This window comes from Pseudomonas sp. Irchel 3H9 (assembly GCF_900187495.1).
In the GTDB taxonomy this organism is placed as follows: Bacteria; Pseudomonadota; Gammaproteobacteria; order Pseudomonadales; family Pseudomonadaceae; genus Aquipseudomonas; species Aquipseudomonas sivasensis.
Map to the genome: position 1 here is coordinate 230,445 of NZ_FYDK01000006.1, position 56,487 is coordinate 286,931.

Here is a 56,487-nt window from a genome sequence, read left to right on the forward strand (position 1 = left end):
CGCCGTTGGCCGCGCTTAATCTGGTTTTTTTCCCAATTGGATCCCCATCCCGCCGCCAGGCTGTACTAGCATACGTCCTGCACTCGACATTCATGGACGAACTGATGAACTCAAACCTGTTCCCACATATAGGCAAGGTCATCGCCAGCACCGGCAGTCGCCATTTCCCACGCATGCTGCATGACCTGATTCTCACCCAACTGGCAGTGGACGCCACCCATATCACCCAAATGCGCGTGAGCCCCGAAGGGCACACCCGCCGCAAGATCAGCCCGGTCTACACCGATTCGATGGCGGCCCTGGGCGAAGCACAGCCCGCCGCACAACTGCACCTCACACGCCGCAAAGACGACGTGCGCTACGTGCTGTCGGTGTACCGCTCGCACCAGTCCGAAAGCTTTTCGCCTCAGGAGCGCAGCATGCTGCAGGACTTCTCCACCCTGCTGCTGCCGATGGTGGAAAAACACATCGCCGCGATCCAGCCCTGCCGCCAGGACAGCGATCCGAGGGAGCCGCAAAACCAGGGCATCGACACCCTGCGCCGACGCATTGAAGAACGCCTGGTGCAATCGGGCCTGACCCTGTCCAACCGCGAGCTGGAAGTGTGTGTGGGCTTGCTGGCCGGGCGGACGGCGCCGGAGTTGGCGGAGCAACTGGCATTGAAGGTCAACACGATTGAAAGCTACCTCAAGCGGGCGGCGATCAAACTGGGGATCAGCGGACGGCATTCGTTGTTGCGCTGGATGTATTCCACGGACGACATCACCAGTTAAACCGGTGGGAGGGGGCTTGCCCCCGATAGCGGTGTGTCAGCCATAGATGCATCAACTGACAGTCCCTCATCGGGGGCAAGCCCCCTCCCACACTTGATCTTCACCGGCCAACAGAAATCAGTCCCTGGCCAATGCCTCAATCGGGTCCAGCCGCGCCGCGTTCCGCGCTGGCACAAAGCCGAACACAATGCCGATCAGCGTCGAACAGGCGAAGGCTGTGACGATTGAGCCGACCGAAAACACCATTTCCCATTCCTTCACAAACAGCGAAAACAGAAACCCCAGCGCGTAGGACAGCGAGATACCAATCAAGCCGCCGATCAGGCACACCATAACCGCTTCCACTAAAAACTGCTGACGAATGTCCGACTGCCGCGCGCCCACTGCCATGCGAATACCGATCTCACGAGTACGCTCGGTGACCGACACCAGCATGATATTCATCACGCCAATCCCCCCCACCAGCAATGAAATCACTGCGATCAACGACAACAGCAGCGCCAGGGAGCGGCTGGTTTTCTGCACCGTCTGCATGATGCTATCGAGGTTGTTGGTGAAAAAATCCTTGGTGCCGTGGCGTTGCAGCATGAGCTTGTTGACGTTGTCTTCCACCACCTTGCTCGGCTGACCGTCCTTGATGCGCACGGTGATGCTGTCCAAGTGGCGCTGGCCTAAAAGACGCCCCGCCGCTGTTTCGTAAGGCACCCACACGTTGAGCGCCTTGCTGGCGGCGAACATGTTTTTGTTGTCGGCCGTCACGCCAATCACTGTGCACGGCAGGTTGCCCACCAGGATCACCTGGCCCAACGGGTCCACGTTCGGCCCGAACAGACGGTGCCGGGTGTTGTGGTCGATCACCACCACCTGGGCCTGGCGCCGTGCATCGCTTTCGCTGAAGGCAATACCGGCTTCAAGCTTCAGCCCCTTGACCTTGAAGTAGCGGTCGCTGACGCCATTGACTTGGGCATCCAGATCAATATTGCCGTAGCGCAGCAACAGGCTGCGGCCCACCACCGGCGTGGCACTGTCCACGTAGTACAACTGGTTCAACGCGTCCACATCCGACGGCATCAGGGTTTCGATGGCCGAGGCGCGGCTGTCGCCGAAACTGGTGCCGGAAAAGATATCGATGGTGTTGCTGCCAATCGCCTGGATGTCCTTGAGCACATAGCGCTTGGCGCCTTCGCCGATGGCCGAGATCGACACCACCGAGGTGATGCCGATGACAATGCCGAGCATGGTCAGCAAGGTGCGCATGCGATGGGACACCAGCGCGACCCAGGCCATGTTGAACGCTTCCTTGAACAACCCAAGGCTCGCCACCAACCGCCGTGCGCCGCTGCGCCGGGGCTCTATCGGCGCCTCGGCAGGCGCGTCCAATCCACTGCGGGTGTTGGCCTTGTCACTGATGATCTCGCCGTCACAGACCTCGACAATACGCTGGGCATTCGCCGCCACCTTGGGATCGTGCGTGACGATAATCACCGTGTGCCCGGCCGCGTGCAGCTCGGCGAGGATACGCATCACCTCCTTGCCGCTGTGGGTGTCGAGGGCGCCGGTGGGTTCGTCGGCGAGGATCACTTCACCTCCATTCATCAAGGCTCGGGCGATACTCACCCGTTGCTGCTGCCCGCCCGACAACTGGCTGGGACGGTGGGTGGTGTGGCTGGCCAGCCCCAGGCGTTCGAGCAACTCCCGTGCGCGACTGTGGCGTTGAGTCTGTGGGGTGCCCGCGTAAATCGCCGGCATTTCCACGTTGTGCAAAGCACTGAGGTGCGCCAGCAAGTGGTAGCGCTGGAAGATGAACCCGAAATAATCGCGGCGCAGTTCCGCCAGTTGTTCATCACCCAACGAGCGGGTTTCGATGCCATTGATCTTGTAACTGCCGGCAGTGGCGTAATCCAGGCCGCCAAGGATATTCATTAAGGTGGATTTACCGGAACCGGACGCGCCGATAATCGCGATCATTTCCCCGGCCTGAATCGTCAGGTCGATACCCTTGAGCGCAATGAATTCACGCTCGCCGGCCATGAAACTGCGGGTGATGCCCTTGAGTTCCAACAGTGGCTGGCTCATCCGTCAGTTCCCCGCCACAGCAGGCGACGCATCACCGATCACCACTTTATCGCCCTCGACCAGGCCCTCCAGGATCTGCACCTTGACGTTGTTGTTGATGCCGGTTTTTACATCACGGGACACCGCCTTGCCCTTGGCATCCAGCACCCGCAGCGCGTAACTGCCGTCCTTATTGCGCGCCCCGAGCGCCGCCACCGGCACCATCAACGCGGCCTGGGCGGTGTCGAGGACGATACGCACCTGGGCGGTCATGGCGATGCGCAGGCGATGGTCGGGGTTGGGCACATCGAACAACGCGTTGTAGAACACCGCCGTGTTCTGCTTGGGCGTGCCGGCGGTCTGGGTTTCAAGGAAGTTCTGCGGCGCCGGCTCGGTGCCGCGCAGCTTGGCGTAGTAGCGTTTGTCGGCTTCACCGAGGATGGTGAAATACACCTGCTGGCCGGGGCTGATATGAATCACATCCGCCTCCGACACCTGGGCCTTGACCGTCATGGTGTCCAGGTCCGCCAACTTGAGCAGCACCGGCGCCAGTTGGCTGGCAATCACCGTCTGGCCTTCCTGGGTGACGATGCCCACCACATCGCCGTCGATGGGCGCATTGATACGGGTGTAATCCAGGTTGATCTTGGCGGTGTCGATCTGGATATGTGCGCTTTTGATCTGCGCATCCAGGGCCAACAGATTGGCCTGCTGCACCTGGAAGGTCGATTCGGCATCTTCAAAGTCCTGGCGCGATACCGACTCGTCATCCTGCAAACCTTTGTAGCGTTCATACACCGACTTGGCCTGCTTGAGCTGAGCCGCCGTGGCCCGGCGCTGGGCCTGGAGATTTTCCTCATCCACTTGGGCTTTGCGCAGGGTGTTTTGCAGGATCAACGGGTCGATTTCGGCGAGCCATTGGCCCTTTTTTACCTTGTCGCCCACTTTGACCTTGAGTGACTTTAACTGGCCGGAGACTTGGGCGCCGACGTCGACTTGCTTGATGCCTTCGAGTAGGCCGGTGGCCAGGACGGCGTTTTCGATGTCGCCGCGTTCGGCGGTGGCGGTGAGGTACAGCGGTCCGTCGGCCGGGGCCTGGAAGGTGTAGATGATTAGGCTGATGGCTACGGCCAGTACGGTGAATATGCCGATTTTGCGGAATTTAGAGTTTTGCATAGATGACCATAGAAAGTGGTTTGGCCCGGCCTATTGGGTTGGGCTTTTTTTGATTGGGTACATATCCGTTTCTGCAGGAGTGGATATGCACACCGAAAGATCGCTATCGGGGGCAAGCCCCCTCCCACATTTAAAGCGGTATACCCTCTTCACGAAACCACCTCCCCAATCACCGCCGTGTCCAACCACCACCGCGCCAGCCCGTGAACATTCGGTGCTTTGAGCAATGTGAAGTGATTCCCCACCCCATACCAAACCTCCAAAGAGCTGCCCTGCTTACGCCACCCCTCAATCATCCCCCCCTGCTCCCGCTGATTGCCCACCGCATCCAACGCCGGATCCTGCGCCAACACCAACCGCACCACCCCGCGATATCGCTGAGTCGGCCGATACTCCGTACGCAACGCCGCCGCATAAGTCCGGGCCGGTCCCGCCATCGCATCAACACTGGCACGGGCCGGCAACAACCCCACCCCAACCATTCCCCCATGCAGGCTCTGGCGCTGCGCCACTTCGTCGCCAACCGCGAAGGTTTCACGGTCAATCCCCAAGGGTTTCCCCGCCGCCAGCTGCATCGCCTCGATCAACCTCAACAACGCCGCCGTCGTCGTATAAGCCCGACCCGCACTACCCGGCGCTTCGCTGTCGATCACCGTCAACGACGCCACTTCCCGTCCAGCCGCCTGCAACCGCAGCGCCATCTCCAGTGCCACCCAGCCGCCAAACGAATGCCCGACCAGATGCACCGGCCCATGCGGGCACTCATGTTCCAGCGCGTGCAGATAACAGCGCGCTGCCGCTTCCACCTGGCTGTGGGGCACCGCCTCGCCATCCAACCCACGTGGCTGCAAGCCAAACAACGGCCAGTCCCGTCCAAGCGCTTCGCTCAGGCCCACAAACCCGGTGACGCTGTCCCCTGCCCCCGGCACGCAGAACACCGGCGCATACCCGGCCCGTCCGCTCTGGATCCGCAGCAACGGTTGATGCGCCGTTTCCCTCACCGGTGAACACCCTGCCAATGCTTCTGTCATCGCCGCACCCAGCGCACGGATATGCGGCGCCTGCATCATGCTCTGGTGATCACCCGGCACTTCAACCTGACGCAACTGCCCAGGCGCAAGGGCGTCATCCCAACCCAGCGACACACTGCGCCGCGACAACTCGGTCGGCCGCTCTATAGCGCTGAACAGGTGCACAGGCACCGGCAGCGGAAACAAGCTGTAGTGCGCCAGCGCATGCCCATGCCCGACTTCGCGCTCGATAAAGCTCAAGAGGTCCGCATCCGCAGCCGCCGCCATTTGCGCGTATAGCAAACCTTGATCGCGACAGCGTTGCAGCACACCTGCAAAGTCCAACTGTCCAATCTGCGCGTCCAACTGTTCAATCCTTGCCAGCTCATCCACACCACCCTGTGCGTTCCAATAGGCGCGGCACTGCAACAGCAAATGCCGCTTGAGCGCGTCTGGCCCGCTCCAACGCGCCTTGCCCTGGTCGGTCAGGCGCGGCACGTAGCTGTCGATCAAACCAAGGAACGCCACCGGTTCATCCAGCCCCAGTAGTTGCATCGCCACTTCATAGGCCAGCACACCGCCAAATGACCAGCCGGCGATGCGATACGGCCCATGGGGCTGCAAGCCGCGAATCAGGCCCACCATGCGCGCCGCCAAGCCTTCCAGGGTGTTGAGGTGCGCCTCGCCGAGCGCCACACCCGGTAGGCCATAGATCGGGTAATCACCCGGTAAATGCTGGCCCAGCGCCGGGAAATACACGTCCATGCCGCTGAACTCATGCACCAGGAACAACGGCGCTTGCGAGCCGCTGCTGCGCACCGTAATCACCGAGCTGTCGCGCACCGGCTCAGCGGTGCGCTGGCGCAGCATGGTCGCCACCGACGCCACGCTGGCGTGCTGGAACAACTCGGCCAGGCTCACTGCCAGCCCCGCTTCGTCCATCAGGTTGACCAGGCGAATCGCCAACAGCGAATGCCCGCCCAGTTCAAAGAAGCTGTCATGCCGGCCCACCTGCTCCAGCTTCAGCACCTCGCCCCATAATTGCGCCAAGGTCTGTTCCAGGGCGTCGGTCGGTGCTTCGAAATCACGACTGACCAGCGCGTCCAGAGCCGGCACCGGCAAGGCTTTGCGGTCGACCTTGCCATTGGCAGTCAACGGCAAGCGGTCCAGCGGCACATAGGCCGATGGCAGCATGTAGTCCGGCAGTTGCCCTTGAAGATGGGCACGTACGTTGTCGATGCCGACCGGTTCGGCCGCCCAGGTGAAATACGCCACCAAGCGCTTATCCCCCGGCGCGTCTTCACGGGCCAACACGACCGCGTCCTGAATACCCACGCAGGTCATCAGGCGCGCTTCGATCTCTCCCAGCTCAATACGGAAACCACGGATTTTCACCTGATCGTCATTGCGCCCGATGCATTCGAGCAGGCCCTGCGCCGTCCAGCGGCCGAGGTCGCCAGTGCGGTACATCAAGGCGCCTGGGTTGAACGGATCCTGCACAAACTTTTCAGCGGTCAGTTCAGGACGGTTCAAGTACCCCTTGGCCACGCCGTCACCACCGATGCAGATTTCACCGGCCACGCCCTGGGGCACTGGCTGCAAGTGCGCATCCAGCACATAAATCTGGGTGTTGGAGATCGGTCGCCCCACCGGCACGCTGTCGGCGTCGTCGGCAAGTGCGCGCACTTCATAGGTGGTGGCGTAGGTGGTGGTTTCCGTTGGGCCGTAGCAATGCACCAGGCGCAACGTCGGCGCCTGGGCCAACAGGCTGCGGAACGCCGCTGGATCGGCACGCTCGCCGCCGCACAGCAGGATGCGCAAACCCGCCAACGCGTCGGGAATCAGTTGCACGTACTGGTTGAACAGCGCCGTGGTGACGAACAACACCGTCGCGCCCTTTAACGCCATGCCGAATGCCACAGGGTCGAGCAAGGTGGCGTGATCGATCACCTGCACTTGCCCGCCATTAAGCAGTGGCCCCCATACATCCATGGTGCTGGCGTCGAACGCCGGGTTGGAGGCGAAGGCCACGCGGTCGCTGGCATTGAAATCGGCATAGCCGTTGTTGAGTACCAACCGCGTGATGCCCCGATGGGGCACCAGCACACCCTTGGGAACGCCGGTGGAGCCGGAGGTGTACATGATGTACGCCTCGCTGTCCGAAGACTGCGACAAATCCGGGTTATGGCTAGGTTGTGGATCGAGGGCCAGGGTGTCCACGTCCAGGCGTTGCGCCGCGTATTCGATCACCGAGTCGCTGTGGGTCAACAACCAGCGCGCACCGCTGTCCTGCACCATGAACGCCTGACGTTCGGCGGGCGCGTTGATGTCCAGCGGCACATAGGCGGCCGCGCACTTCAACACGGCAAGTTGGCCGACCAGCAGCGCGACAGAACGCGGCAGCAGGATCGCCACGTTGTCGCCAGGTTTTACGCCCAGTCCTAACAGGTAATGGGCCAGGCAATTGGCGCGGGTATTGAGCTCGCCGTAGCTCAGGCGCTGCTCGCCATGCACCACGGCCACTGCGTCCGGACGCGCCTGGGCCTGGGCTTCGAACAGACGCTGCACCGTGTGTTCACGGGGGAAGTCGCGGGTGCTGGCATTGAACGCTAGCCGCAGTTGGTGCTGTTCGGCGGCGGGCAGGATCGGCAAGCGGCTGATGGCGATATCGCTACCCTGTTCCAGCGCCTGCACCAGTTGCTCCAGGGCCACATTCAGGTACTCACACAGGCGCCGGGCGCCCTGCCCCGAGGCTTTCAACGTGAAGCCATCGCCCAGGTCATCCACGCTCATCGACAGGCCGTAGTTGCTGTGTTCCTCGGCCTTGAGCAGCTCAATACCTTGCCATGCCTCGGCGACTGCACCGGCCTGCGGCGCGCTGTGCCGATAGTTGAATAGCACACTGAACAGCGGCGTGGTCACCGGCACGCCGCTGCAACGCTGGGCCAATGCCAGCGGCGCGTGTTCATGGCTGAGCAGTTGGCTCAGCCGCGCATGGGTGGCGCGCGCGGCGTGGCGTACCGAGTGCTCGCCCAGGTCGACCCGCAACGGCAACGTATTGATAAAGACGCCCATGGCCCGTTCGGCGCCTTCACCGCCTTGCAAGCGGCCAAGCATCACGGTGCCGAACACCACCTGCTCACGGCCGGACACCTTGCCCAGCACCTGGGCCCAGCCCAAGTGCATCAGGCTGGCGGCGCTGACGCCGGACTGGCGCGCCTGAGTGCGCAGGCGCTGGCTTAATTCGGGAGCAATCGTCAGACGGGCCTGCTCATCAATGCCCAGCTTGGCCACTTCCGTGGGCTCGTCGATCTGACCGAGCATTTCGCGGAAAAACCCTTCGTGATCGTCTGCGCCCAAGCGCATCTGCGCCACGTAGTTGCGATACGGCACAGGCGTTCCCAGGCGGTGTTGAGTGCCCAACAAAAACGCTTGCATCTCGTGTTGCAGGATCTCCAGGGCGATGTGGTCCATGACCAAGTGATGGAACAGTAAGGTGGCGACCACACGCGGGGTTTCTTCGCTGCACACCAGGCGCATCAACGGCGCTTGGGACAGGTCGAGGCGTTGCGGCAGCGGCGCGGTTTCAACCCGCAGCGACGCCTTGCGCCAGACCACCTGCACCGGTTCTTCCAGGCCGTCCCAGTGGAACGACGAACGCAGGATGTCGTGGCGCTCGATCACCGCCTGCAACGCCAGGGCAAACGCATCCAGACGTTCGCGGCTGTCAAAGGCAAACTGCGCCTGCAACACATAGGCATCGCCTTCCTGCACGGCGCGATGGTGATAGAGCATACCGGCCTGCAACGGCGTCAGGGGGTAGATATCCTGCACATTCGCCGCACCGCCGGGGATGCAGGCGACGAGGCGGTCGATGGCGACTTGCTCCAGCGCGATCAGCGGCAACATGCCCGGCGTGATCGACGTGCAACCGTCAACGATGCCATTGACCGGCACCGCCACTTCACGACCAGTGCCCAACGCCGCCGCCAGTGCCGACAAGGTTGGCTGACCAAACAGCACTTTTACGTCCGCCGACAAGCCAAGGCCGCGCATGCGCCCCATCAGGCTCACCGCCAGCAACGAATGCCCGCCCAGTTCGAAGAAGTTATCGTGACGGCCCACACGTTCCACCTTGAGCAACTCGGCCCACAGGCTGGCCAGGGCGATTTCCGTGTCGCCCTGGGGCGCTTCGTATTCGCGCACCACCACCGAATCCTGGCCCGGCGCGGGCAGCGCCTTGCGGTCGAGTTTGCCGTTGGGACTCAGGGGCAATGCGTCGAGATGAACGAAGATCGCCGGCACCATGAATTCAGGCAGGTGATGCAGCAACTGACTGCGCAGCACGTCGATGTCGGTGAAGGCTCCGGTGTAGTACGCCACCAGACGGTCTTCGCGGGCGATCACGGCGGCCTCGTTGACTGCTGGGCACTCGGTCAGGCGCGCCTGGATCTCGCCCAGTTCGATACGCAGGCCACGGATTTTCACCTGGTCGTCGTTGCGGCCCAGGTACTCAATATTCCCATCGGGCAAGTAGCGGCCAACGTCGCCGGTGCGGTACATGCGGCCGCTGGTAAATGGATCTTGAAGAAAGCGTTCGGCGGTCAGTTCCGCACGGTTCAGGTACCCACGCGCCACTTGCACGCCGCCGATAAACAGCTCGCCGACCACGCCCAGCGGCACCGGCTGCAACTGCGCGTCCAGCAGGTACATGCGGGTGTTGGCAATGGGCTTACCGATGGGCGTGTTGTCCGGCGTCACCGGGCCCGCGCAGTTCCATGCCGTCACGTCGACGGCCGCTTCGGTCGGGCCATACAGGTTGTACAGGCCGATCCCCGGCAACTGCGCCTTGAACCGGCGCACCAGGCTGCCCGGCAAGGCTTCGCCGCTGCACATCACCCGCACCAGCCCGGCCGCCTGGCTGACGTCGCCATGGGCCAGGAACACGTCGAGCATCGACGGCACAAAGTGCAACGTGGTGATGTGTTCGGCCTCGATCACCTCGCACAGGTATGCCGGATCTTTATGCCCGCCAGGACGGGCCATCACCAGGCAGGCGCCGGTGAACAGCGGCCAGAAGAATTCCCAGACCGACACATCAAAGCTGAACGGGGTTTTCTGCAAGACCCGGTCCTGGGCGGTGAGCCCATACTCGTCCTGCATCCACAGCAGGCGATTGACCACGCCGCCATGGTCGTTGATCACGCCCTTGGGCTGGCCAGTGGAGCCGGAGGTGTAGATCACATAGGCGCTCAGGCCCTGCACCGCGGGGTTATCCATGGATTGCGCGTGCCAGCTCGGTTGGTCCAGATCGACCACCGGCACCGCGCCCACCAGCGCACGAGTAGCGCCCTGGATCAGTACAACAGCGGGTGCGCTGTCGCTGAGCATGTAGGCGATGCGCTCCAGCGGGTAAGCCGGGTCCAGCGGCACATAAGCGGCGCCGGCCTTGAGGATCGCGTACAGGCCGATGACCATCTCCAGGCCGCGCTCCACGCAGATCGCCACCCGCGAATCCGGCTGGACCCCCAGCGCCAGCAAGTGATGGGCGAGTTGGTTGGCCCGCGCGTTGAGCTCGGCGTACGTCAGTTGCTGTTCGCCAGCCTTGAGCGCAATCGCATGGGGCGTGCGGGCCACCTGGGCTTCAAACATGCCGTGCAAAGTCTGGTCGAGGTTGTAATCCACCTGGGTGGCGTTGAAATCGAACAGCACGTGCCGGCGTTCGCCCTCGTCCAGCAGCGGCGCATGCTCCAGCACCGCCTGGTCGTTATCGACCATGGCCTGCAACACGCGGGTGAAGTAGCCGACGTAACGCTGCATCGTCGCTTCATCGAACAGCGCCACGGCGTATTCCAGCGCGCCGATAATCGTGCCCTGCACTTCGCCGAGGTTCAGCGAGAGGTCGAACTTGGCAAAGTGGCTGTTCTCCAGGATGCCTTCCAGGGCCAGGTCGCCCAGGGCCAGGATCGGCGCGCTGCTGTCCTGCCAGGCCAACAGGGTTTGGAACAATGGGCTGTGGGCCAGGCTGCGTACCGGCCGGGTGATTTCGACCACTTGCTCGAAGGGCAGGTCTTGATGGGCCTGGGCCGCCAAGGTCAGCGCCTTGACCCGCGCCAGCAGCGCTTCGGTAGTGGGCGCGCCCGAGGTGTCGATGCGCACCGCCAGGGTGTTGACGAACAGGCCGATGAGGCCTTCGACTTCAGTGCGCGTACGGTTGGCGACCGGCGAGCCGATCACCACATCTGCCTGCCCCGAGAGCCGCGCGAGCAAGGACGCCCAGGCGGTCATTACCGTCATGTACAGCGTGCTGCCATGGCGTTGGCTCAAGGCCTTGAGCCCGGCGGTGAGGCGCTCGTCCAGACGGATCTCCACGCTGCTGCCGGCGTAGTCCTGCTGCGCCGGGCGCGGGCGGTCGGTGGGCAGGCTGAGCAACGCCGGCGCACCAGCCAGGGCCTGTTGCCAATAGCGGCTCTGTCGGTGAAGTACTTCGCCGCTGAGCCACAAGCGTTGCCACACGGCAAAGTCGCCGTATTGGATCGGCAGTGGCGGCAACGGGTCGGGCTGCCCATGGCTGAAGGCCTGGTACAGCGCCATCAGTTCGCGGGTGAGCACGCCCATGGACCAGCCATCGGAGACGATATGGTGCAGGGTCAGCAACAGCACATGGTGCTCGTCGGCCATCACCACCAGGCGCCCGCGCAGCAGCGGGCCACGTTCGAGGTCGAACGGCGCCGACGCTTCGCCGTGGATCAACGCATCCAGCGCCTGTTGCGGTTGCGGGTGGCGGCGCAAGTCCTGCACTTGCAGCGGCAGCACGTCGTCGGCCGCGACGATCAGCACCTGGGCGTCGTCACCTTGCTGGGCGAAGCGGCTGCGCAGGGTTTCGTGCCGCGCAACGATCCGCGCCAGCGCCCGTTGCAAAGCTTGCACATGCAGTTGCCCGCGCAGGCGCAAGCCGATGGGAATGTTGTAGGCCGTGTTGGCGCCTTCCATCAACGCCAGGAACCACAAGCGCTGCTGGGCGAACGACAGCGGCACCGGCTCATCGCGGTTGGCCGGCAGGATCGCCGGCAAGGTGCTGCGACCGGCCTGGGCCAGCACGTCGGCAACGGCGGCCAGTTCGGCATTGGCAAACAGGTCGCTGAGCAACAGCTCCACGCCCAGTCGTTGGCGCACTTGGGACACCATGCGCATGGCGAGCAGCGAGTGCCCGCCCAGTTCAAAGAAGTGGTCGTAACGGCCGACGCGTTCTACCTGCAAGACATCGGCCCAGATCTGCGCCAGGCTGCTTTCAATCTCGCCCTCGGGCGTCGCGTATTGGCGGGTAAACACCGCGGCCCTATCCGGCGCCGGCAGGGCCTTGCGGTCGAGTTTGCCGTTGGCGGTCAAGGGCAGCGCGTCAAGCTTCATGAAGGCGACCGGGACCATGTAGTCCGGCAGGTGCGCCACCAGATGGGCGCGGATATCGCCCACCGCCAATGAGTCAAGTTGCGGGTTTTCGGTGTAGTACGCCACCAGCCGCTCGTCACGCACCAGCACCACCACTTCCTGCAAGCTCGGCAGTTGGTTGAGTTGGGTTTCGATTTCCCCCAGTTCGATGCGCACACCACGGATTTTCACCTGATCGTCATTGCGGCCCAGGTAATCGAGGTTGCCGTCGGGCAACCAGCGCACCAGGTCACCGGTGCGGTACATGCGTCCGACGTTGAACGGGTCGTCCAGGAAGCGTTCGGCGGTCAGTTGCGGACGGTTCAGGTAGCCGCGCGCCACGCCCTTGCCGCCCACATACAACTCACCCGCCACGCCCAGCGGAACCGGCCGTTGTTGCTCGTCCAGCACGTACACCGTGGCATTGGCGATGGGCTTGCCGATATGCAACGCCTGCCCCGCCTCGACCTTTCCGGAGGTGGCGACCACCGTGGCTTCGGTAGGGCCGTAGTTGTTGATCAGCTCAAACCGCTGCGCCCGCCCGAACTGCCGCAGGCGGTCGCCGCCGACCAACAAGGTGCGCAGCGTCGGGTGCTCGATGTGCTGGCTGAAGGCGTACTCGGCCACCGGCGTCGGCAGGAAGCACACATCCAGCGGTTGCGCGCACCACCAGGCCAGCAACGCGTCGATGTCTTCGGGGCCGTCGTGGGCCGGTGGCAGGTGCAGGGTCGCGCCGACACACAGCGCCGGCCACACTTCCCAGGCCATGGCATCAAAGCCGAACCCGGCGACGCTGGCGGTGTGGCGCCCCGCGCAGAGGTCGAAGGCGCGGCAATGCCAATCCACCAGGTTGGTCACGGTGTGGTGTTCCACCATCACGCCTTTGGGCAGGCCGGTGGAGCCGGAGGTGTAGATCACATAGGCGAGGTTCGCGGGAGTCACGGCGACGCTGGGATTGCTCGCCGCGTGGTGGTGCCAGGTGTAGCGGTCCAGGTTGATCACCGGCACGTCCAGCTCGGGCAGGCGTTCGAGCAACGCGTGCTGGGTCAGCACCGCCACCGGGGCGCTGTCGCTGAGCAGGTAGGCGAGGCGCTCGGCCGGGTGGGACGGGTCCACCGGTACGTAGCAGGCGCCGGCTTTAAGGATCGCCAGCAACCCGGCCAGGGTGTCCAGGCCACGACGGGCGACGATGGCCACGCGGTCATCGGGTTTGACGCCCAGCGCCAGTAAGTGATGGGCCAGCAGGTTGGCTTGCCCATTGAGCTCAGCGTAGGTCAGCGAGCGTTCAAGCTGCACCGCCGCGATGGCATGTGGCGTGAGAACGGCCTGGGCTTCGATACGCCCATGCAAGGTGGTGCCTTGGGGGAACTCGGCCTGGGTGGCGTTGAACTGTTCCAACAGCAACCGCTGCTCGACGGCGGGCACCACCGGCACTTGATTGAGCGCGGTTTCCGGCGCCTGCTCCAGGGCCGTCACCAGGTTTTCCAGGGCAGTTTGCAGGTAGGCGCAGACCCGCTGCGGGTCCACCTGTGTGCTGGCCAGCAGGCTCAGGCCAAAGCCTTCGCCCAGGTCATCGACGCTCAGGGTCAGTGGATAGTTGGTGCGTTCTTCAGCACTGAGGGCGGCGATGCCTTGCCACGCCGAGACGGCTTCGGCGCTGGCGGCGGGCGCGCTGTGGCGATAGTTGAGCAGCGCGCTGAACAACGGCGTCGGCGCGATCACCCCACTGCAGCGCTGGGCCAGGGCCAGTGCCGCATGCTCGTGGCGCAGCAGTGTGGTGAGCCGACCATGGGTGGCCTTGACCCCGGCGCGCACGTCCTGGCCGTCCACGTCCACGCGAAACGGCAAGGTGTTGATGAAGATGCCCAAGGCGCGGTCCGTGTCATGACTGCCTTGCATACGGCCCATCAACACCGTGCCGAACACCACCTGTTGCTTGCCGGCCAATGCTCCCAACACCTGCGCCCAGCCCAGGTGAAACAGGCTTGCCGCGCTTACCCCCAACTGCCGCGCCTGGGTGCGCAAGCGCTGGCTCAATAGCGCCGCCAAGGGCAGGCTGAGCTCGCTGATGCCCCGCGCATCGCCCTGCACATCCTGCAAGCCAAACGGCAAGGTCGGCTCGCTGATATCGCCAAGCATCTGACGGAAGAAGCCTTCGTGTTCCTGCTCGCTGATGCCCAGCCGTGCCTGGGCTACATAGTTGCGAAACGGCACCGCCTGGCCCAACGCCGCGCCCTGCCCCAGCAGGCACGCCTGCATTTCATGGCACACCACTTCCAGGGCGCTATGGTCCAGGGCCATGTGGTGGAACAGCAAGGTGGCGACGATACGCCCATTGGCCGGGTCATCGGCACGCACCAAGCGCAGCAACGGCGCCTGGGTCACGTCGAGGCGATAGTGGCGCGCATCGAACAGGGCGTGCAGTTGGGCGGCGATCTCGCCATCCGCCGGGTCGAGTTGCAAGGCCTGCACCGGCAGGCGCGCCGTGCGCCACACCACTTGCGACGGCTGTTGCAGGCCATCCCAGACCACGCCGGTGCGCAGGATGTCATGGCGGTCCATCACCGCTTGCAGCGCCTGGGCGAACGCCTCGAAGCGCGCCAGACTGTCGAACGCGAACTGAGATTGCATGACGTACGGGTCGCCCTGCTCGGCGCTGACATGGTGGAACAGGATGCCTTCCTGCAACGGTGCCAGCGGGTAGATGTCCTGGATATTCGCCACGCCGCCGTCGACGGTGGCGACGATGCGGTCGATCTCGTCCTGGCTGAGGCTGGACAACGTCAGCATGTCCGGTGTGATGTGCTGGGCGCCGGCCGGGATGCCATTGGCCGGCACGTCGACTTCACCGGCCTTGGTGGCGGAATACTCGCCGGCCTTAATCAGCTCGATCAGCGCCGGTTTGTGCTCGCGCAAGGCGGCAAGGAGCGCCGGGTCACTCAACGCTTGCTTGTTGCCTTGCACCGACAACTGCTCGCCCTTGAGCGCCAGTTGGATGTCCTTGGTTTTCAGGGTTGCCAGCAGCTCTAAGAGGCTCACAGGACGATCTCCATTCGTTCGGTCATTGCGGCGTAGCCGGCCAGGGTCGGCTGTTCGAACAGCGCCCGGACGTCAGCTTCCATGCCTTCCTGGCGCAAGCGCCCGATCAAGCTCACGGCAAGCAGCGAGTGCCCGCCCAGTTCAAAGAAATTATCCTGGCGCCCGACCCGCTCCACGTTGAGCAACTCGGCCCACAGCTGCGCCAGCAGGATTTCGGTGTCGCCTTCCGGCGCTTCGTACTCACGCACGTTCAAGGCGTGCAGGCCGGGCGCTGGCAAAGCCTTGCGGTCGAGTTTGCCATTGGGGCTCAAGGGCAGCGCGTCGAGGTGCACGAACAGCGCGGGCACCATAAAGTCCGGCAGGTGTTGCAGCAGGTGAGCGCGCAGTGCCTCGATCTCGGTTGGCGTACCGGTGTAGTAGGCGACGAGGCGATCTTCACGGGCGACCACCGCCGCTTCGCTGACCTGTGGGTGCTCAAGCAGACGCGCCTGGATTTCCCCCAGTTCGATACGCAGGCCACGGATCTTGACCTGGTCGTCATTGCGGCCCAGGTATTCGATAGTGCCGTCGGGCAAGTAGCGGCCAAGGTCGCCGGTGCGGTACATCCGCCCCGCGTGGAACGGGTCGTCGAGGAAGCGCTCGGCAGTCAGCTCAGGGCGGTTCAGGTAACCCCGCGCCACTTGCACGCCGCCGATAAACAGCTCGCCGACCACACCCAGCGGCAACGGCTGCAACTGCGCATCCAGCACATACATGCGCGTATTGGCGATGGGCTTGCCGATGGGGGTGTTGTCCGGCACGTCAGGGCGTGCGCAGTTCCAGGCGGTCACGTCCACCGCCGCTTCAGTCGGGCCGTACAGGTTGTACAGGCCGATCCCCGGCAACTGCGCCTTGAAACGCCGCACCAGGCTGCCCGGCAGCGCTTCGCCGCTGCACATCACCCGTACCAGCCCAGCCGCCTGGCTCACATCGCCATGGGCCAGGAACACATCAAGCATCGACGGCACAAAGTGCAGCGTGGTGATGTGCTCCGCCTGGATCACCTCACACAGGTACGCCGGGTCTTTATGCCCGCCGGGGCGCGCCATCACCAAGCGTGCGCCGGTGAACAGCGGCCAGAAGAATTCCCATACCGACACGTCGAAACTGAACGGGGTTTTCTGCAACACCGCGTCATCGGCCTTGAGGCCATAAGCGTCCTGCATCCACAGCAGCCGGTTGACCACCCCGGCGTGTTCGTTGATCACGCCTTTGGGCTGGCCAGTGGAGCCTGAGGTGTAGATCACGTAGGCCTGATGCCGGGCGGTCAGGCCCGGTACATCGGGGTTGCTCAGCGGCTGATGCTGCCAGGTGTCCAGGTCCAGATTGAGCAGCGGCACGTCGCCCAGCAAGCCTACGGTGGCGTTCTGGGCCAGCACCACGACCGGCGCGCTGTCGTGCAGCATGTAGGCGATACGCTCCAGCGGGTACGCCGGGTCCAGCGGCACATAACCGCCACCGGCCTTGAGGATGGCGAACAGGCCGACGACCATGTCCAGGCCGCGCTCCAGGCAAATCCCCACCCGGGCATCCGGCTGTACACCCAGCGCGCGCAGATGATGGGCCAGGCGGTTGGCACGCTCGTTGAGTTGTTGGTAGGTAAGCTGCTGCTCGCCCGCCTTCACCGCGATGGCGTGCGGCGTGCGCTGAACTTGGGCTTCGAACATCCCGTGCAGGGTCTGGTCGAGGTTGTAGTTCACCTCCGTGGCGTTGAACGTCACCAGCAGTGTGTGTCGCTCCTCGGAACTCAAGATCGGCAGGCGATTGAGCGCCTGGTTCGGTGCCTGCTCCAGGGCCTCAACCAGCCCGGACAGGGCCACTTGCAGGTACCCGCAGACACGTTGCGCATCGACCTGGGCCAACGCAGTCACGTCGTAGCCATCACCCAGGTCATCCACGTTCAAGGTCAGCGGGTAGTTGGTGCGCCCGTCGTTGACCAGGGTCTGCATACCCTCCCAGGCGTGTTGCGCCTCCTGGGAACGGGTGGCGCCGCCGCGATGGCGATAGTTGAGCATTGAGCTGAACAACGGCGCAGGTGCAGCCACGCCGCTGCAACGCTGGGCCAGGGCCAGGGAAGCGTGCTCATGACCGAGCAAAGCGGTGAGCCGCGCATGCGTGGCGCGTACGGCGGAGCGTGCGCCCTGACCGTCGATATCCAGGCGCAGCGGCAACGTATTGATGAACACGCCCAGCGCACGGTCGGCCCCTTCACCGCCTTGCAGACGCCCCACCAACACAGTGCCGAACACCACACTCTGGCGCCCGGACGTGGCCGCCAGCACTTGGCCCCAAGCCAGGTGGAACAGGCTCGCGGTGCTCACCCCCAGCAAACGGGCCTGGGCACGCAGGCGGCGGTTGAGGTCGCTGTCCAGGTGCAGGCGGTGCTCTTCGATGGCGTTACCGTCGCCGCGCACGTTTTGCAGGCCGAATGGCAGGGTTGGCTCGTCGACATCGCCGAGCAGGGTGCGGAAGAACGTTTCATGCTCCTGCTCACTCACACCCAAGCGCGCCTGGGCCACGTAGTTGCGGTACGGCATCGGTGCAGCGGTCGGCGCCGGATGGCCCAGCAGATAACCCTGCATTTCCCGCAGCACCACGTCAAAGGCGGTGTGGTCGAGGGCGATATGGTGATAGAGCAGCACCACAACCACACGCTGGTTGGCCGGATCGTCGGCGTAGGCCAGGCGAATCAACGGCGCTTGGCTGATGTCCAGGCGGTAGCGGCGTGCATCAAAACGTTGATGCAGGCCGGCCAGTACATCGCCTTCAAGCTGCAGCTGTTCAAGGGGCAACCGGGCCTTGCGCCACACCACTTGCAGCGGTTGCACCAGCCCTTCCCACACCACGCCGGTACGCAGGATGTCGTGGCGGTCGATCACCTGTTGCAGCGCCTGGGCAAATGCGTGCAGGCGCTCGACACTGTCGAACGCCAGGTGCGATTGCAGCAGATACGGGTCGCCCTGCTCGGCGGTGAGGTAGTGGTAGAGAATGCCTTCCTGCAACGGCGCCAACGGGTAGATGTCCTGCACATTGGCAGCGCCACCGGGCACCTGGGCCACCACTTGATCAAGGGTGGATTGGTCGAGTTCCACCAGCGACAACAGGTCCGGGGTCAGGCGCTGGCAGTCGACCGGGATGCGGTTGGCGGGCACCTGCACTTCGCGCCCACTGCCCACCGCTGCCGCCAGCGCGGCCAGGGTCGGCTGGCTGAATAACACGCGCACATCGGCGCTGAGGCCGACCTGGCGCATGCGTTCGATCAGGCTGACCGCCAGCAACGAATGGCCGCCCAGCTCAAAGAAATGATCGTGGCGACCCACCTGCTCAACCTGCAACACCTCAGCCCAGATCGCGGCCAGGGTGGTTTCCACTTCACCCTGAGGCGCTTCGTAGTCACGGGTCAGCAACGCGGCCTGATCCGGTGCCGGCAAGGCACCGCGGTCGAGTTTGCCGTTAGCGGTCAGGGGCAGCGCGTCGAGTTTGACGTAGGCCACCGGCACCAAAGCCTCCGGTAACTGCGCCTGCAGTTGCTCGCGCAGGCTTTCAATCAGCAGCGGCTGTTGCTCGGTGAACCAGGCGATCAAGCGGCCTTCGCGCACCAGCACCACCGCGTCGCCGACGCCTTGCAGTGCCGCCAGGCGGCTTTCGATTTCGCCCAGTTCAACGCGCACGCCACGGATTTTTACCTGGTCATCGTTGCGTCCCAGGTACTCGATATTGCCATCGGGCAACCAGCGCACCAGGTCGCCGGTGCGGTACATGCGCCCGTCATTGAACGGGTCTTGCAGAAAGCGTTCAGCGCTCAAGTCCGGGCGATTGAGGTAACCCCGCGCCACGCCGCTGCCGCCCACATAGAGTTCACCGGCCACCCCCACCGGCACCGGACGCAACTGCGCGTCCAGCACGTAGACGCTGGCATTGGCGATAGGTCGGCCGATATGCAGCGCCTGCCCGGCACGTACGCGGCCCGAGGTGGCGACTACGGTGGCTTCGGTGGGGCCGTAGTTGTTGATCACCGCAAAGCGTCGCTCCTGGCTGAACTGGCGCAGGCGGTCGCCGCCGATCAGCAGGATGCGCAAGGTGGGGTGCTGCAAGTCCTGGCTGAACGCGTATTCGGCCACCGGCGTGGGCAGAAAGCTCACGTCCAAGGGCTGCGCCAGCCACCAGGCGAGCAGTTCGTCGATGTTTTCGTTGCCCACATCCTCCGGTGGCAGGTGCAGGGTGGCGCCCACGCACAGCGCTGGCCATACCTCCCAGGCCATCGCATCAAAGCCAAAGCCGGCCACGCTGCTGGTGTGGCTGACGGCGTGCAGGCCAAAGGCTTCACAGTGCCAATGCACCAGGTTTTCCACGGTGCGGTGTTCCACCATCACGCCCTTGGGCTGGCCGGTGGAGCCCGAGGTGTAGATCACATAGGCCAGGTGGGCCGGTGTCAGGGCGGCGAGTTGCGGATTGCTGACGGGGTGGTGCCAGGTTGCGTGCACGTCGATGCTGGTGACCGCGCCCAGCAAGTCACGGGTGCTCGCTTCGGCCAGCACCGCTACCGGTGCGCTGTCCTGCAATAAGTAAGCAATGCGCTCGGCGGGATACGCCGGGTCAATCGGCACATAACCGGCGCCGGCCTTGAGAATCCCCAGCAACCCCACCAGCATCTGCGGCCCTCGACGGCAGCACAGGGCGACGCGGTCGTCCGGCTGCACACCCTGTGCGATCAGGTGATGGGCCAACTGGTTGGCACGGTGGTTGAGCTGCTGATACGTCAGCGACTCGCCGTCCTGTACCACGGCTATGGCGTGAGGTTGACGGTCGGCCTGGATTTCAAAGGCACCCTGCACGGTGTGGCCGCTCGGGAAATCCTCAGCCGTGGCGTTGAACTCGCGCAGCAGGGTTTCGCGTTCGCTGGCGGGAAGAATAGGCAACTGATTGAGCGGGGTTTGCGCGGTGTTTTCCAGGCTATCGACCAAGTGTTCAACGGCATTGGCCATGTACTCGCACAGGCGCTGGGCGCCGATGCGGGGCAAGGCCAGCACGGTCAGGCCGAAGCCTTCGCCCAGATCGTCGACGCTCAGGGTCAGCGGGTAGTTGCTGCGCTCTTCACCGCCCAGCAACTGCACGCCTTCCCAAATACCTTGGCCGTCGCGGGCCATGGCGCCGGGATGGCTGTGACGGTAGTTGAGCAACGCGCTGAACAGCGGCGTAGAGGCCGCCACCCCACTGCAACGCTGAGCCAAGGCAAGGGAAGCGTGTTCGTGGCCGAGCAACGCGCTCAACCGTGCATGGGTGGCCTTGACGGCAGCGACCGCGCTGACTGCGGTGTCCACCCGCAGCGGCAAGGTGTTGATGAACATCCCCAAGGCCCGATCCGCACCGTCGCCGGCCTGCATACGGCCCATCAATACGGTGCCGAACACCACGTCGTCACGCCCACAGACCAGTCCCAGCACCTGGGCCCAAGCCAAGTGCATCAGGCTTGCCGCGCTCACGCCCAGGCGCCGCGCCTGTTCACGTACGCGTTGGGCCAGCGCCATGGTCAGGGCCTGTTCGGCCTCTTCGATATCACGGCCGTCGCCCTGCACGTCCTGCACGCCGAAGGGCAAGGTGGGCTCATTGATGTCGGCAAGCATTTCGCGGAAAAACCGCTCATGCTCGTCGACGCTCACACCCAGGCGCGCCTGGGCCACGTAGTTGCGAAATGGCGCGGCCGCCTGCAAGTCCTGGCCGTGGTTGAAGAGGAACGCACCCATCTCCTGACCGACCACGTCCATGGCGGTGTGGTCCAGCGCCAAGTGGTGGAACAGCAGGATAGCTGCCACATGCCCGTTCACTGGATCCTGGGCGTAAACCATGCGCAACAGCGGCGCCTGGGTGATATCCAGGCGGTAATGCCGCGCATCGAAACGGGCGTGCAGCTGTTCGAGGATGTCGCCCTCGGCGGGATCAAGGTTCACCTCCTGCACCACCAGCTGCGCCTCACGCCAGACCACCTGCACCGGGCTGTCCAGGCCTTCCCAGACCACGCCGGTACGCAGGATGTCGTGACGGACGGCGACCTGTTGCAGCGCGCCCATAAAACCGTGCAACCGCTCAAGGCTGTCGAAGGCCATGCGCGATTGCAGCAGGTACGGGTCGCCCTGCTCGGCGCTGATGTGGTGGTACAGGATGCCTTCCTGCAAGGGCGCCAGCGGGTAGATGTCCTGCACGTTTGCCACGCCGCCGGGGACGTTGGCGATGATGCGGTCGATGGCGCTTTGGTCGAGTTGCACCAGGGTCAGCATCGATGGCGTGATGTGGGCGCAGCCCGAGGGAATGCCATTGGCCGGCACCACAACCTCCCGACCACTGCCCACCGCCGCCGCCAGCGCCGCCAGGCTCGGCTGGTTGAACAGCACCCGCACATCCGCGCTCAGGCCCGCCTGACGCATGCGTTCGATCAGGCTGACCGCCAGCAGCGAGTGCCCGCCCAGCTCAAAGAAATGGTCATGCCGGCCCACACGGTCGAGCTTGAGCAGGTCCTGCCAGATCTGCGCCAGCAGGCTTTCCACCTCGCCTTCCGGCGCTTCATAACCACGGCTGAGCAGCGCGCCTGCATCCGGCACCGGCAGGCCTTTGCGGTCCAGCTTGCCGTTGGCGGTAAGCGGCATCAGCGCCAGCCAGACATAGGCCGACGGCACCATGTAGTCCGGCAACTGGCCTTGCAGATGGGCGCGCAGCGCTTCGATTGGCAGCGGCGCGGCGGCGGTGTAGTACGCCACCAGACGCTTGTCGCCGGGTTCGTCTTCGCGCACCAGCACCACTGCGTCGTTCACGCCAGCGAAGGCTCCCAGGCAGGCTTCGATTTCACCCGGCTCGATGCGGAACCCGCGAATCTTCACTTGCAGGTCATTGCGTCCCTGGTACAGCAAGGTGCCGTCGGCCTGCCAGCACGCCAAATCGCCCGTGCGGTACAGCACGCCCTCGCCAAACGGGTTCGGGATAAATTTTTCGGCGGTCAGTTGCGGCTGGTTCAAGTACCCCTTGGCCACGCCCGCGCCACCGATATACAGCTCGCCGACCGCGCCCAATGGCAACAGTTGCTGGCGCACATCCAGCACATAGGCCTGGGCATTCGCCATCGGCCGGCCAATCGGAATACTGCCCTCGCCCAGGTGGGTGATTTCATGGGTGGTGGAGAACGTAGTGGCCTCCGTCGGCCCATAGCCATTGAGCAAGTGCCGGGGCTTGCCGTGCTTGAGCACGCGGCCGATCACGTGCGGGTCGAGCACATCGCCGCCGACGATCAGATAACGCAACTGCGGGAACACCGGCAGCAGCGCATCGGCGTACTGGTGGAACAACCCGGCGGTCATCCACAACACGCTGACGGATTGCTCCTGCAACAGCGCGGCAAACGCGGCCTGGGACAACAGCACTGCCTGTTCGACCACCACCACGCAGCCGCCATTGAGCAACGGCGCCCACACGTCGAGGGTGCTGGCGTCGAACGCCGGGTTGGAAGCGAAGGCCACGCGGTCCTGAGGGTTGAACTCGGCGTAGCCGTTATTGAGCACCAGGCGCGAGATCGCGCGGTGTGGTACCTGCACGCCCTTGGGCGCACCCGTGGAACCGGAGGTGTAGAGGATGTACGCCACGCTGTGGGAGGAAAGTACCAAGTCGAGGTTGCGCGGGGACAGCGCGTCCAGATTCAGCTCGGCAAGGGAGTTGAGCACCCGCTGCGCGCCACTGTCCTGCACGATAAACGCCTGGCGTTCCAGCGGCGCATTCACGTCCAGGGGCACGTACACGGCGCCACACTTGAGGATCGCCAGTTGGCAGATCAGCAGATCGAGGGAGCGCGGCAACGCAATCGCCACGCTTTCCCCCGGTTGCACGCCCTGGTTGATCAGGTGATGGGCCAGACGGTTGGCGCGGCGATTGAGATCGCGATAGCTCAAGGATAACTGGCCTTGCACCGCCGCCACGGCTTCGGGACGCGCCAGGGCCTGGGCTTCGAACAGTTGGTGCACGGTCAGTTGCGATGGGTAATCGCGGGCAGTGGCGTTGAATTCCACCAGCAGTTGGTTGCGCTCGGCAGGCGGCACAATCGATACGCCTTGCACTGGCGTGGTCGGCGCTTGTTGCAACGCGGTCACCAGATGGCGCAAGGCCGTGAGCATGTAGTCGCCGACACGCTGCACGTCCAGCGTGGCTACGCCTTGCACGGTCAGCGCGAAGCCTGTGCCCAGGTCATCGACGTTGAGCACCAGCGGGTAGTTGCTGCGCTCCTCGGAGCTCAGGATCTGGATGCCGGACGCCGCAAACGGGCTGTCTCCCGGCGCTTCATCCGGCGCGCTGTGGCGGTAGTTGAGCAGCGTGCTGAACAACGGCAATGAGCCCGGCACCCCGCTGCAACGCTGGGCCAGGGACAGCGACGCGTGCTCATGCCCGAGCAACTGCGCCAGGCGCGCGTGGGTGGCGCGCACGGCGGCTTGTACGCCGACTGCGCCGACGCTGACCCGCAGCGGCAAGGTGTTGATAAACATCCCCAGGGCGCGGTCGGCACCCTCGCCGCCCTGCATACGGCCCAACAGCACGGTGCCGAACACCACGTCCTGCTGACCGGAGACTTGCCCCAGCACATGCGCCCAGGCCAGGTGCACCAGGCTCGCGGTGCTCACGCCCAATTGCCGCGCCTGTTCGCGCAGGCCCAGGCTCAGGGCCGGTTCCAACGGCAGGTGCGCCTCGACAATGCCGCTGCCGTCGCCGTGCACATCCTGCAAACCGAAGGCCAGGGTCGGCTCGTCGATATCACCCAGCATCTCGCTGAAGAACGCTTCATGCTGGGCCTGGCTCACCCCCAGCCGCGCCTGGGCCACGTAGGTGCGGTACTGCACCGCGTCAGGCAGTTGCGCGCTGCGCCCGGACAGGCTGGCGCTCATCTCCTGCACCAGCACGTGCAGGGCGGTGTGGTCGAGCAGGATATGGTGCAGCAGCAGGATGCCGACGAAGCCGTCCGGCGCTTCGGCGTAGGCCAGGCGCATCAACGAGGCGCGGGACAGATCGAGGCGGTAGTGGCGTGGGTCGAAACGCTGTTGCAGGTGGGCCAGGGCATCCACGCCTGGGGTTTCGATCCGCTCAACGGCCAACGGCGCCTGGCGGCAGACCACTTGCACCGGTTCGTCCAGGCCTTCCCAGAGGATCGCGGTGCGCAGGATGTCATTGCGTTCGATCACGCTGTGCAGCGCCTGGATAAACGCGTCCAACGCCGCTTGATCGTTGAAGCCCAACTGCACCTGCAACACGTAGGGATCTCCGTCGGTGGTTGCCAGGTGGTGATACAGGATGCCGGCCTGCAACGGCGCGAGCCCGTAGATGTCCTGCACATTGCCGATGCCGCCGGGCACCTGTTGCAGGATGTGGTCGATGGCGGCCTGTTCGAGTTCGATCAGCGGCAGCATGTCCGGGGTGATGACGGGGCTGTCTGCGTGGATCTGGTTGACCGGCACCCGCACTTCCCGTTGCCCGCCCACCGCCGCGGCGAGTGCGGCCAGAGTGGGTTGGCCGAACAACACGCGCACATCGGCGCTGAGGTCGACCTGGCGCATACGCTCAATTAGCTTGACTGCCAGCAGGGAATGACCGCCCAGTTCGAAGAAGTTGTCGTCGCGCCCAATGCGTTCAAGTTTGAGCAGGTCTTGCCAGAGGGTCGCGATGGCTACTTCAACGGTGCCGCGTGGAGCCTCGTAATCACGTCGGGCCAACGCGTCGGCATCCGGCGCGGGCAAGGCCTTGCGGTCGAGCTTGCCGTTGGGGGTCAGCGGGAAGGTGTCCAGCAACACGAAGGCGCTGGGCACCATATGGTCAGCCAGGCTCAGCCGCAAATGATCACGCAGCATCGCGACGTTGATGTCGCCTTCGGCGATCACATAGGCCACCAGGCGCTGGTCTCCGGGCGTGTCTTCACGGGCGATGACTACGGCGTCGCGCACACCTTGAGCGGTGGCGAGGCGCGCCTGGATTTCGCCCAACTCGATACGGAAACCACGGATTTTTACCTGGTCGTCGTTACGTCCCAGGTATTCCACGCTGCCATCGGCCAACAGGCGGCCGAGGTCGCCGGTTTTGTAGAGGCGCTGGCCGGTGGTTGGGTTCGTCAGGAAGCGCTCGGCGGTTAATTCGGCGCGGTTCAGATACCCCCGCGCCACACCGGCACCACCGACGTACAACTCGCCGACCACGCCCAATGGCAGCGGCTCGCGCTGTGCGTCCAGCACATACAGTTGCAGGTCGGGAATGCGCACGCCAATCGGACTCACGCCCACCAACTGCGCATCCGCCGCGTGCAGCGCTCGATAAGTCACGTGCACCGTGGTTTCGGTGATGCCGTACATGTTCACCAGTTGGGTGCCGGCATTGATCGCCCGGGCGTACCACGGCTTGAGCATGCCCGGCTCCAGGGCTTCGCCGCCGAAAATCACTTGGCGCAGCGAGTGGGCCTGGGGGCTGTTGCCCTGGGCCGCAATCAACTGACGGAAGGCGCTTGGCGTTTGGTTGAGGATGCTCACGCCCGCTTCGCACAACAGCGTGTAGCACTCGTCCGGCGAGCGGCTGACCAATTGCGGCACGATCAGCAACTGGCCGCCGTGCATCAACGCGCCCCAGATTTCCCACACGGAGAAGTCGAACGCAAAGGAATGAAACAGTGCCCACACATCGGTGTGGTCGAAGCCGAACCACTGCTCAGTGGCGCTGAACAGTCGCGCCACCTGGCGGTGTTCGATCATCACGCCCTTGGGCTGGCCGGTGGAGCCGGAGGTGTAGATCACATAGGCCAGGTGCTGCGGGCTGACCGCAACGTGCGGGTTGATCAGGGATTCACCGCGCAGGCCATTGAGGTCGATCTGCGCCAGTTCGCCCACCAAGTGACGGGTGTTGGCCTGCACCAGCACCGCCAGCGGTTGGCTGTCGTGCAGGGTGTAGGCGATGCGTTCCAGCGGATACGCCGGGTCGATCGGCACATACCCCGCGCCGGCCTTGAGGATGCCCAGCAGCCCGATGACCATTTCCGGGCCGCGCTCCACGCAGATCGCCACGCGGTCATCGGGGCGCACGCCCTGGGCCAGCAGGCGATGGGCAATCTGGTTAGCGCGTTCGTTGAGTTGACGATAGGTGAGGCGTTGCTGCTCGAAACGCAGTGCGATGGCGTCGGGATGGGCCGCGGCGTGGGCTTCGACGTGCTGGTGGATCAGGGCGGTGTCGGCGTAAGCGCGGGGGGTGTGATTGAGATGGTGCAGCAGGTGATGACGCTCGGTCTCAGGCAGGATGTTCAGGCCGCTCAGCGGCATCTCCGGTCGCTGTTCAAGGGCGTCGGCCAGGCTGTGGAGCGCTGTGTGCAGGTAGCTCGCCACACGGGTTGCGCCAATGGAGGCGTCCACCATCACCGTCAGCGCAAAGCCTTCGCCCAGGTCATCCACATTCACCGTCAGCGGATAGTTAGTGCGCTCCTCGGCACCCAGCACCTGGATGCCCTCGGCCACCTCGATCACCTCGGCCATATCCGTCGCGGCACTGTGGCGATAGTTGAGCATCGCACTGAACAGCGGCGTCGGCGCGGCGACCCCGCTGCAACGCTGGGCCAGCGCGAGGGATGCATGCTCGTGATTGAGCAATGTGGTGAGCCTCTCATGGGTGGCCTTGACCCCGGCGCGCACGCTCTGCTCGCCCACATCCACCCGCAACGGCAAGGTATTGATAAACATCCCCAACGCCCGCTCACCGCCCTCGCCCGCCCCCATGCGGCCGAGCATCACGGTACCGAACACCACGGCTTCACGGCCCGAGACCACGCCCAATACCCGGGCCAGCGCCACGTGCATCATGCTTGCCACGCTGACGCCCAAGGGCCGCGCGAGGCTGCGCAGGCGGCGGCTCAGATCAGCGTCGACAGGCATGCGCGCCTCGTCGATCCCCTGGCCATCGCCCTGCACATCCTGCAAGCCAAACGGCAGGGTCGGCTCATCAATGTCCCCCAGCATCTCGCGGAAAAACCCTTCATGGGCCTGCTCGCTGACGCCATGGCGCACCTGGGCGATATAGCTGCGAAACGCCACCGGCTCAGCGGCCTGGGCTTGCTGGCCGGCCAGGTACAACTGGATCTCGTGGCGCACCACATCCAGCGCGGTGTGGTCGAGAATGGTGTGGTGGAACAGCAACATCGCGGCTACCCGCTGATTGCCTGGGTCGTCGGCAAACACCAGGCGCAGCAGCGGCGCCTGACCCAAGTCCATCCGGTAAGTCCGGGCGTCGTAGCGGGCGATCAGTTGAGCCAGGGCATCGCCACCGCTGAAATGCGCTTCCTCACACGCCAGCGTCGCCTTGCGCCACACCACTTGCAGCGGCTCGTCCAAGCGCTCCCAGACCATGGACGTGCGCAAAATATCGTGACGGTCGATCACCCATTGCAGCGCCTCGGCAAAAGCGTGCAGGCGCGCGCGGCTGTCGAACACAAACTGCGCATGCAGCACGTAAGGATCACCTTGCCCGGCCGAGAGGTGGTGATACAGCATGCCCTCCTGCAACGGTGCCAACGGGTAGATATCCTGCACATTCGCCACACCACCGGGGATGGCCGCGACAATACGGTCGATGGCCGTCTGCTCAAGGCTCACCAACGGCAACATCTCAGGCGTGATGCGGTAAGCCGGGCTCAGCCAATCACCGCCATGCTCAGCCACCAGCGCCAGCAGTCGGGGCTTGTGAGCGATCAACTGATCCCACAGCCGGTCATCCAACGCCTCATCGTCACCGAGGATGATCAGATCGCCCTCTTCCAGTTGCAGACGGATCGCATGAGTGGAAATCGCTGCCAATAATTCGCTGAACTGCATGGGGGTAACCTGCCTGGTAAGTCACGGTGGAGGAGAAAGTCCGTTTTCAGCTGCCGTTTGAATCGGATGCGCTGTGCGCCCAACGTTAAAAAGCGGGCGCAGCCGGGGGCCTGGAGAGGCTTCCGGTAGGGGTAGGAAATTAAGGGATTTGGGGGGTGGGGGGTGACATGGGAAGCGGGGACAAGGGGACGCCGAGATGGTTCCGTAATTTTCTGCCGTTATCCGGCGAGCTGTTTGCGAGGTGTCTGGAGAATCCGGGGCGATTCAGTTCTGGCTCTGAGTGTCAGCGCCGATATGCTGCTATTTGATGAGGGAGAACGTGGGCCGGATGACCTCCTGAAACTTCAGTTTGAGGCCATTTCCAAGCTGGATGACAAAGAGCGCGAAGCCCTGGAGACAGTGATCAGTAGCGTATTGCACATGCACGACGCCAAGCGCTGGACACAAGCTGCGACTAAAAGAGACAGCTTGCCGGGCCAATAAAACGGGCCAACCTTGAAAAAAAGACCAGTTCTGTGGGGCTGCCGCTGTGTATAACAAATGCTATACAACTCACGTCAGTGCTTGCTGGGCGAAACACTCGTTCTGTAATACAAATGTATAGCAGCACCCAGAAGACAGAAACCGGATAACCAATTGATACATATAGAAAATACCCACCTCGCGGGAGGTGCGTGATGTGTATTGAGATTTTGCTCCTGTTAAGGAGCGAAAAATCATGCTCAAAAAAAGCGTATTGAGCAGATAGACCGTAGGTCGTCAGGGGTGGGTGCAAATTGAGTGCAGAAAGGTTGCAACTTGGGAGCAAAAAGGGTGCAAATAGATAGCAAAAAGGAAGCAAAAGCACCGGCGCAAGGCCGGTGCTGGGAGAGTGCTATCACTATACAGTCAACTTAACTCAATTGATTTCAGCTGCCCCTCGCCATCGCACAAAATAATGACCGTACCGTACGGACAATCTAGAGTTATCACCCTGTCCTTGTACTCATCATCAACCATTCCGGATGGCTTACGAGTAGGGCTGTCAAATCTAATCTCTAGAAAATAGCCCTCCCCATTAGCTTGATTTGGCAAGGCATCTTTATTGCCTTGCTCAGACAAGATTTTTTGAATTTCCTCAATATGAATTGACGCCATAAGCCCTCCGCGAACTCAAGGTAACGGGACAAAATCGCCTTTGCCTAATAAGTTTTTAACTTGGTTAGGTCTAATTGGACCAACGGAAATAATTTTCATCTCGTCTCTTGGCACAGTAATTCGAATCAGCTTCCCTTCAACTTCTTGAATTACATTGATATGCCCTGTCCTTGCATCCATAAACCGAGTAGCGCTGGGATTATTGGCAAGTTTCTGCAAAGCATCGGCATCAAGCTTTCCTGCAAGCTGACCCATTCGAGGATCGTTGAGCTGGCCAAATACGCGATCAGCAATTGAGAAGTTTTTTGCGGAACCAGCAACTTCGCCTACGCCTTTTGCACCAACAGACCCAACCGTACTCGTCCCGCCCTTCCCAACAACAAGCCCCACCCCCGGAAGCATACCAGCTATCTCGGCATGCGTTCCCTGCAAGGTCTTCTGCACGGCCAATCGCATGTCATCCTGGTTGCTATCCAGAAACCCTCGGACGATTAGCCGCTCTTCCCAGTTGAGTGCGCCGCTACTTTCGTATTTATCAAGTGCCGCATTTCCCACGGCAATTAATGACCGTTGAGCGTCGCAGCTGGCGACATCGGTGCAGTGCATCAGGTCCATCCCGGACTTCTGGTCGCTGATGCCTTCGTACTTGAGCGTCAGGTCTGCTCGACAGGCAGTAGGATTTTCTGCTCCTCTGCACCCTTTCAAGTCCTTTACCAGGTCATCCACTTCGTGGTGATTGAGGTAGTTGTAAGCCGTGGCGTTCTTGGCGATTTCGGCGCCTTTCTGTACATCGCCTTCCGTAGCGCCAGCCGCCGCGATACCTACCAGTTGCGAAGCTGCCAACAAGAGCGCCGGGTTACCTTCCACCGCGTGCGCAAGACTGGTGACCAACGCTTCATTTGCACCTGCTGCCAGCGCCCCTGTAGCAAAACTGCCGCCACCGGCCTCGCTGACCAAACCACCGACCAAAGCATGGAGCGCTACTTTTTCAGGGCCGGACTCGGGCCAGTTTTGACTTTGAGAGAAGTCCCCCACTGCGTTAAAAGCGATGGCCTGCAAGGTACTCTGGAGTTGCGAAACAAAGGCCTGATTAAGGTTTTCTTTCAGGCCACCACCTTGCAGCAAGGTACTGAGGCCTGCCTGGGTAGCCCCTTGTGCTCCTGAGTACGCTGCAAACTTGGCAATATCGGAAGCCGAGGCAAGATCCAAGCCTTGGGTAATGCCGTTGACCTTATCGCCTGTCACACCGAATGCGGGGTCAATTACGCCGGCAGTGAATCCAGCGGTCAGAGCGTTGGTGGCGTAGCCTTTCAAAGCGGCGCTTGACGTAACATCTTTCAAAGTGGCGCCAAGGTTGCCGCCATTGTTGATAAAACTGATAGCACTGCCGCTGGCGGCAGAGGTCAGTGCTGCGGTGGCCATGACGTTCGCCCAGCCCGCCGTCGCTGTACCAACAGCAGTCCCCGCCTGCACCATCGCGGCGGAGCCTGCCGCCGCCATTGCGGAGCCAGATCCGGCACCTGCCCCTGCGACCGCGCCAACGGCGCCACTCGCGGCACCTGCAGTGAGCGCGGAGACCAAAATAATGATCGCCAGCATGGCTCCCTGCCCAAGCATGGAATGGCTGTACTTGTAAGAGTCGTGCAATTCCTTGACCTGCCGCCAATCAACATCCCCGCGCTGTTGCGCTGCCTTGATCCACGCAAGCGTCGGATCGGCCTGCACCATCGCATCGATGGTTTGGCCGATGGTTGACTGGTTGACTTCCTTGATATCGATCCGCAGGCCTTCCACTGCTTTGATTGCCAGTTGACCTTGGGCGAGGATTTCGCTCTGACGCAGCGTCTCGTCCGTACGCCCCTCCCCCTTCATGCTGATCCACGCCAGATCACTCTTGCTCTTCTCGTGACTCTCCTGGCGCAAATCCTTCACCGCCTCAAAGGTCACTACACCACCGCTGGTAATGGTGATATCCGCACCACTCTCCAGCCGCACGCCCTGGTACAACTGGTCGCCGCCACTGACGAGGTTGAGGCTGCCGCCGGTGCTGATCTGGCTGCCGACAGCGCGTACGTCGGTGACTTCATCGCGCTGGGTTTTGATCGCGCCAAAACTGCCCTTTTTCTTGTAGTCGTACAGGCTGTAGTCGCTGTCATTGGCGCTCAATAACTCCAGTTGTCCGCCCGCGATCAGGTAAGCATCCTTGCCGCTGGTGACTTGGCTGGCATGCAGCAGGATGTCTTGCCCGGCCGTTGCCGTGAGGTTGCCGGCCGCGTTGAGTTGGCTGCCGATTTGGCGCACTTGGGTGGTTTGTTCGTGGGTCTTGGCACCGTTGCGTTTGCTGTGTACCTCGTGGTCGGTTTCGTTGGCGGCGGCAAGTAGGTTGATGTTTCCGCCGGCGGCCACGCTGAGGTCTTTGCCGGCATTGGCCTGGCTCGCCAACAGCGTGATGTCGCCGCCGGCTTGCAGCCTCAGGTTGCCGGCGGCGTTGACGTTGGCGCCAAGGTGTTCGGTACGGCTGTGTTGGGTGACAAGGTGCCCGCCGTTTTGCGTGGTGCGCACTTGCTGGGTGTCGGTGACAGCGATGAGGTTGATATCGCGGGCGGCGGTCAGGCTCGCGTCGCCGCCGCTGCTGATGGCGCCTCGGTTGTTAATGTCGCGCCCGGCATCGAGAGCCAGTTGCTGGCCCGCGCTGATCTGGCTTGCGTGATCGAGATGGGTGATGAGCGTGCCGTCACCCTGGTATTGGGCGTGGGCGGTTCGCTCATTGACGATGTCGCCGGTGAGGCTGGTGAGGTCAACGTGGCTGGCGCGGATTTCGCCGGCCATAGCGTTGCGGATGCTGTCGGTGGCCAGCAGGCTGAGGCGTTCGCCTGCAGTCATCGAGCCACCGTTGAGCAGGCTGCCATCAGCCATGGCGGTCAGGTCCTGGGTGGCCCTGAGCGTGCCGACACTGACGATATCGCCGCCGCTGACCAGGTTGATGTCCTGGCCCTGCACCAGGCTGGCGCCACGCAGGTTCTGGTGGTTAACCGTCGCCAGGTACAACACCGGTACCAGCACGTCTTCGCCTTGTACCTGGCGTTTTTCCATCCATACGATGTCGTGGGTCAGCGCGGCGACTTGTTGCGCGGTGAGGCCGACGCCGACGCTCAGTTGCAAGCTGTCGCGCGCGCTGAGGCCGTTGTCCATCAGGTGGCGAAACTGCGCTTCATCGCTGTTCTGCCCATCGAGAAAGCGTTGCCCGGTCTTGGCCAGCACGGCGTCACGGATCAGGCGACTTTCGTAGTAGCCGTCGCCGAGGCGGCGCCACGCCTCGTCGGTGTTGTAGCCGATCTTATCGAGCAGGTACTGGGAACTGAGGAAATTGCCCAGGTGGGTGAACAGCGGGTTGGTCTCGATGAGGTACGGGCTGCCGGGATCCTTGCTCGGGATAAACAGGCCGTACTCGCCGCTGGGCAAGTGAAACTCAGGCGGACGGGTCAGGTCATCGCTGAGTCGGTCGGGGCTCAGTTCAAGGTCATTGGGGTTGTGGCCGACCTCACCAATCAGCTGCGCCAGGGTGTTTTCGCGCAGGGTGCCATTTTGCAGGTATTGCGTGGCGTTCAGGTTGAGGCTGCCGCCCGCTTGCAGGGTGGCGGCGTACACTTCGCGGCCGTCTTCACGCCAGGTAGTGAGGGTGCCGGGGTTGCTGAAGCCGGGGCCTTCGGAACGGGCCTTGAGTTCGGCAAAGCGCAACGGATCAAAAGGCGCGCTGTTGAAGGCCGGCAGGTCGTGAAACTCCATCTGGTCCCACAGGGCTTTGTCGATGCGCCCAGGGGTGCCGATGATCGTGCTGGACAGGCCGGTTTGTGAGGCGGCGCCCTGGTTGAGCAAGCGACGCGCGCTGAGGTGCATGTCGCCGTTGGTGGCCATCAGGCTGTAGCGGTTTTCCAACGTGTCGGCGTCGATATACAACTGTTGACCGGCCGCCAGGCGGGCAGCCTTGGTGGAGCCGGGAGCGGCGGTTTCGCGCCAGGTTTCGGTGATGTAGATGGTGCCGCGCTTGAAGCTGTCATCCCCGTCACAGTGCTGGCCACAAACCCACTGAATGCTGCCGCCGACCAGTTCGCGCTCAAGGGCAAGCACCGTGCGGGCGTTCTCGAATTCAAGCGTCTTGATGTGCAGGTTGCCTTCGCTTTCCACGGTGCCGGACAGGTTGCGAAAGCTCGTCGCCTGGCCGCCGTCGGCGGCGGCGAAACTGAAATCGCCAACGCTGTAGACGTCGCCTTCGAGGTTGCTGAAATGCTCGCCGCGTATGTGCAAGTCACCGCCGCTGAACAGCAGTCCGGTATTGGCCACGTTGGCGCTGATCAGCAGGTTGCCTTGACTGCCCAGGCAGCCGTCGTTATTCAGTTGGGTTGCGTTGAGCTGCAGGTGACGGGCCGCACTCAGCACACCGAGGTTGTGCAGCACATCACGTACGCGCAGTTGGATGTCGTTGCCGCTGAGGATCTGGCCGTGGTTCTGGATGAGGTTGCGGGCGCTGAGAGTGGCATCGCCCTTCACGGCGATCAGGCCACTGTTGTGCAGATCTGCGTCAAGGGTAAGTTGCAGGTCACCATCGCTGAGCAGTTCGCCGCTGTTGTCGAAGGTGTTTGCGGCGAGGGTAATGTTGCCTGCCGCGACGGTCTTGCCGCTGTTGCTGACAGCATCGGCAATGAGATTCAGGTGGCCTTCGGTATGGAGCGTGCCGCTCTGGTTGTTGACCTGTTGAGCCGATAGGCTCAGTTCGCGGGCGGTGACGATCTGCCCGCTGTTGTTTATTTGTTGGTGGGCTTCGATCTTCGCGCTGTCTGCAGCGATGTTGCCGCTGTTGTCGACAACAGCGGTCTTGATGTCCAAATGGCCGCTTGCGTTGAGCTCACCTTGATTGTCCAGGCGTTCGGCGGTGATCCTGAGTTGCTTGCCGGCAATACGCTGGTCCTCCTGAATCCCACTGACCACCTTGCCCTGATTGCTCACGGTTGCCGCTTGCAAGTGCACATTGCCTGCACTGGCGAGGGTGTGCTGAACCACCAGATCGCCCTTCGCCTGCAGGTCCACATCTCCTGCCGCAAAGGTTGGGCCTTGCAACTCAATTGACGCGGCCGTGGCGTTCAACGCGCCGACGCTGGTCGTGTGGGCCAGGCTCAGGCCACCGTTGGCATTGATGACTATGTCCCCGGCGGTACTCGCCATATCCCCGGCCAGCCTTACGCCCACGCCTTGTTCCGTGCCAATCAGACGAATCGCCCCGGCATACATGCCGCCAAGGGCGCTGGCGTCGATGGCCAGTTGCGGCTTTTCGCGGCCATCATCGGCATGGGCACGAGTCTGCAGGCTGTCGGCGCTGACATCATTGCGGCCGGTAATAATGTTGAGCTGGTCGGCGTGCAACTGCGCATTGAGTTTGGCGGTGCGAGTGATCAGATCGAATTGACCGACATTGCGCGCATTGAGTCCGGCGCCTTCCAGGGCGATATCACCGCCGTCCACGCGAAAGTGATCCAGACGCCCGCCGTCCAATACTGGTTTGCCAGTGGTCAGCGTCGCCCGTGGCGTATTGATAAAACCGCAGCCATTGCAGGTGATGCCATGGGAGTTGGCGACAATCACGCGCGCAGCCTGTCCGGCCACTTCGGTGTAGCCCCCCAGGTGGCTGCGATTGCCACCGGTGACTTCATTGAGAATCACGCTGGCTGCCTGCCCCTGCAAGCCGGGGTTGCCGAGGATCACCCCACCGAGCTGGGTGTTTTGCGTGGCATTCGTGGCGTTGTTTAGGATCAACCCGTTGCTGCCGACGTTGTAGTCGGTGAACAGGTTATGGGACAAGCCGCTGCCGTTGGGACCGGCGATATTGACCACCGGCACGCCATTGGGCGCTTGATCGATGCTGGTGCCGGGGCTGGCGGAGTCGACGCTCAGTTGCGCGGCAGCCGAGACGATCGGGTTGAGAAACAAAATACCTGCGAGGCTCAGGGCCAGGCACTGGTTAAAGGGGCTGCGCGCGTCCATAGGCAAGGTTCCTTGTTGTTAGAAGAACAGGTCGATTCGGGCGTACATCGGGTGCTCGCGGTGCTCGATCACGGCCGGGCGCTCCAGAGCACGGGCGAATACCAGCGATGCGGCAAGGTGCCGGCCGCGCGCGCTGAGTTCCCAGGCATTGCCAGTGAGGCGCCCGGCCACGTCGGGGTTGTGCGGCCCACGGCGGATAACCCCAACGTCGTAGCCGAAGCCGACGCCCACTTCGTGCACCCACGGGCGCAAGGCGTCCCAACCCACGGCGTGGCGCCAGCGCAGTTGGCTGCGCCAGTAGCCGCCGCTGTTGCCCGAGAGATTCTGTTCGCTGAACCCGCGCACCGCGCCAAAGCCGCCGACGCTGAGGCGTTGTGGCCCATAGAGTTCGTCTTCGGCACGTTGGCCGGTGGCCAGGCTGTCGACGCTCCAGTGTTGGTCCAGCCAGCGAAAGGACTGCAGGTAACTGAGGGTCAGGCTGTATTTCTGATAGCGGGAGGTGGGGGCACCGGAGCGTGTGGAGAGGTCGCGCTGGGCGTCCAACGCGCCGATGCCTTGCTGCCAACCGGCATCAAGGTTGAAAAACGCATTGCCGATGCGACGCCCATGGTTGAACCCCAACTGGCGCTCAGTGATGCGATGGCTGGACGTGCGCAACAACGCGTCTTCCAGGTAGTTACGTGTACGCAGGTGGCTCAGGCCGATGTTGAGCGCGGTCTTGCCGAGGTTGTCGCGGTGTAGCACGCGTTCGGCGCGAAGTTGCTGGGTGGAGGTGTCGCCGGACAACGCGAAGGCAAAGCCGGACGCATCATTTCGGGTGCGGTAATAGCTTTGGCTGTGGCTGAAATTGAAGGTCCACCAGCCATACGGCAAGCTGTAGAACAGGCTTTGGCTTTCGGAATGTCGCCAATGGTCGCTGACCGTGTCACGGTTGGCGCGCAGGCTCAGTTGGTCCGCCAGCCCCAAAGGGCTGTCCCATTCAAGGCCAAGACCGGCCTGCTGGCGGCCGGTGCTTTCGTCTCCGTGGTTGTTGCGGTTAGCCGAGACGCGCCAGGGCTTGAAGCGTTCGCCCTTGAGTGCGACACGGCTACCGCCCACCGCTTGGCCCGGCATCAACTCAAGCTGCGGCTGGCGCGAGGGCAAGCGTCCCAGCTGATCGACCCATTGCTCCAGCTCGCGTAGATCCAGCACGTCACCGACGCTGCCAGGAAAGGTCATGGCTGACTCGGCGGGACTGGCCAGTGATGAGCTGTCGAGGCCTTCGAGGCGCCCTTCCACCACGATGATTTTAAGCTCGCCGTTTTTCAGGTCTTGCTGCGGCAGGTACGCCCGGGTGGTGACGTAGCCACGGCGCAGGTAATGGTCGGTGAGGCTTTTGAGCACCTCGTTTAGCTGAGGAACGCCAAGGCAGCGCCCCGACCAGGGAGCAAGCAAGGCCTCGCGCTTTGCCTCGGAGAGCAAGGTGGCACCTTCAACGGTGATGCGCGTGAGGGTCACGCACTGGCCGTCTTCAACCAGAGCAGGTGCGGTGCGTACTGCGGCTTTTCCAGGAAGGTTTTGCAGTTCTTCCAGACGTCGACGCTGCTCTTCCAGCACTTGCTGTTGTCTTTCCCGGGCCAGCTCTCTGTCGCCCGGTAAGGTTTGCGCCGCGGCAAGAAGTGGACCGCAGAGCAGCGCCACGCCAAGTAACGCGGGTCGTAAAACGGCTGACATCCTTTTCACCCTCACTGGTACTCATATGGAAAGAGCACGCAGCTTGCCGAGGCTGAATCGGTTAAGGAAAAGCGGAAAGGTTACAAAAATCCCAGGATTGCGAAGGGTATTCCTACGTCTGTCGCACAGCGCTCAGGACACCGTCAGTTTTTTCCTAAAAGTGTGGGAAAAGATGAGGCTCTTGGCGGGAAGAAAGATGAAAAAAATAAAAGTGTGGTTTTTTCTCCCACTCAAAATCTTCAAACCTACAAGCGCAGTGGAAAAAGGAAAGTCGATGGGTAGATCAATCTCTCAGAGAGGTAAGACAGGACGCTTAACCATCAGGCTTTTGCGCTTACCTGAAAACGAAAACCGCAGATTAATACCCCGCAGCTACCGTTTTACATCGTAAAAATCGTAGTTTCATCGACAAGCGGTCACGCTTCCCGCGCCTTCACCTTCAAATGCCGCGCATACCACGGCCGCTTCGGCACGCGCTTGAACAACCCTGTGAGCGCATCGTCGTCAGCACCAAAGGTAATACGCAACGCGAGCTTCATGGTCTCCGGGTCCATTTCCATCGACTTGCCCATTTGCAACCCCGGCGTGGTGCTGCAGCCGTGGGTGTCCGGGCCGAGCCACGGGTCGCCGACTTCGACCCAGCGGCCCGGTGCGAACCAGGCTACGCCGTTGACTTCCAGCCGGCTGACTTCGCCTGGATTGAAGCGTTCATGGGCCCGGAACCAGTCTTCGATGCGGTCGTCGATCCAGCCGTGGAAGTGCCAGAACACCGGGTTTACGTGGGAGGAAAACGGGTCGCCCAGGAAGTCGTTTTCGGCGGCGTACCACCGCGCGGCAAAGTCTGCCGGGTCGCGGGCAAAGGGCACTGGCGCGCCGTTGGAGGGATCGCGGGGCACCGAGGCCCAGCGCATGTGCAGCCAGTCGTGCAGGCCCAGTTCCATCTCGGAACCCAGTTGGCCCAAGGTGTATTTGGCCAGGTAACGCGGGTCGCGGTATTGGGACTCCCAGACCTGGAAGTTGCTGTGGTACGTCTCTTGCGACTTGATGTCGCTGACCCACTGGGTGTATTCGCTGTCGTCGGGGGCCAACCAGGTGGGCGGCAAGGCGAAGCCATCGTGGTTGTCGAAGTAGCGCACAAAGCCCAGGCGATCACGCTCCAGCGCCGGTTGCGGTTCGGGGAAGGCCGGCCAAGAGGGTAAGTCCTGCATGGCGCGTGCAGTGCCGAGCATGTGCCGATGCATAAAGAAGAAATCGATGCCCGAGCCGTTGCGATCTTTGCGCTTGCCACGGGCGTCGCGCTCCTGGCCCCGTGGGCCGGGCTGCCAGCCGATGCCGCGCAGGGCATCGCGTTTTTCTTCGGAGAGTTTGTGCCATTGGTCGCGAGTGGCGTGCCACAGCTGGTGGAACAGGCGGTGTTCGGGGGCGATCAGCCAGGCGAGCAGGGTCGGGTTGTGGCCGATGCGCTCGCGGGCTTCAGGAAACAGCTGTTTGTGGGCGATAAAGCGGTTGTCGCGTTCGGTCAGGGCCAGGGGGCGATTCAAGTCGAGGATCTGCCCGCTGAGGGTGCCGCTGCCGGCGTTGCCAAAGTCGGCCCAGACTTCATCAAGGGTCATCTTGAATTCATAGGCGGGCCTGCCATCGGCCGAGTCGCGGTCGATCAAGCGCCAGTAGAGCAACGCGCCCTCGCCCGTCAGCAAATCGCCCAATACCCGGTAACGCGGTTCGCCTTCGGCACGCAGGTTGGCGGCGGTGTCCAGGTAGCCGCGCAGGCCTCGGCCACGGGGGGCGATGTCGAGCAGCAGTTCCAAGCCTTGCAGCGGCAGGCCCTTGAGGCCAGCGTCGCGGCCTTCCAGGCGCAGGCTCCAGACGCCACGCAAGGTATTGGCCAGTTGCTGGCCGGCGGTGTCGGCCAGATCGACCGTGGCTTCGCCGGGGGTGATGGGGAATTCTTCACGCGTCCACTCGCGATGGGCATAGAAAGCTGCCGGCACAGCGGCGCCGGTGAGCGCGAGGCCTGCGATGAACCCACGTCGAGAGATGGTCATTGTTTACCTTAGGAAACGGCTTGATCAGAGCTAGAACGTTTGCTGGCAGGGGAAATTTACCGCCGCCGTCTCGCCCGCCTAAATTTCCCCGCTCATCGCTCGTTCTTCCCAGATAGCAAAGGCCTCAACTGACTGAGATGGCAATGACAAAATCACGTTCGAAAAAGGCGCTGTATATCGGCCTGCCGCTGGCCCTGGCCGTCGGCGCTGGCTTGCTGGTCTGGGATCACTGGTTCAGGGGCAACGCCGGCTACTCGCTGGAGGTGATCAAGCAGGCCAACGAGATGCAGGATCGGTTGTTGTCGTTCGACAGCCATATCACTGTGCCGGTGGATTTCGGCACCGCAGGCAAAGAAGCGGACAAGGACGGCAGCGATCAATTTGACCTGGTCAAGGCCAGTCGGGGCCGCTTGTCCGGCGCCGCCCTGACCATCTTCGGCTGGCCGGAAATCTGGAACGGCCCGAACGCACCGCACAAACCCACCGAAGGGTTTGTCGAAGCGGCACGCCATGAACAGGAAGTGCGCTACAAGATCATCAGCGCCATGGTGCGCGACTTCCCCAATCAGGTCGCCATCGCCTACACCCCGGACGACTTCCGGCGCCTGCATGGCGAGGGCAAGTTCGCGATCTTTATGAGCATGCTCAACGCCTACCCGCTGGGCAACGATCTGAACCAGTTGGACCTGTGGGCCGCGCGCGGCATGCGCATGTTCGGCTTCAGCTATGTGGGCAATAACGCCTGGTCGGACTCATCGCGCCCGCTGCCATTCTTCAATGATTCGGTGGATGCGCTCGACGGGCTGTCCGACATCGGCAAACAAGCCGTGCACCGTCTCAATGACCTGGGTGTGATCATCGATGTGTCGCAGATGTCGACCAAGGCCCTGGAACAGGTGGCGCAGCTGAGCCGCACACCAATGGTGGCGTCCCACTCGGCGCCGCGTGCGGCGGTGGATATCCCGCGCAACCTCAGCGACAAGGAATTACAGCTGATCAAGCACAGTGGCGGCGTGGTGCAGATCGTGGCCTTCTCGGCCTACCTGCGCCCGCTGAGCCAGCCAACCCAGGACAAGCTCAACACGCTGCGCGCCCGTTTTGACCTGCCGCCCCTGCCGAACCTGGCCATGGCCCTGATGCCAGGCGATCCCATCATCGCTGCCTGGCCCGAGCAGCGGTTCGGCGAGTACGCCAGCGCGCTGTACGGCATCCTCGACGAGGAACCCAAGGCCACCCTCAAAGACCTGGGCAACGCGATCGACTACACCGTGCGCAAGATCGGCATCGACCACGTCGGCCTGTCTTCGGACTTCAACGACGGGGGTGGCATCGACGGCTGGAACAACGTCGGCGAAATCCGCAACGTCACCGCCGAGCTGATCCAGCGCGGCTACTCCGAAGCCGACATCGCCAAGCTGTGGGGAGGCAACTTCCTGCGGGTCTGGGACCAAGTACAAAAAGCTGCCAAACCATTGGCCAACCGTTAACCCTCTAGAAGCCAGTCCATGACCGACCGCCGTACGTTTCTCAAGCAGGCAGGGGTACTTGCCGCCAGCCTGCCGCTGGGCGCTGCCATCCTGCCTCAGGCGCAAGCAGCCGTAACACAAGACCCATGGACCGGGTTCAAGCGACTGTTCAACCAAGACCCGGACTACCTGCACTTCTCCAACTTCCTGGTGACCTCGCACCCCAAACCGGTACGCGAAGCCATTGAGCGTTACCGCGCACAGATCGACCGCAATCCAGGGCTGGCCATGGACTGGGACTTGCAGGAAACCTGGAAGCGTGAAGGCCAGGTGCGCGAATGGGCCGGCCGCTACCTGAAGGCCTCTCCCCCGCAGATCGCCTTGACCGGCAGCACCTCCGAAGGGCTGGCGATGATCTATGGCGGGATCAAGGTACGGCCCGACCAGGAAATCCTGACCACGGTTCACGAGCATTACGCCACCCAGAACGTGCTGGACTTTCGTGTGCTCAAGCAAGCCACACAGGTACGCCGAATCGCACTGTTCGACAACGCCAACCAAGTCTCTGCCGATGAAGTACTGGGCAATATCCAGCGCAACATCCGCCCCAACACCCGTGTGTTGGGCATGACCTGGGTGCAGTCCGGTAGCGGCGTGAAGCTGCCCATCGGCGAGATCGGCAAGCTGGTGGACGAGCACAACCGCAACCGCGATGAGCAAGACCGCATCCTCTACGTGGTGGATGGCGTGCACGGCTTCGGCGTGGAAAACCTCGATTTCCCCGACATGCACTGCGACTTCTTCATCGCCGGCACCCATAAATGGATGTTCGGCCCGCGCGGCACCGGTCTGGTGTGCGCCCGCGACCCCGAGAACAAATACGTCACGCCGATGGTGCCGACCTTCTCCGAGGACAAGGACTTCGCCACCAGCATGACGCCTGGCGGCTACCACGCCTTCGAGCATCGCTGGGCCGCAGATGAAGCCTTCAAGCTGCACTTGCAGTTGGGCAAGGCCCAGGTGCAGACACGCATCCATGGGCTGAATACCGAGCTTAAAGACCAATTGCTGGCGCAGCCACAGGTCGAGCTGGTCACCCCGCGCAACCCCGCGCTGTCCGCCGGTTTCACCTTCTTCCGAATCAAGGGCCAGGACAGTGACGCAGTGGTGGCCCACATGATGAAACACCGTGTGGTGATCGATTCGGTGGACCGTGATGTCGGCCCCGTGATTCGCACCTCGCCTGGCCTGCTCAACAACGCCGACGAAATCCAGCGGTTCATGACCCTGCTGCGCCAGCGGGTGTGACGCTCACTTTTCCCTTTGAACGAGATGCCCACATGATTCCATTCCGACTCAAACCCTTGACCACCCTGGCGCTCACCGCCCTGTGCAGCGCCCTGCTGCCAGGCGTGGCCCAGGCCGCCGCGCCACAGCCGGGCAAAGTGTTCAAGGACTGTAAGGACTGCCCGGAAATGGTCGTGCTGCCCGCCGGCACCTTCACCATGGGGACGCCTGAGGACGAGGTCGGTCGCGAGCCGGATGAAGGCCCGATGCATGACGTGACCTTCGCCAAACCGTTCGCCATGAGCCGCTTCCACATCACTGCCGGTGAATGGGACAGCTATGTGCGCCAGACCGGCGTGAAGATCGCCAATGGCGACACCCGCCCCGGCCGCGAATGCATCGCCAGCAAGCCGCGCTATCCACAAGGCCCACGTCAGCCGGCGGTGTGCATGGACATGGACGACATCAAGGCCTACGTCGCCTGGCTGTCGAAAAAGACCGGCCAACACTACCAAATGGTCAGCGAAGCCCAGCGTGAATACGCCGCCCGTGCCGGTTCCACCGGGCCTTTCCCGTTCCCCTTCGATGAAGGCAAGGGCTACAGCATCGCCGAACACGCCAACACCTACGGGCCTGCGGACGGCTACAGCTACTCGTCGCCAGTGGGCAGCTACCCGCCGAACGCGTTCGGCATGTACGACATGCACGGCAACGTCTACGAGCGCGTCGCCGACTGCGAACATACCAACTACATCGGCGCCCCTGCCGACGGCAGTGCCTGGGTAGAACCTAACTGCGAGTCCTATCAGATTCGCGGCAATGACTGGGGTGAAGCACCAGTATTTTCGCGCTCGGGCAACCGCAACACTATCTACCCGCAGACGCGGGGCGACTGGATCGGCTTCAGGGTTGTGCGTGATCTCTGATTACGCACACTGAAACCGGCAAAAAAAAACCGCCTGGCATGAGCCAGGCGGTTTTTTTATGTCTGGAGGGCGCCGGCACACGTGCCGGCTCCCGGTGATCAGAACGCGTACTTGGCGTTGATCATTGCGTTGCGAGGTTCGCCGTAGGAGCCCGAATTGAACGTGCCCATGCCGTCGTAGTACTTCTGGTCAAACAGGTTGTTGACGTTCAGCCCCACACTCAGGTGGTCATCCACTTGGTATTTGGCCAACAAGCCAACCACGGCGAACGGATCCTGCGTTGCCTTGTAGTAAGGGCCGGAGTAGTTGATTTGCGATGCAGCGTACATCTCGCTTTGCCAGGTCACGTTGCCACCGACAGTCAACTTGTTCCACTCACCCGGCAGGCGATAAGTAGTGCCGAACTTGAACTGGTTGATCGGCTGATTGGTCTGCACCCGCCCCCCGTCCTTGTCATGGGACTCGCGGTAGGTATAACCACCAAACACGTTCCAGCCACTGACCACTTCACCCGAGATCTCGGTCTCGACACCACGGGTGTTGGTACCACTGATGGCCTTGTACACAGCGCGGCCCGAAGAATCCGTGCCAGACTGTTCCGGCGTGTTCTTCTGATTAATCTCAAATACCGCGACGCTCGCGTTCAGCGCACCGTCGAAGAACTCACCTTTGAGACCGATCTCGTAGTTGTCGCCTTCAAGCGGCGCCAGCGAAGTGCCCGATGCTGTTTTGTAGAACGTCTGCGGCAAGAAGATGCTGGTGTAGCTGGCGTACGCCGAATAGGTGTCGTTCAGCTCATAGACGATACCGGCATACGGCGTGACAACGCCGGTCTTTTTGGTCTTGTCGGTCGTCTTGGTGCCATCGAGATAGTTCTTGACCTCGTCATCCTGATTCCACCAGCTGAGCCGGGTACCCAGAATGATGGTCAGCGGATCGAACGGTTTCAAACGCAGGGCGCCGTACATGCCGGTCTGCTGCAAGGTGGTGACGGTACCGCCATCCTTTTGATACTCACGATTGCCGTACTCACGGCCGTCCCAGTTGAAAATATTCGCCGAACCGTAGTCGCCGTCATCATTGTGGCTGGCGTAGTTAGGGAAGTTCAGGTGAGTGCGAGAAGCACTGGCACCCACCACCAACTCATGCTCGCGACCGCCCAGGTTGAACGGGCCGGACGCATAGGTATCGAGCGTATCCTGGGTCTGGTAGCTGTCCAGGCGGTAAATAAATACGCCCGTGCCTTCACCGGTCACAGGGTCAGGGTAGCCGCCACTTGCCGATGCGCCCTGGCCTTTACGGTAGGAGTATTGATGGCTGTAGGCAGTCTTCAGGCTCCAGTCATTGTCCAGCTTGTGATCAAGCATGGCGGTGAAGTTATAGCTGGTGTTGTCCATGTAACTCGAACGCGAGGCCGGGTTGAATGAACGGGAGAAATTGGTTTGCTTGCCATTGCTGAAGAACAGCGGGATATGCCCGTAGCTGGTGCCTTCGGCGTCGTTGTTCTGGTAGTCGAGGCTAGTGCGCAGCGTAGTGCTGTCGTTCAGATCGATATCCAACGCGCCGTACATCACGCGCTTTTCCTGGCTGTACCAGTCAATGAACGAATTTTGCTTCTGATAAGCCGCGACGAAACGTCCACGCACATTGCCGGTTTCTGTCAGCGGACCCGAGACGTCAACTTCGGAGCGGTAGCGATCCCACGCCCCCGCTTCTCCGGAAACGTAGGCCTGGAAGTCCTTGGTCGGACGCTTGCGCACCAGGTTGATGGTGGCCGATGGAGTGCCCGCACCGCTCATCAGGCCGGTCGCGCCGCGCACCACTTCGACACGGTCATAAATAGCCATGTCCGAGAGTGCGCCCACGTATTGCTGGGACTCGTTGGCCACCTGGGACGGGATGCCGTCGTACTGGAAGTTCTGGATCGCAAAGCCACGGGAGTAAAACGTGTAACGCTCACTGTCGCGGTGGTTGATGCTGATACCCGGCGTGAACGCCATCACTTCGTTAAGCGTCGAAAGATGCTGGTCGTCCATCAGTTGACGGGTAATCACGCTCACCGACTGCGGCGTTTCGCGCAGGGATAAGGGAAGCTTGGTGGCGGTGCTGGTTGCTCCCGTGGTGTACGAACCGGTGTTTTCAGTCGTCTCCCCAAGACCCTCGGCACTGATCGTGGTCGCGCCCAGGTTCAGCGCCGAACCGCTGGATGGCGCCATCACGATATAGCTGCCGCTGGCTTCGCGACTGGCCTGCAAGCCACTGCCCGACAACAGTCGAGACAGGCCTTCATCCACGCCAAACTGCCCTTTCAACCCTGGAGTGGAGCGCTGGCTGGCGATCGCTGGATCGTAGGAAATCGAGACACCGGCCGCCGAGCCGAATGACATCAGCGCATCCGATAATTTACCGGCCGGAATCGCGAAGGCAACCTTGCCGGCTTCACTCTGGGCAAGTGCGACGCTCGGCATCAATGTGGCGGCAGCCGGCACAGCCAGCGCGGCGCCCAACATCATCAGACGCACGGTCTGCGGCAATTTCTTCAGCGCGTAATGCTTGGGCGTAGACAACCAAAGGAGATAAGGCATCGACAGCAATCCTTGAACAATGAGGCGTGTGTTTGGCAGAAATTAGTGGCGTCTTTGAGCGCCTCTGGTTAATAAGACGGTTCAGGTAATGAAAACCAGACTCATTTACCTGCTTTTTTTTACCACCCCTCTAAACGCGCTCAACCCTCAACCGCCAGGGGCATTGAGGGTCGAGCACGCCTGCTCATAGAAATGAAAGCGTCCATGGGAAGGGAACGGCGCACCGGCCTACGGGTGCCGGTCATGGAACATGGCCGCATCCAATCTATAACGTGGGGCTGGCGGACAAATTTAGGGCCCGTGCCCAACGCAATGAGGCTAAATCGCGCCGTAGTCGAAACGTCTTCTACAAAAGCCCGCGAGCGATCAAATGGATCGCCGGGCCTCCACTCGCCCTTAGCACGTAGCCACGTCGCGACCGAGGTAGTTTCATGACTGCAAAACCGCGTAGCGCCCTCAGCGAACTCTTGAGCCTGCTCAAGCCCTATCGCTACACCGTCATTCTGTCGATTCTGTTCGGCATCCTTGGAGGGGTGAGCGTCACGGCTCTGCTTGCCACGGTCAACCAGGGCCTGCACAGCGAGTCCGGCCTCACCACCGCAGTGGTCCTGGCCTTTGCCGGGCTGTGCCTACTCGCCCTGCTCAGCAGCATTGCCGCCGACATCGGCAGCAACTTCGTGGGCCAAAAAGTCATCGCCAGGCTGCGCAAGGACCTCGGCGCCAAGGTGCTGTCAGCGCCAATCGAACAGATCGAACGGTACCGCAGTCACCGCCTTATTCCGGTGCTGACCCACGACGTCGACACCATCAGCGACTTCGCCTTCGCCTTCGCTCCGCTGGCCATTTCCATCACCGTTATCCTCGGCTGCCTGGGCTACCTGGCGAGCCTCTCGCTGCCGATCTTCATCATGACCCTGCTGGCCATCGGCATCGGCTCGGCGATCCAGTTCATCGCGCAAAGCAAAGGCATCAAAGGCTTCTACGCCGCGCGGGAAGCGGAAGACAACCTGCAAAAGCATTACTCGGCCATCGCCGAAGGCGCCAAGGAACTGCGGATCCATCGCAAGCGCCGTCACGCGATGCTGACCCGCAACATCCAGGCCACCGCCGACCACATCTGCGACACCCACGTGCGCTCGATCAATATTTTCGTGATCGCCAAGAGCCTGGGTTCGATGCTGTTCTTTGTGGTCATCGGCCTGGCACTGACCCTGCAATCGTTCTGGCCCAGCAACAACCCGGCCATGATGAGCGGCTTTGTACTGGTGCTGCTCTACATGAAAGGCCCGCTGGAAAACCTGATCGCCAACCTGCCGATCATCAGCCGCGCGCAGATCGCCTTTCGACGCATTGCCGACCTGTCCGAACGCTTCTCGTCGCCGGAACCGCACTTGCTGCTTGACGCCGATGAGAGCCGCACGCCGACCATGAAGCATCTGGAATTGCGCGACGTGCAATACGCGTTTCCGCCCGTGGAAGGCAGCGCGCCCTTCAAGCTGGGCCCGGTGAACCTGACCATCGAGCCTGGGGAAATCCTGTTTATCGTCGGCGAAAACGGCTGCGGCAAGACCACCCTGATCAAACTGCTGCTGGGCCTGTACACCCCGCAGCAAGGTGAGATCCGCCTCAACGGCACAACGGTGGACGCCCTCGGCCTGGATGATTACCGGCAGATGTTCACCACCATTTTTGCCGACTACTACCTGTTCGACGAACTGGTGCAAAGCGATAAAGCCCTGCCGGACGACGCCAACCAATACCTGGAGCGCATGGAAATCGCGCACAAGGTCAGCATCCGCGATGGCGCTTTCACCACCACCGACCTCTCCACCGGGCAGCGCAAGCGCTTGGCGCTGATCAACGCCTGGCTCGACGAGCGTCCGGTGCTGGTCTTCGACGAGTGGGCCGCCGACCAGGACCCGACCTTCCGCCGCGTGTTCTACACAGAGCTGCTGCCGGACCTCAAGCGCCTGGGCAAGACCATCATCGTGATCTCCCACGATGATCGTTACTTCGATATCGCCGACCAACTGGTGCGCATGGAAGCCGGGCGCGTCATTACCGAAAAAGCCTTCGCCTGACCTCCCCCTCCGGCGAGCGCCCTGCCGCTCGCCGCTGCCTGCCAAGTCCCACGTCACACCTAAATCTCGTCGGCCACGCTTCGTCTTTCTGACAACGCATATTTACGCAGCCGATGGCGACGAGACCAAACATGAACCCACTGAATCAACTCCCCGACGACGACTTGCTGGCTTTGTTGATGGCCGACGACGTCGGTTCAGAGCATTCCATCAAGGCTTCCACCCATCGCGGCCCCACTCCCCTGTCCTTCGCCCAACAACGCCTGTGGTTCCTGCAACAACTCTCGCCCGACAGCAGCGCCTACAACCTGCCTAACGCGCTGCACCTGCGCGGGCCGCTGGATACATCGGCGCTCGCCGCGGCCTTGCAGCAGATCATCGACCGGCACGACGTGCTGAAAACCGCGTTCCAGACCGTCGATGATGAACCCCGGCAAGTGCTTGACCCGCAAGCCCGCATCCACGTGCGCGAAGAGGACCTCTCAGGCCTGGCACCGCACGCCCGTAGCACCGCCGTGACTGAGCGCCTGGCCGCCGAGGCCGGTGCACCGTTTGACCTGGGGCGCGCCCCACTGATTCGCGCCACCCTGATCACCCTTGAGCGCGACGAGCATATCCTGCTGTTGAACATGCACCACATCGTCTCGGACGCCTGGTCCAACCCGATCCTGATGCACGACCTGATCCAGGCTTACCAACGCGCCTGCCAGGGCGACACCACGCCGCTGGCGCGACCTGCGATCCAGTACGCCGACTACGCCCGCTGGCAGCGCGAGGAGTACCCGAACACGCCGGCACAACAGCGGGCCGCCGACTATTGGGCGGGTTACCTGGGACGGGAGATTCCCACGCTGGACCTGCCTACCGAGTTCCCCCGCAATGCCGAACAACAACACCGTGCCGGCAATCTTCAACTGTCAGTGCCCACAGCCCTGAGCCAACAGTTGCACAGCTTCTGCCAGCAACAGGACCTGACGCCGTTTATCGTGCTGCTGGGCACCTGGCAACTGCTGCTCAGTCGCTACAGCGGCCAGCAGGATTTCACCGTTGGCGTGCCGAATGCCAGCCGTAATCAGAGCGAGACCCAGGACCTGGTGGGGTTCTTCGTCAGCAGCCAGATCTATCGCACGCAACTCACCGACGACCTGACCACAGGCGAGTTTCTCCAAGCGCTGCGCCAGCAATCGCGGGCGGCGATGGAACATGCCGACTACCCGATTGAACTGATCATCGAGCGCTTGCAGCTGCAACGCAGCACTCAGGCCAACCCGTTGTTCCAGACCCTGTTCAACTGGCGGGTGAGCCAGGATCAACCGGCCGCTCTGACGCTGGGTGAGCTGAGCCTGGCGTTCCTGCCGGTGGCGCAACATGAGGCCAAGTTCGACCTGTCGATGGACGTGGACTACACGCCACAACAGATCACGGCGAGTATCGAGTACAGCACGGCACTGTTCGGCGCGGCGACGATTGAGCGCCTGGGACAGCACTGGCTGCGCTTGCTGCAAAGCCTCGTTGACGGGCCGCAGCGGCGACTGGCCGAACTGCCGATGCTCGACCACGCCGAGCAACATCAGATGGTCAGCGCATGGAACGCCACCGCCACCCACTACCCGCTGCACCACAGCGTCCAGCAACTGATCGAAGCCCAAGTGGCGGCCACACCCAATGCCACGGCGCTGGTGTTCGGCAACCAGCAGCTGAGCTATCACCAGCTCAACCAGCGCGCCAACCAACTCGCCCACAAGCTGATGGAACTGGGCGTCGGCCCCGATGCACTGGTGGGTATCGCCACCGAGCGTAGCCTGGAGATGGTCATCGGCCTGCTCGCCGTGCTCAAGGCCGGCGGCGCCTATGTGCCGCTGGACCCGGAATACCCGCAGGACCGCCTCAGCTACATGATCGAGGACAGCGGCATTGGCCTGCTGTTGACACAGCAGCATCTGCTCACGCAGTTGCCGATTCCGGCTGCGCTGCCGGTGCTGACCCTCGATCAACTGGACGTCAGCGCTTATGCCGACACCAACCCAGAAGTCGCCGTTGACGGCGAAAACCTGGCCTACGTCATCTACACCTCAGGTTCCACCGGCAAGCCCAAAGGCGCCGGCAACCGGCATTCGGCCCTGACCAACCGGCTGTGCTGGATGCAACAGGCCTATGGGTTGACCGCCGACGATACCGTGCTGCAAAAGACCCCGTTCAGCTTCGACGTGTCGGTGTGGGAGTTCTTCTGGCCGCTGATGACCGGCGCCCGCTTGGCCGTTGCCGGGCCTGGCGATCATCGCGACCCGGCCATCCTGATCAGCCTGATTCAGCGTTACCACGTCACGACCCTGCACTTTGTGCCGTCGATGCTGCAGGTGTTCCTGCTGGACGAACAGGTCGCCCAGTGCACCCGCCTGACACGCATCATCTGCAGCGGCGAAGCCTTGCCGGTGGACGCCCAACAACAGGTGTTCGCCAAGCTGCCGAACGCCGGGTTGTTCAACCTCTACGGCCCTACCGAAGCCGCCATCGACGTAACCCACTGGACCTGCCGCGAAGAAGGCAAGGCCAGCGTGCCGATTGGCCAACCGATCGCCAACCTCACCACCTACATCCTCGATGCCGAGCTGCAACCGGTGCCGGCCGGCGTCATCGGCGAGTTGTACCTGGGCGGCGAAGGCCTGGCGCGCGGTTACCACCGCCGCCCTGCCCTCACCGCCGAACGCTTCATGACCAGCCCGTTCGGTGATGGCCAACGCCTGTACCGCACCGGCGACCTGGCCAGCTACCGCCCCGACGGCGTGATCGAATACCGTGGCCGTATCGACCACCAGGTAAAAATCCGTGGCCTGCGCATTGAACTGGGGGAAATCGAAACCCGCCTGATGGAATTGGACTGCGTGCGCGAAGCGGTGGTGATTGCGGCTGACGGGCAGTTAGTCGCCTACGCTGTGCCCGCTCAAGCCCGTGACGCCGCTGACCTGCGCAGCGACATCAAACACCGCCTGAGCGAACACTTGCCCGACTACATGGTGCCGGCCCAGTTGATCTTCCTCGATCAACTGCCCCTGAGCCCCAACGGCAAACTGGACCGCAAGGCTCTGCCGAAACCCGATGCAAACCTGCTGCAAAAAGCCTACGTGGCGCCGCAGAGCCCGCTGGAACAGCAGATTGCCGCCATCTGGCAAGACGTGCTCAAGCGTGAAGCCGTCGGCCTTCACGATGATTTCTTTGAGCTGGGCGGACATTCATTGTTGGCTACCCAGGTCGTCTCCCGTGTGCGTCATGCCCTGAACACCGATGTGCCCCTGCGCAGCCTGTTCGAATGCAGCACCTTGCAGGCGTTCGTCGCCACCTTGGCGCAGGAACCGGTCCGCCACGAGCCGCCCTTGGTCCGGGTCGCACGCGACCAGCCGCTGCGCCTGTCTTACGCCCAGGAACGCCAGTGGTTCCTCTGGCAACTGGACCCTCAAAGCACCGCGTATCACATCCCGGCGGCCCTGCGCCTGCGCGGCCATCTGGACACCCAGGCACTGCAGCGCAGCTTTGACCACCTGATCGAGCGCCATGAAAGCCTGCGCACCTCGTTCACCCAGGACGGCGAGCGTACCGTCCAACGGATCGCCGCCCACGCTCCGCTGGCGATCACCGTCGAGTCACGGCTGGGCGCAGACGAGCAGGCGATCCAGGCGTGTGTTGAACACGAAATCCAGCAGCTGTTCGACTTGCAGCATGGCCCGCTGCTGCGGGTCAAACTGCTGAAACTGGCGGATGACGATCACGTCCTGATCCTCACCCAGCACCATATTGTCTCCGATGGCTGGTCGATCAACGTGATGATCCAGGAGCTGATTGCCCTGTACGCCGGTTTCAGCCAGCAGCAACCGGTCAGCCTGCCTGACCTGCCCGTCCAGTACGCCGACTATGGCGTGTGGCAGCGCCAGTGGATGGAGGCCGGAGAGCGCGAGCGCCAACTGGCCTACTGGACCGAACAGTTGGGTGGCGAGCAGACGGTATTGGAACTGCCCGCCGACCACACCCGGCCGTCGGAGCAAAGCTACCGCGGCGCCCAATTGGAACTGGCGCTGGGCCACGAGCTGAATCAGTCGCTCAAGCAATTGGCCCAGCAGCAAGGCGTGACGTTGTTCATGCTGTTGCTGGCCTCGTTCCAAACCCTGTTGCATCGCTACAGCGGGCAAACCGACATCCGTGTCGGTGTGCCGATTGCCAACCGCAACCGCGTGGAAACCGAAGGGCTGATCGGGTTTTTCGTCAACACCCAGGTGCTGCGCGCAGAGCTCAACGGCCAGGCGCGGTTTGTCGACGTGCTGCAACAGGTCAAACACCACGCCTTGCAAGCCCAGGCTCACCAGGACCTGCCCTTTGAGCAACTGGTGGAAGCCCTGCAACCGGAGCGCAGCCTCAGCCACAGCCCGCTGTTCCAGGTGATGTACAACCATGCCAGCGTGCAGCCGCAAAACAGCGTCAGCCTGCCCGGCCTGAGCCTTGAAGTCTTGGAAGGCACGCTGCCCAGCACCCAGTTTGACCTCTCGCTGGACACCACCGAGTCCGCCGACGATCTGCTGGCCACCCTCACCTATGCGATCGACCTGTTTGAAGCCTCAACCGTCCAGCGCCTGGCCGGGCATTGGCAAAACCTGTTGCAGGCCATCGTCCGTAACCCGCAGCAACGCCTGGGTGAACTGGACATGCTTGGGCGTGAAGAACGGCACCTGATGCTCCATGACTGGAGCAGTGCCACCCTCGATTACCCAAGTGAACAACGGGTCCATCAGCTGTTTGAAGCCCAAGTGGCGAAGCAACCATCAGCCCCGGCCTTGCTCTTCGAAGACCGCCAGTTGAGTTACGCCGAACTCAACGCCCAGGCCAATCGCCTGGCTCGCCATCTGGTGAGCCTGGGCGTCGGGCCCGACGTGCTGGTGGGGATTGCCGTGGAGCGCGGCCTGGACATGATCATCGGCTTGCTGGCGGTGCTCAAGGCCGGTGGCGCCTACGTGCCCCTGGACCCTGAATACCCGCAGGATCGGTTGCTGTGCATGATCGAAGACAGCGGCACGCAACTGATGCTGACCCAGAGCCACTTGCGCGAACGCCTGACGATTCCTGCCGAGGTGGCGCACCTGTGCCTGGACCAGAACCAAGCCTGGGTCGATCTGGACGACAGCAACCTGGTCAATCGTGCCCATGCCGATAACCTTGCGTATGTGATGTTCACCTCCGGCTCCACGGGCCGGCCAAAAGGCGTGGGCATCAACCAGTCCTCGCTGACTCGCCATGCCTACGTGTCGTTGGGGTTCTTCAATCTCAATGGCGGCGACCGCATCCTGCAGTTTTCCACCTTCAACTTCGACGGTTTCGTCGAGCAGCTGTACCCGGCCCTGATCTGCGGCGCGTCGGTGGTGCTGCGCGGCACCGAAATCTGGGACACCGAGACCTTCTACCACGCCCTGATCAAGCACCAGATCAGCGTGGTCGACCTCACCACGGCCTACTGGAACCTGCTGGCCAAGGATTTTGCCGCGGCTGGCCCACGGGATTACGGGCGCCTCAAGCAAGTGCACGCCGGTGGTGAAGCCATGCCGCCAGAAGGCCTCGCCGCGTGGAGCCAGGCCGGCCTTGGCCACGTCAAATTACTCAACACCTACGGCCCGACTGAAGCCACGGTGACGGTCACGGCCCTTGATTGCACCGACTATGTAACCGGCGCACGCCCCACGCCCTTGACCATGCCCATCGGCAAGGTCCTGGCCGGACGCAGCATTTACCTGCTGGACGACAGCGGTGCCCCGGCGCCGATTGGCGTGGTGGGCGAACTGGTGATCGGCGGCGAGTTGCTGGCGCGGGGTTATTTCAATCGCCCGGACCTGACGGCCGAGCGCTTCATGCCCGACCCGTTCAGCCAAAGTGGCGGCCGCTTGTACCGCACCGGCGACCTTGCGCGCTACACCCCCGACGGGGTGATCGAGTACGTCGGCCGGATCGACCATCAGGTGAAGATTCGCGGGTTCCGTATCGAGTTGGGCGAAATCGAAGCCCGACTGCTGGAGCACGACATGGTGCGAGACGCCATCGTCCTCGCCCAACCGGCCGCCAGCGGTTTGCAGTTGGTGGGTTATGTGGTGCCCGAGGCCACGGCCGTGCCGCACGCAGAGCTGCGTCAGTCGATCAAAGCCGCGCTGGCAGCCGTGCTGCCGGACTACATGGTCCCGGGCTTCCTGATGTTCCTTGATGTATTGCCCCTGAGCCCGAACGGCAAGCTGGACCGTAAAGCGCTGCCCAAGCCGGATGCCAGCCAACAGCAAAACCACTATGTGGCGCCGCGAACGGCCCTGGAAATCCAGGTCGCCGGAATCTGGCAAAGCGTGCTCAACCTTGAGCAGGTGGGCCTCACGGATGACTTCTTCGCACTGGGCGGCCATTCGTTGCTGGCAACCCAGATCATCTCCAGGGTGCGTCAGGCCCTGGGGCTGGATGTCGCTCTGCGCAGCTTGTTCGAACGCAGCGTGCTCGGGGATTTCGTCGCCGGCCTGGACGGTCGCGCGCGGCAGCATGAGCTGCCATTGGTGCCCGTCGAACGCACTCAATCGCTGCCCCTGTCCTACGCACAGGAGCGCCAGTGGTTCCTCTGGCAATTGGACCCGCACAGCGCCGCGTACCACCTGCCGGCCGCCCTGCGCCTCAAGGGCACGCTGGATGTCGCGGCGCTGGAGCACGCGTTCAATCAACTGATCGCGCGTCACGAAGCACTGCGCACCACCTTCGTGGTGGACAACGAACACCCCCGCCAAATCATCGCCGACCAGGCACCGCTGGCGTTGGTGGTCGAGACGCTGAACGGCACGCCGGACGACGCCACGATCAAGGCCTTTGTGGAGCACGAAACCCGGCAACTGTTCGACCTCCAAAACGGCCCGCTGCTGCGGGTCAGGCTCCTGCGCCTGGCGGACGATGAACATGTACTGGTACTGACCCAGCACCACATCGTTTCCGATGGCTGGTCGGTGCAGTTGATGGTGGAGGAACTGATCAGCCTGTACGGCGCCGCCCAGTCTGGACAGCCTCACGCACTGGCGCCGTTGCCCATCCAGTACGCCGACTATGCCGCCTGGCAACGGCAATGGATGCAAGCCGGCGAGCGCGAACGTCAACTGGCGTACTGGACCGGCCAGTTGGCCGGTGAACACAGCGTATTGGAGTTGCCGACGGATCGCCCGCGCCCGGCGGAACAAAGCTACCGAGGTGCCCACCTGTCAATCACCCTGGCGCCTGGCCTGGGCGATGCCGTGCACGCCTTTGCCCATCGCGTTGGCGTGACGCCGTTCATGCTGTTGCTGGCGTCTTTCCAGACCCTGTTGCACCGCTACAGCGGCCAAAACGATATCCGCGTCGGTGTGCCGATTGCTAACCGCAACCGGGTCGAAACCGAGGGGCTGATTGGCTTCTTCGTGAACACCCAAGTCATGAAAGCCGAGTTCAGCTCGCACCTGCGGGTCGAGGCTCTGCTGCAACAGGTCAAGCAACATGCACTGGATGCCCAGGCGCATCAGGACCTGCCATTCGAACAATTGGTGGAGGCCTTGCAACCGGAACGCAGCCTCAGCCACAACCCGCTCTTCCAGGTGATGTTCAACCACCAGAGTGCCGACAAACCCAGCGCCACCGAACGTCCGTCACTGCCTTCGGCGTTGCAGGTCGAGGGATTGGACTGGGAAGGCAGCACCTCGCAATTTGACCTGACCCTCAGCACCAGCGAATCGGCCGAAGGCTTGAGCGCGACCCTGACCTACGCCACCGACCTGTTCAACGCCACCACCATCGAGCGCCTTGGGCGGCATTGGCAACAGCTGCTGCACAGCCTGATTGGCGACCCACAACAGCGAGTTGCAGATTTGGCGATGCTCGACCACGCCGAGCAGCAGCACATTGTCAGCGCATGGAACGCCACCGCCACCCGCTACCCGCTGCACCACAGCGTCCAGCAACTGATCGAAGCCCAAGTGGCGGCCACACCCAATGCCACGGCGCTGGTGTTCGGCGATCAACAGCTGAGCTATCACCAGCTCAACCAGCGCGCCAACCAGCTCGCCCACAAGCTGATGGAACTGGGCGTCGGCCCCGATGCACTGGTGGGTATCGCCACCGAGCGTAGCCTGGAGATGGTCATCGGCCTGCTCGCCGTGCTCAAGGCCGGCGGCGCCTATGTGCCGCTGGACCCGGAATACCCGCAGGACCGCCTCAGCTACATGATCGAAGACAGCGGCATTGGCCTGCTGTTGACCCAGCAGCACCTGCTCACGCAGTTGCCGATTCCGACTGCGCTGCCGGTGCTGACCCTCGATCAACTGGACGTCAGCGCTTATGCCGACACCAACCCGGAGGTCGCCGTTGACGGCGAAAACCTGGCCTACGTCATCTACACCTCAGGTTCCACCGGCAAGCCCAAAGGCGCCGGCAACCGGCATTCGGCCCTGACCAACCGGCTGTGCTGGATGCAACAGGCCTATGGGTTGACCGCCGACGACACGGTGCTGCAAAAGACCCCGTTCAGCTTCGACGTGTCGGTGTGGGAGTTCTTCTGGCCGCTGATGACTGGCGCCCGTTTGGCCGTTGCCGGGCCTGGCGATCATCGCGACCCGGCCATCCTGATCAGCCTGATTCAGCGTTACCAGGTCACGACCCTGCACTTCGTGCCGTCGATGCTGCAGGTGTTCCTGCTGGACGAACAGGTCGCCCAGTGCACCCGCCTGACACGCATCATCTGCAGCGGCGAAGCCTTGCCGGTGGACGCCCAACAACAGGTGTTCGCCAAGCTGCCGAACGCCGGG

At 62.7% G+C, this 56,487-nt stretch carries 15 protein-coding genes; 6 read left to right on the top strand and 9 right to left on the bottom strand.

The features are described 5' to 3' along the window. The first annotated feature begins 104 nt into the window (after nucleotides 1-104). The gene (locus CKW32_RS21730) at nucleotides 105-773 is read left to right on the top strand and encodes a helix-turn-helix transcriptional regulator (protein WP_177434301.1); all 669 of its coding nucleotides are present in this window, start codon (nucleotides 105-107) and stop codon (nucleotides 771-773) included. A 117-nt stretch (nucleotides 774-890) separates the two neighbouring features. Here CKW32_RS21730 and CKW32_RS21735 read toward each other — a convergent pair whose 3' ends face one another. The 8 genes from CKW32_RS21735 to CKW32_RS21775 form a co-directional block, all read right to left on the bottom strand. Then, entirely contained in the window at nucleotides 891-2,849 is a 1,959-nt protein-coding gene (locus CKW32_RS21735; protein WP_032885760.1) for a MacB family efflux pump subunit, read from the bottom strand. A gap of 3 nt (nucleotides 2,850-2,852) precedes the next feature. Further along, on the bottom strand, nucleotides 2,853-4,004 hold the full coding sequence (gene macA / locus CKW32_RS21740; protein ID WP_095185958.1) for a macrolide transporter subunit MacA: 1,152 nt from the start codon (nucleotides 4,002-4,004) through the stop codon (nucleotides 2,853-2,855). A 149-nt stretch (nucleotides 4,005-4,153) separates the two neighbouring features. Continuing rightward, on the bottom strand, nucleotides 4,154-15,481 hold the full coding sequence (locus CKW32_RS21745; RefSeq protein WP_095185959.1) for a non-ribosomal peptide synthetase: 11,328 nt from the start codon (nucleotides 15,479-15,481) through the stop codon (nucleotides 4,154-4,156). Then, nucleotides 15,478-28,383: a non-ribosomal peptide synthetase gene (locus CKW32_RS21750; RefSeq protein WP_095185960.1), complete on the bottom strand. Its 12,906-nt coding sequence runs from the start codon at nucleotides 28,381-28,383 to the stop codon at nucleotides 15,478-15,480. The genes CKW32_RS21745 and CKW32_RS21750 overlap by 4 nt, the downstream gene beginning before the upstream one ends. 888 nt (nucleotides 28,384-29,271) lie before the next feature. Continuing rightward, complete coding sequence (locus CKW32_RS21760; RefSeq protein ID WP_032885330.1) at nucleotides 29,272-29,520, bottom strand: hypothetical protein; 249 nt, start codon at nucleotides 29,518-29,520, stop codon at nucleotides 29,272-29,274. Between the two features lie 15 nt (nucleotides 29,521-29,535). Further along, nucleotides 29,536-35,556: a DUF637 domain-containing protein gene (locus CKW32_RS21765; RefSeq protein ID WP_095185961.1), complete on the bottom strand. Its 6,021-nt coding sequence runs from the start codon at nucleotides 35,554-35,556 to the stop codon at nucleotides 29,536-29,538. A gap of 18 nt (nucleotides 35,557-35,574) precedes the next feature. Next, nucleotides 35,575-37,269 (bottom strand): ShlB/FhaC/HecB family hemolysin secretion/activation protein, encoded by a 1,695-nt coding sequence (locus CKW32_RS21770; RefSeq protein WP_095185962.1) that lies wholly within the window; start codon nucleotides 37,267-37,269, stop codon nucleotides 35,575-35,577. 416 nt (nucleotides 37,270-37,685) lie between these two features. Continuing rightward, the gene (locus tag CKW32_RS21775; RefSeq protein ID WP_095185963.1) at nucleotides 37,686-39,314 is read right to left on the bottom strand and encodes a PvdJ/PvdD/PvdP-like protein; all 1,629 of its coding nucleotides are present in this window, start codon (nucleotides 39,312-39,314) and stop codon (nucleotides 37,686-37,688) included. A 143-nt stretch (nucleotides 39,315-39,457) separates the two neighbouring features. On the opposite strand from CKW32_RS21775, the gene pvdM reads away from it, so the two are divergent. The 3 genes from pvdM to CKW32_RS21790 are packed head-to-tail and all read left to right on the top strand — an operon-like array spanning nucleotide 39,458 to nucleotide 42,993. Beyond that, entirely contained in the window at nucleotides 39,458-40,801 is a 1,344-nt protein-coding gene (pvdM, locus tag CKW32_RS21780) for a pyoverdine-tailoring dipeptidase-like protein PvdM (protein ID WP_032885334.1), read from the top strand. A gap of 18 nt (nucleotides 40,802-40,819) precedes the next feature. Further along, nucleotides 40,820-42,088 (top strand): aminotransferase class V-fold PLP-dependent enzyme, encoded by a 1,269-nt coding sequence (locus tag CKW32_RS21785; protein WP_095185964.1) that lies wholly within the window; start codon nucleotides 40,820-40,822, stop codon nucleotides 42,086-42,088. 32 nt (nucleotides 42,089-42,120) lie between these two features. Further along, nucleotides 42,121-42,993: a formylglycine-generating enzyme family protein gene (locus tag CKW32_RS21790; protein ID WP_032885336.1), complete on the top strand. Its 873-nt coding sequence runs from the start codon at nucleotides 42,121-42,123 to the stop codon at nucleotides 42,991-42,993. Nucleotides 42,994-43,091: 98 nt separating this feature from the next. On the opposite strand, the gene CKW32_RS21795 is transcribed toward CKW32_RS21790, so the two are convergent. After that, the gene (locus CKW32_RS21795) at nucleotides 43,092-45,578 is read right to left on the bottom strand and encodes a TonB-dependent siderophore receptor (protein ID WP_095185965.1); all 2,487 of its coding nucleotides are present in this window, start codon (nucleotides 45,576-45,578) and stop codon (nucleotides 43,092-43,094) included. A gap of 431 nt (nucleotides 45,579-46,009) precedes the next feature. On the opposite strand from CKW32_RS21795, the gene CKW32_RS21800 reads away from it, so the two are divergent. Together CKW32_RS21800 and CKW32_RS21805 are read left to right on the top strand one after the other, a co-directional pair. Further along, on the top strand, nucleotides 46,010-47,659 hold the full coding sequence (locus CKW32_RS21800; protein WP_095185966.1) for a cyclic peptide export ABC transporter: 1,650 nt from the start codon (nucleotides 46,010-46,012) through the stop codon (nucleotides 47,657-47,659). A 131-nt stretch (nucleotides 47,660-47,790) separates the two neighbouring features. Continuing rightward, a partial coding sequence (locus CKW32_RS21805; protein ID WP_160016656.1) for a non-ribosomal peptide synthetase occupies nucleotides 47,791-56,487 on the top strand: 8,697 nt, incomplete at its 3' end.

What these genes read in the sequence shown, in the direction of transcription:
- CKW32_RS21730 (WP_177434301.1), top strand. Translation starts at nt 105, where the DNA reads ATGAACTCAAACCTGTTCCCACATATAGGCAAGGTCATCGCCAGCACC.
- CKW32_RS21735 (WP_032885760.1), bottom strand. Translation starts at nt 2,849, where the DNA reads ATGAGCCAGCCACTGTTGGAACTCAAGGGCATCACCCGCAGTTTCATG.
- macA (WP_095185958.1), bottom strand. Translation starts at nt 4,004, where the DNA reads ATGCAAAACTCTAAATTCCGCAAAATCGGCATATTCACCGTACTGGCC.
- CKW32_RS21750 (WP_095185960.1), bottom strand. Translation starts at nt 28,383, where the DNA reads ATGCAGTTCAGCGAATTATTGGCAGCGATTTCCACTCATGCGATCCGT.
- CKW32_RS21760 (WP_032885330.1), bottom strand. Translation starts at nt 29,520, where the DNA reads ATGGCGTCAATTCATATTGAGGAAATTCAAAAAATCTTGTCTGAGCAA.
- CKW32_RS21765 (WP_095185961.1), bottom strand. Translation starts at nt 35,556, where the DNA reads ATGGACGCGCGCAGCCCCTTTAACCAGTGCCTGGCCCTGAGCCTCGCA.
- CKW32_RS21770 (WP_095185962.1), bottom strand. Translation starts at nt 37,269, where the DNA reads ATGTCAGCCGTTTTACGACCCGCGTTACTTGGCGTGGCGCTGCTCTGC.
- CKW32_RS21775 (WP_095185963.1), bottom strand. Translation starts at nt 39,314, where the DNA reads ATGACCATCTCTCGACGTGGGTTCATCGCAGGCCTCGCGCTCACCGGC.
- pvdM (WP_032885334.1), top strand. Translation starts at nt 39,458, where the DNA reads ATGACAAAATCACGTTCGAAAAAGGCGCTGTATATCGGCCTGCCGCTG.
- CKW32_RS21785 (WP_095185964.1), top strand. Translation starts at nt 40,820, where the DNA reads ATGACCGACCGCCGTACGTTTCTCAAGCAGGCAGGGGTACTTGCCGCC.
- CKW32_RS21790 (WP_032885336.1), top strand. Translation starts at nt 42,121, where the DNA reads ATGATTCCATTCCGACTCAAACCCTTGACCACCCTGGCGCTCACCGCC.
- CKW32_RS21795 (WP_095185965.1), bottom strand. Translation starts at nt 45,578, where the DNA reads ATGCCTTATCTCCTTTGGTTGTCTACGCCCAAGCATTACGCGCTGAAG.
- CKW32_RS21800 (WP_095185966.1), top strand. Translation starts at nt 46,010, where the DNA reads ATGACTGCAAAACCGCGTAGCGCCCTCAGCGAACTCTTGAGCCTGCTC.